We start from the raw sequence: 54,903 nt of genomic DNA on the forward strand, positions 1-54,903 counted from the left end.
GCCTCGCGGTCGCCGCCGATGTCGTCGCCCGCGCGCTCCCGCTGCCCGGCGCGGTCTCCGTGGTCGTGGCGCTGCTGGCTGCCGCGGGCGCCGGGATCGCCGCCGGCGCCCTCACGGACCTGGGCGCCTCCGGGGCCCTGCTCGGCCTCGGGGCCGGGGTGTGCGCGCTGGTCGGCCTGCGGGCCGCGAGCTACGACTACCCGTCGCGGTTCGTCCACATGACCGCGGGCGTCGCCCTCCCGTTGACGCTGGCGGCCCCGGCCGTCTACCTGCTCGGCCGCGCGCTCGCCTGACCCGCTCAGCCACTTGTTCGGGAACCAACCGGCCCCACGACACGTCGATCTTCGTGTCGGGGGCCGGAGTCGTTTTTCAAGGGGGGCGAGCAGACCGTGCGAGCACTGCGCGTATTGCTGATCGTGGCCGTTGTCCTCGGCGGGATCTTCGTGGGCGTCGACCGCCTCGCGGTCTCGTACGCCGAGTCGGAGGCCGCCGGCAAGGTGCGCCTCGGGCCCGCGCGCGCCGCCTCGACCGAGGTCGACATCAAGGGCTTTCCCTTCCTGACCCAGGTCATGGACAAGCGGCTCGACGAGGTCGACGTGGTGGTGACCGGCGTCGAGGCCACGGCCGGCGACAAGAAGATCCGGATCACCGAGATGAAGGCCGACCTGCGCGACGTGATGGTGAACGACGCCTTCACGAGCGCCCGCGCGCGCAGCGCGACCGGCACGGCCCTGATCTCGTACGCGGACCTGACGGCCGCCGCCGACCGCGACGTGAAGATCGCCTACGGGGGCAACGGCAAGCTGAAGGTCACCGGCGGTGTCCAGGTACTGGGCCGCACCCTCACCCGGAGCGTCGTCTCCTCGGTGACGCTGGTGGACGGCGACACGATCCGCGTCCGCGCGGACGCGGTACCGGGCGAGGGCATCCCGGGCCTGGAGTCCCTGATCCGCAAGCGGACCGACTTCGACCGCGAGATCGGCGGCCTCCCGGCGGGCATGAAGCTGGACCGCATCGAGGCCCGCGAGGACGGCGTGGTGATCGGCGTGACGGGCACGGACGTGACCCTGGCGGGCTGAGCCTCGCCCCTGGCGGGCCGACGCGGCTCGGCCCCTGGCGGGCGAGCCTCGCCCCCGGCGGTCTGACGCAGCTCGGCCCTGGCGGGCCGACGCCCGGCCGGCCTCTCCAGGGATCGCCTTTCAGGCCTTCGGCCACATATTGAGACGCCCTGGTCCGCCCCGCAGAAACATCGCCCTGCCGACCCCTTCGAAAGCGGGTCCCGGACCCCGTCCCCTGCGATCACGTCTCGCATCTCGGACGATCGCGTCTCAAAATACGACACACCGGTGACACGGCGGCCTGTCCGTCCCTACGATCGTGGGCATGAAGCGACAGGCGGATCTCACGAAGCGGCGGGCAGTAGACCTGTGCCGCATCGCCGCCATGCTCTGTCGCTCTGTCTGAGCGGGACCCCGAGTCCCGTATTCCTCAGGCCCTTCGACCTCCGGTCGGGGCCGCACCTCGCGAAGCCGTACGCCCGCAATGCCGCGTACCCGCAACCGCACCCGCATGAACACCGCCGAACACTGCCCCGGAGGAGAAACAGCATGAGCCGCAGCGACGTCCTGGTAGACGCCGACTGGGTCGAGGCGAACCTCGACAACCCGCAGGTTGCCGTCGTCGAGGTCGACGAGGACACCTCGGCGTACGAGAAGAACCACATCCGCAACGCGATCCGGATCGACTGGACCCAGGACCTGCAGGACCCGGTCCGCCGTGACTTCATCGACCAGGAGGGCTTCGAGAAGCTCCTCTCGGCCAAGGGCATCGCGAACGACACCACGGTCGTCCTCTACGGCGGCAACAACAACTGGTTCGCCTCCTACGCCTACTGGTACTTCAAGCTCTACGGCCACCAGGACGTGAAGCTCCTCGACGGCGGTCGCAAGAAGTGGGAGCTCGACTCCCGCGACCTGGTCGCCGAGGTCCCGTCCCGTCCGGCCACCGAGTACAAGGCCAAGGCGCAGGACACCTCCATCCGTGCCTTCCGCGACGACGTCGTCGCCGCGATCGGTGCGCAGAACCTGGTCGACGTCCGGTCCCCCGACGAGTTCTCCGGCAAGCTGCTGGCGCCGGCGCACCTCCCGCAGGAGCAGTCGCAGCGCCCCGGCCACGTGCCGAGCGCCCGCAACATCCCGTGGTCGAAGAACGCCAACGACGACGGCACCTTCAAGTCGGACGACGAGCTCAAGGCCCTCTACGAGGACGAGCAGGTCGATCTGGCGAAGGACACCATCGCCTACTGCCGCATCGGTGAGCGCTCCGCGCTGACCTGGTTCGTGCTGCACGAGCTGCTCGGTGTCGAGAACGTCAAGAACTACGACGGCTCGTGGACCGAGTACGGCTCCCTCGTGGGCGTGCCGATCGAGCTCGGCGCCAACAAGTAAGACCTTCCGGACCCCTCCCCGGACCTCCCGACCGTAAGGACAGAAACATGTGTGGAGCGCAGCCCGGCGGCCCCGACGCCTCGACGATCAAGCCCGGTGAGACCACCATCCAGGGCTTCGTGACCAAGGACGGCGAGCCCGTCACCGGTTACGTCCGCCTCCTGGACTCGACCGGCGAGTTCACCGCCGAGGTCCCCACCTCCGCGACCGGCCAGTTCCGCTTCTACGCGGCCGAGGGCACCTGGACCGTCCGTGCCCTGGTCCCCGGCGGCACCGCCGACCGCAAGGTCGTGGCCCAGAAGGGTGGCCTCGCGGAGGTCGCCATCGCGGTCTGACGCCGCACCGCGGCCTGACGCCGCACCGCTGAACCGGCCGAAGGGCCGTGCCTCCTGGGGGGTTGGACGCTTTCCCGGACTTGAGGCACGGCCCTTCGGTCTTACGCTGGAGGTATGTACGCGCGACGGCGGCATGTCTACTTCTGGATGATGGGCATCTGCCTGGTGCTCTTCGTCGGGGCGTGGGGCGTCGTGCGGCTTTTCTCGATGCCCGTGGCGATCGGGATGTGCGTCGTCGCCATGGTCATCCCGCCGGTCGCCGCGATGATGGCGAACCGGCGGGGGCCGGAGGACCGCTGGTGGGACGACCCGTCCGGGGATCCTCAGTCGGACGAGTGGTGGGACGAACTCGACGGGAAGAAGCGCCGGGAGCGCTGACCGGCGGCGTTTGGGCGACGACTCGGCGGACGGAGTCCGGCGCAGCGGCGCGAAGCCTGAGAGGCCCCCCGGGGCCGAACAGTGCGAGGGGCGCGTCGAGAGTGGGGCCGCTGGTGGGACGACCCGTCCGGGGATCCTCAGTCGGACGAGTGGTGGGACGAACTCGACGGGAAGAAGCGCCGGGAGCGCTGACCGGGCGGTGGCCCCTTCGTCGGATCAGTAGACGAGTGCCTGGGTCTCGTCGGCCATGGCCTCCTGGACGAACACCTGGGCGCCCGCGATGCGGACGCCGTCCAGGACGTCCTTCTCCGTGATCTCGCGGCGGGCCGCGCACTGGGTGCAGAGCGTGATGCGGCCGGCCGCCAGGATCGAGTCGATGAGGTCCGGAAGCGGCGCCGCGTGCGGGAGTTCGAACTCGGCCGCGCGGCCCGGGAGCGCGAACCACGACGACTCGCCGGTCAGCCAGAGCGAGACCTCGACCCCGCTGGCGACGGCGACGGCCGCCACCGTGAAGGCCTGGGAGCAGCGTTCGGGGGCGTCGGCCCCGGCGGTCACCTTGATCACGAGCTTCTTCGCCATATACCGAACTGTAATGCGGACCTCTGCAACCTCATGCATCACTCACGTGTCTGCTGTGTGCACGGATATCGGAATCCGTCATTCAGGTCTCGTGGGGGGACCCTTTGGAAGCCATCGAAGTACAGGCCGACGCGACGCCGCCGCGTCGGCGTCGCACCGGGCGGACGGTCGGGCTGATCGCCGTCGCCGCCGTCCTCGGCCTGGTCGGCGGCACCGCCGTCGGCTACGGCATTCAGGCGGATCGTGAACCGACACCGCTGCCCGCCCTGAACCAGCCCGGCCTCGCCTACCCGAAGCCGCTGCCCGCGGGGCAGAAGCCAGCGGCCCTGCCCGCCTCCGAGGACCGCAAGGTCAAGACGGACGGCGACCTGCGCAAGCTGCTGGTGCCGAAGCCGGCGGGGTCGAAGAAGACGGAGTTCGCGGACGACGACGGCTGGGTCACCGTTCCCCAGTACGCCGACGAATTCACCGGCCCCGGTAGCGCGCTGGGCAGCGAGCTGGAACGGGGCATCCGGCGCATCGCCTCGACGTCGTGGCAGACGGGCAAGTACCGCGTCACCTTGATCCGACTCGTGCAGTACCGCTCCAACGACGAGCTCGGCGCCCAGGAACACGCCGAGGGGCAGATGGACTACATGCCCGACGAGGACTACGCCCGCTCCGACGGCGAGGCGATCAAGGGCTCCGCCAACGGCCGGTACTACGTCTTCCCGGTGGACCGGGAGGCGGGATACCTGGACATGTACGAGGCCAGGGCCTACTTCTACCGCGGTGACGTCGTGGCCGAGATCTTCATCCACGACACCAAGAAGATCTCGGCGGCCGACATCCGGTCGCTGGCCGAGAAGCAGCTGGGGCGCCTGTGAGCGAGGACCTGAACACCGTGACCGAGCCCGTGGCCGCCGAGAGCGTGGCCGAGCCCGCGCCCGAGAACGTGGCCGAGAACGTGGTCACTGAGAGCCTTGCCGAGCCCGCGGCCGAGAACGCTGCGCCTCGCCGCAGGAGCAAGGTGCTGACCTTCGTCCTGCCGGCCGTCCTCGTCCTCGGGGCGATCGGCGGCTGCCTCACCTACACGGGTCTCACCGTCAGCTCCGCCGACCGCAGCGCGGAGACCGTCGTCTGGGAGGACGAGGACTCGCCCAAGAAGGCGGAGGACCCCGCCTCCCGCGAGGTGGGGTACGGCAAGGCGTCGACCCCGCTGAGCAAGCTGCTCCTGCCCGTACCCCAGGGGTACGAACTCGGCCCCGACACCGATTCGTACGGCAACGACGACGAGGTGGGCGCGGAGGAGGCCACCGCCCTCATGAAGGAGGAGGGCAAGGGGCTCTCCGGCAAGAAGCGCCGCGAGTACGAGAAGCGCGTCGACAAGCTCGGGATCAAGGGCATCGCGGTCCGCACGTTCGTCTCGGAGGACGCCGAGACGGTCGTGTACGTCCGGGTCATGCAGATGAAGGACAAGAAGCAGATCCGCGCGGCGTTCGAGCTCAAGAAGGACTTCTTCGAGTTCCTCGAACTCCCCAAGGGGCCGAAGATCAGCGGCCACAAGAACTCCGCCTGCTTCAAGTACCCCGAGGACAAGGACCTGGACAAGGAGGAGAAGGCCGAGCAGCTGAACCAGCTGGTCTGCTCGGCCTACGACGCCGAGGTCGAGGTCACGGTCATGGTCGCGGGCAGCAAGGGGTACCTCGACGAGGAGTCCGAGGTCTCCCAGCTGGTGAAGAAGCAGCTCGATCACATCAAGTCCCCGGGGGAGTACGTATGACGACCGAGCAGCAGACGGAGACGGAGGCGGAGAAGGAGAAGGAGTCGGATACGGGCGTGATGCCCGGACAGGCTCCCGCCCCCGTCGCCGAGGACCTGCCCGAGCAGCCCGAGCCCGCGCCTGCCGCCGTCCCCGCGCCCGCTCCCGCGCCGAAGCGGTCCCGTAAGCCGGTGCTCTGGGCCGTCGCCCCGTGGACCGCCGCCGTGCTCGTGTGCGGGGGTGTCGGAGCCGGGGCCACGGCCGGGATCACCGCCCTGGACCGTACCGACGTGCCCGGTCTCGCGACCGAGAGCGACGGGCGCTGGGCGTACCCGAAGCTCAGCCTGCCCGCCCTCCCCGCGGGCGCGCCGCAGCCCTTCACGCACGGGAACACCGGCGAGATCCACCACGCCGACCTGCGGAAACTCCTGCTGCCCGCGCCGGAAGGCGCCACCGTCGACCCGAAGCTGAACGGCGGCTGGGTCACCGTGGACGCGTTCGCGTCCCAGTACCGCGAGGACGACCGGACCGATGTGACCGAGCCGCTCGCCGAGTCCGCGCTGCGCCACATCGCCGCCCGGGGCTGGACGATGCCGGACGGTACGACGGCCCGGATCTACCTGCTCCGGTTCAACTCGGTGGCCTTCGCGCAGGCGTTCAAGGACGACGGCCTGGAGGGCAGCGCGTCCGGCGGCGCGCTCCTCGACGGGGTCGAGGGAGTGGAGATCGACAAGGATCTCCGCAACGAGGTGCAGGTGCCCGACACCGACCTGTACACCTACGTGGAGCTGCCGCAGAACGCCGATCAGACCCGCTGGGCCTACATCCTGGCCGGTGACACGGTCGCCGTGATCACCCAGACCCGCAAGGGCGGGGCGCCGGCGGTCCCGTTCCAGCAGACCGTCGCCCTGCAGAACCAGCTCCTGGGCTGACCGCACGGCACCCGGCGCACCTCACAGAGAGGGCCGGGCCCCCGCAGACTAAGCTGGGGTCCGGCCCGTTCTGCCTTCACGCTCATCCGAGGAGCACCCGTGATCATCTTCTTCGAAGTTCTCCTGGCCCTGGTCTGTGTCGCCGTGCTCGCGTTCACCGGTCTGGCCGTGAAGAAGCTGTACCAGGGCCAGCGCTGACCACCTCGAATACCGACGCTACGGAACGACAGAGCTACTCATGATCGAGATCCCGTCCGACCTCAACCCGGACCTCGTCCCCCTCGCGTTCCTGCTCGGAACGTGGGAAGGCGCGGGCGTGGCCGACTTCCCCGGTGCCGAGAAGTGCAACTTCGGGCAGTCCGTGACCTTCAGCCACGACGGCCGGGACTTCATCGAGTACCACTCGCACTCCTGGGTGCTCGACAGCGAGGGCAAGCAGGTCCGTCCGCTGGAGAGCGAGAGCGGCTTCTGGCGGATCGACAAGGACCGCAAGGTCGAGACCGTCATGGTCCGCGACCAGGGCATCGTCGAGATCTGGTACGGCGAGCTGGCCGACAAGAAGCCGCAGATCGACCTGGTCACGGACGCCGTGGCCCGCACCGCGGCCTCCGGCCCGTACAGCGGTGGCAAGCGGCTCTACGGCTACGTCAAGGGCGACCTGATGTGGGTCGGCGAGAAGGCCACCCCCGAGGTCCCGCTCCGCCCGTACATGTCGGCGCACCTGAAGAAGGTCGTCACGCCCGAGGAGGTCGCCGAGATGGCGCGCAACCTCGGTGACCTGCCGGACGACGGCATCGCCTTCTTCAAGTAGGCCGACGGGACAAGAGGGTCCACGAGACCCGTCCTGATTCCGCCACGCCCTCCTACACTGGGGGGCGTGGTGAGCACCGACTGGAAGAGCGACCTGCGGCAGCGCGGCTACCGGCTGACGCCTCAGCGCCAGCTTGTCCTGGAGGCCGTGGACACGCTGGAGCACGCGACGCCCGACGACATCCTGGGGGAGGTCCGCAAGACGGCCTCCGGGGTGAACATCTCCACCGTGTACCGGACCCTCGAGCTCCTGGAGGAGCTCGGTCTCGTCTCGCACGCCCACCTCGGGCACGGGGCGCCGACGTACCACCTCGCCGACCGGCACCACCACCTCCACCTGGTCTGCCGGGACTGTACGAACGTCATCGAGGCGGACGTCGAGATCGCCGCCGGCTTCACGTCGAAGCTGAAGGAGGCCTTCGGCTTCGAGACGGACATGAAGCACTTCGCGATCTTCGGCCGCTGTCAGGACTGCTCGAAGAAGGACAGCGGTACGCAGTCGTAGGCTTGCCCCTATGAAGAGCCCTGTGGTGAAGAGCCCGCTGCTGTCCCTGCCCGGCGCCGTTCCCGCCGAAGGCCGTGACGAAGGCATCGCCGCGCACTACGGCGATCTGTTCCGCGAGCAGCGCGCCCTCGCCGCCGGTGACGGTTTCGTCGACCTCTCGCACCGCGGTGTCGTCACCGTCTCCGGCGACGACCGGCTGAGCTGGCTGCACCTGCTGCTCACCCAGCACGTCAGCGAGCTGCCGGTGGGCCGGGCCACCGAGGCGCTGATCCTCTCCGCGAACGGACACATCGAGCACGCGCTCTACCTCGTCGACGACGGCGAGACGGTCTGGGCGCACGTCGAGCCCGGTACGCAGGACGAGCTCATCGGCTATCTGGAGTCGATGAAGTTCTTCTACCGGGTCGAGGTCGCCGACCGTACGGACGACTTCGCCGTCGTCCACCTCCCGGCCGGCTCCATCGCCGAGGTCCCGGCGGGTGTGGTCGTACGGGAGACCCCGCACGGCCGTGACCTGTTCCTGCCCCGCGAGGGTCTGGAGGGCTTTGCCGGTACGCACGGGCCCGCCGCCGGGATCCTCGCGTACGAGGCGCTGCGGATCGAGGCGCACCGGCCCCGGCTCGGCTTCGAGACCGACCACCGCACCATCCCGCACGAGCTGGGCTGGATCGGCAGCGCGGTGCATCTGCAGAAGGGCTGCTACCGCGGCCAGGAGACCGTCGCCCGCGTCCACAACCTGGGGAAGCCGCCGCGCCGGCTCGTCTTCCTGCACCTGGACGGCAGCGAGGTGCACCTGCCCGGCCACGGCACCCCGATCCGGCTCGCGGCGGACGGCGCCGAGGGGCGCCAGCTCGGCTTCATCACCACCTCGGGCCGCCACCACGAGCTGGGGCCGATCGCCCTCGCGATGGTGAAGCGGAACGTGCCCGTCGACGCGGAGCTGATGGCCGGGGACACGGCCGCCGCGCAGGAGACCGTCGTCGAGCCGTAGGCCCCGCCGGGAGGCCGGTCAGACCTCCACGAGCACCGTGAACGGGCCGTGATTCGTGAGCGAGACGCGCATGTCCGCTCCGAACCGGCCCGTCTCCACGTGCGCGCCCAGCTCCCGCAGCCGGGCGACGACCTCGTCGACGAGCGGCTCGGCGACGGGTCCGGGCGCCGCCGCGTTCCAGGTGGGCCTGCGGCCCTTGCGGGCGTCCCCGTAGAGGGTGAACTGCGAAATCACCAGCAAGGGCGCATTGATGTCCGAACAGGATTTCTCTCCCTCCAGAATCCGGACGGACCAGAGCTTTCGGGCAAGCTGCGCCGCCTTCTCCGGTGTGTCCTCGTGGGTCACTCCCACCAGCACACACAGCCCCTCACCGACGATCTCGCCGACGGTCTCGCCTGCGACGACGACGCTCGCGCCGTCCACTCTCTGCACCACTGCACGCATACAGACCAACCTACAGACCGGCGCATAGGGGCTGAACGGGTGCAGAGCGCCTGCACGTGCACGTGCGGGAGTGGCACCATGCCTGTCAGGCGGTGCGGTTCCGCGCCGGTCGAGGGGACGATTCACATGAGTGCACCTGGCGCCGGGCAGACGCCGGCCCGATTCGGTTCCGGAGTGGGCGTGCGTCCGCCCGTGCAGCGGACGGCCGAGCCCGCGCTGCCGGCGCGGCCGCAGCCCGACCTGGCCGCGCTGCGGCTGCCGGAGCTGCGCGCGCTGCGCCGTGACGCGCAGGGCGAGGAGGCCGACCTCAGCTATGTACGGCGGATGCTGCAGGGCCGTATCGACATCCTGCGGGCCGAGCTGGCCCGGCGGACCGATCCGGAGTCGCCGGTCCTCGACCGGCTGTCGGAGATCCTGGCGGACGTGCCCTCGCGGCGGGCCGTCTCGGCGCGGCACGTGACGCTGTCGACGCCCCGCAGCGAGGAGTACCGCCAACTGGTGGCGGAGATGCTGTCGGAGGTCGAGCTGTCCGACCTGGGAGCGCGGACCGACGACGAGCTGCACGCGGCGATGGGCCGGCTCGCGGGGTACGAGCAGCAGATCTCGCGGCGGCGGCGCGAACTCCAGGGGACGGCGGACGACTGCAGTGCGGAGATCACCCGCCGCTATCGGGAGGGCGAGGCCCAGGTCGACGACCTGCTGGCCTGAGCCGCCGACGTGCCGACGTGTCGGCCCGAGCCGCCGACCGGCTTCCTGTGGTGGTGTCGACCGGTCCCGCCCACCCGCGCCCCGGTGAAAACTGGGGTGCGGGTGGCCGGGTGGGCGCCATAGCCTCGCCGGTATGACTCTTGAGGTGCGCCCCGTGGGCGAGTCCGAGCTGGGTGATTGGCTGCGTGCGCTCAAGACCGGGTTCATGCGGCCACCCCTCGTCACGGACGAGGAGGTCGAGCAGCGGCGCTCGCACTTCGACCTGTCCCGGACGCTCGGGGTCTTCGACCGCGGCCGGATCGTCGCCACCTACCGCACGTTCACGCAGGAGCTGTCCACGGTGGGCGGCGGCTCGCTCGTCGCCGACGCCGTCAGTCAGGTGACCGTCTCCCCGTCCCACCGCAGGCGCGGTGTGCTCAGCCAGGTGATGGCGGGGGACCTCGCCGCCGCGAAGGAGCGGGGTGACGCCGTCGCCTCGCTGATCGCCGCCGAGTACCCGATCTACGGGCGGTACGGCTTCGGCCCCGCGGCCTGGACCACCGAGTGGTCCGTCGACGTGACCCGCGCCGGCCTCGACCCGCGCCGCACGGGGCAGCCCGATGACGGCGGCACGATCGAGCTGGCCGACGGCGCCGAGATCCGCAAGATCGGCCCCGAGGTGCACCGCCGGCTCGCCCGCGTCCGGGCCGGCGTCCCGAACCGCGACACCCGGGGCTGGGAGCGGGGTACGGGCGTGGGCTTCCAGGCCGAGCCGTGGACGGAGCCCTTCTACGCCGTCCACCGCTCCGCGTCCGGCGAGGTCGAGGGCTTCGCCGCGTACCGCTCCGACGACAAGTGGGACGACGCCAAGCAGCCGGTCAACACCGCCTCCGTCCGGGACCTGATCGCCTGCACCCCGGCCGCCGAGCGGGCCCTCTGGCAGTACCTGTGCTCCCTCGACTGGGTGACCACCGTCCGCTCCGGCTACCGCGCCCCCGACGACGTCCTTCCGCTGCTCCTGCCGGACCCGCGTGCCGCCCGGGTGGTCAGCCACGCCGACATGCTGTGGCTGAGGGTCCTGGACGTCGCCAAGGTCCTGGAGGCGCGTACGTACGCGAGCTCCGGCAGCCTCGTCCTGGACGTGCGGGACGAGGCCGGGCTCGCCGGCGGGCGCTACCGGCTCGACGCCTCCCCGGCGGGCTCGGAGGTCTCCCGTACCACCGAGTCCGCCGATCTCACCCTGGACGTCGCCGAGTTGGGCCGGCTCTCGCTCGGTGACGAGTCGGTCGTACGCCTTGCGGAGCTGGGCCGGGTCGAGGAGCTCACGGCGGGCGCGGCCGTCCGGGCGGACGTGCTGCTGCGGGCCGCGCGCCGGCCGTGGTGCCCCGATATCTTCTGACCGCCGCCGGTTCACCGCGTACGGCGTCGGCGACGGGCGCCCGGTTCACCGCGTACGGCGTCGGAAGAGCGCTCCGGACGCGGCGACCGCCACGAGCAGGATCCCGGCGCACCACGCGAGCGCGATCCAGGGGGTGTTGCCCACCGGCTGGTCGAGCAGCAGTCCGCGCATCGACTCGATGAGCGGTGTGACGGGCTGGTGCTCGGCGAAGCCGTGGAGCCAGCTCGGCATGGTCTCGATGGGGACGAACGCGCTGCTCGGGTAGGGCAGGAACATCATGAAGAAGGTGATCGCGCCCGCCGCCTCCGGGGTGCGGGCGAGCAGCCCGGCCGCCGCCGCGAACCAGGAGATCGCGGTGATGAAGGCGATGAGCAGCCCGAGCGCGGCGAGCCAGCCGAGCGGGGTCGCGGTGGGCCGGAAGCCGATCGCGAAGGCCACGCCGAGGACGAGCGCGGTGGCCACGAGGTTGCGGGCGACGCTGGCGCCGACATGACCGGCGAGGATCGGCGTGCCGCCGATGTCGAGCGAGCGGAACCGGTCGATGATCCCGCCCTTCATGTCCTCGCTGACGGCGACGCCGGTGCCGGCGGAGCCGAAGCCGGAGCAGAGGATGAGGACGCCGGGGACGACGTAGGTCACGTAGCGGGTGCCGGTGTCGATGGCTCCGCCGAAGAAGTAGACGAAGACCAGCATCAGGATGATCGGCAGCATCATCGAGGTGATGACGGCGTCGATGTTCCGGCGGCCGAGGCGGAGCCCGCGGCCGGTCATCGTCAGGGCGTCAGACACGGGCGTCGACATGGGTGGGCTCCTCCTTGGGGCCGGACGGGGCGGTGGGCTGGGCGGCGGTCTTTTCCGTGAGGGCGAGGAAGACGTCGTCGAGGGTCGCGCCGCGCACCGTGAAGCGGACGACGTCGGCGCGGTCGGGGTCGAGGCCGTCGAGGAGTGCGCGGACGTGCGCGGCGCTGCCGTCGGTGGCGAGGCCGAGGGTGAGGGCCTCGGGCTCGTGGTGGACGGCCCGCGCGGCGAGTCGGAGGTAGGCGTCCCGGTCGCGCAGGACGAGGTCGAGGCGGTGGTCTGCGAAGCGGGCCTTCAGGGCCTGCGCGGTGCCCTCGGCGACGACGCGCCCGGAGTCCATGACGGCGATGCGGTCGGCGAGCCGGTCGGCCTCCTCCAGGTACTGGGTGGTGAGGAAGACGGTCGTACCGCTGTCGGAGAGGGCGCGGACGATCTCCCAGAGTTCCTTGCGGCTGCGCGGGTCGAGGCCGGTGGTCGGCTCGTCGAGGAAGATCACCGAGGTCTCGCCGGGGTCGCGGACGAGGCCCGCGGCGAGGTCGAGGCGGCGGCGCATGCCGCCGGAGTAGGTCTTGGCCAGGCGGCGGCCGGCGTCGGTGAGGCGGAAGCGCTCCAGGAGTTCGGTGGCGCGCCGCTCGGCGGCGCGGCGGGAGAGTCCGGAGAGCCGGGCCATCATGCGCAGGTTCTCGGCGCCGGTCTGCATCTCGTCGACGGCGGCGAACTGGCCGGTGAGGCTGATGGCGCGGCGCACCCGGGACCGCTCGGCGGCGATGTCGTACCCGGCCACGCGCGCGTGCCCGGCGTCCGGCTCGGTGAGGGTGGTGAGGATGCGGACGGTGGTGGTCTTGCCGGCTCCGTTGGGGCCGAGCAGGGCGAAGATCGTGCCCTCGTCGACCCGGAGGTCGAGGGATGCGAGGACGGGGACGGTGCCGTAGGCCTTGCGCAGGCCGGTGGCTTCGATGGCCGGAGACATGGCTGTGCTCCTCAGAGGGCTCGCACGGCGCGTACTGCGTATGCCATACGCGTTACTGTGTAAGGGTTACGCATTACTAGGATGGTCGTCAAGCGAGGAAGGGCGGACGGCTGTGGTGGCGGACGAGAAGAGCGAGGGCGGCGGCAGCTTCCTGCCCGCGAGCGTCGAGGCCGCCTGGGGGCTGCGGGAGCGCCCCTCCAAGGGCCCCAAGCCCGGCCTCACCCTCGACCGGATCGTGACGACGGCCGTGGCCGTCGCCTCGGCGGAGGGCCTCGACGCGCTCTCCATGGGGCGGATCGCCAAGGAACTCGGCGTCTCGACCATGTCCCTCTACCGCTACGTCGGCGCCAAGAGCGAGCTGTACGTCCTCATGCAGGACGCCGCCAGCGGCCCGCCGCCGGCCCCGCTGCCCGCGGGGACGGGCTGGCGCGAGGGGGTCGAGCACTGGGCCTGGGGGCTGCGTGAGGTCTACCGCGGCAATGTGTGGATGCTCCGCATGCCGCTCTCCGGGCCGCCCGCGACACCGAACACGGTGGCTTGGTGGGAGCAGGTCATGGTCGCCCTGGAGGGGACGGACCTCGACGAGGGGACCAAACTCTCCGTGGTCATGCTGGTCTCCGGCTTCGTCCGCAACGACGTGCTGATGATGGCCGACCTGGGGTCCATCGTCGGGGCGGACCCGGAGCGCACGGTGGAGGCCCTCACCCGGTACGGCCGCACCCTCCGGCGCCTCGCCGACCCCGAGCGCTTCCCGGCGGTCGCGCGGATGCTGGAATCCGGCGCGATCGAGAACGAGGACGACCCCGACGACATGTTCCGCTTCGGCCTCGCGCGGATCCTCGACGGGGTCGCGCTCCTCGTGGACGGGGCGGGCTCCCGGTGAGCGGGCTGCGCGAACGCAAGAAGGAGCGGACCCGGCAGGCGCTGTCGGACGCCGCCGTCGCCCTGTTCCTGGCGCGGGGCTTCGACGCCGTCTCGGTGGCGGAGATCGCGGAGGCGGCGGACGTCTCCAAGCCGACGCTCTTCCGGTACTTCCCCGCCAAGGAGGACCTGGCCCTCCATCGCTTCGCCGACCACGAGGACGAGGCCGCCCGGGTGGTGGCGGGCCGCCCCGCGGGCGACTCGCCGCTCGACGCGCTGCGGGCGCACGTCCTCGACGGCCTGGCGCGGCGCGACCCGGTCACCGGGCTCTGCGACCACCCGGCGGTCCTCGCCTACCAGCGGCTGCTGTACGGCACCCCCGCGCTGGTCGCCCGGATGTACGCGTACCAGGGGCGCTCGGAGGCGGCGCTGGCCAAGGCGCTCGGCGGCGACGCCGTGGACGCGCGGGTCGCGGCCGGTCAGATCGTCGCCGTGCTGCGGATCCTCGCCGAGGAGAACGTGCGCCGGATCGGCGCCGGGGAGAGCGCGGACGGCCTCTACGAGGAGGCGGTGGCGGCGGTGGAGCGGGCGTTCGCGGGGCTGCGGCGGGGGCTGCCGTACGCGTAGCCGGCGGCGCGTGGCCGGCCGCGGTTCTTCGGGGAGGGCGTCAGTCGAGGACGTGCCGGAGGTAGGACCGGGGGTCGGCGAGGTAGCGGCGCCAGTGGTCGACCAGCGCGAGTTCGCTCCAGGTGGTCCGGCGCAGCCCGTGCTCGCCGACCTCGATGATGTCCGCGCCGGGCAGTGCGGTCAGCAGCGGCGAGTGGGTGGCGCAGATGACCTGGCCGCCGTGCTTCACCAGCTGGTCGATGTGGCCGAGCAGCTCCAGGCAGGACGTGAACGACAGGGCGGCCTCCGGCTCGTCCATGACGTAGAGGCCCGCCTTGAGGAACTTGCCCCGGAACGCGGCGAGGAAGCCCTCGCCGTGGCTGACCGAGTCCGGCGCGAACCCTTCCCTGTCCAGCGCGTCCAGGGCGGTCTCCGCGCGCAGGAAGAACCCCTTCCGGGCGGCCCAGCTGCCCAGCATGGCCCGGCCGCGCGGCGCCGCGTCGAAGCGGATCCGCTCGCCCAGCAGCGACTTGGGGCGGTGGCTGGCGTACCGCCAGTCGTGCGAGCCGCCCCAGGAGTCCAGGCCGAAGCCCTCGGCGAGGGCCTCGACCAGGGTCGACTTGCCCGAGCCGTTCTCCCCGACGAGGAACGTCACCGGAGCGGTGAAGCGCACACCCTGGGCCATGAGATCGCGCACGCACGGGACGGACCACGGCCACTCGTCGTCGTTCCGCACGTCCACATGGGCGTATGCGCGTTCGATAATCATGTCGGGGAGTCTCTCACGGCCATCCTGGCCATATCCGGCCAATCCTGGCGCCGCTCGGCGTCGTGGGCGCGCCTCAGCCCGCCTGGCCGAGAGCGTCGCGGAGGGTGCTCTCGATGTCGTACTGGACGCGCTGGACGCCGCTCCCTCCGCCCTGGGAGTTGGCTTCGTACGCCTGGCCGGCCAGCCCGTGGGCCCGGTCGAGCAGGTGCTGGATGTGGCCGGGGCAGACGCCCGCCGCTCGCGTGATGTCGTGCATGGTCAGTTCGTTGGCCCGGGCGGCCCCGATGGGGTCCGACGCGTCGACCAGGGTGATGGCCTGGCGATTGCGGTCGATGGCCAGGTTGATCGCTGCCTGGCACTGCGGATCGGCCTGGACCGTCGCGGCTCCGGCGGCGACCGAGGGGGAGGGTGACGCGAGGGCCTGGGGCGCGGCGGCGAGGGCCGCCGTGGCGGCGAGTGCCGTGAGGAGCAGGGTGGCAGGGGTGCGGGAGTGGCGGGGTCGCATGAGGCTCCTTGGGGGGTGTCGGAAACGCCGGAACTGGTGTGAATCATCGGTCCGATCGGTGGGTGTGTGGGGTGATTGGGACCCATTTGGCGCCATGACGCCATGGCGCTACCCAGTAAAAAAAGTTACCAAGTAACGCCATTCGTCTACGCTGGACCCATGACGACGTCACTCGCCCCCGACCCCGCTCCCGATCCCGGCCTCGATCCCGCCCCCGATCCCGCCCTCGCCCGCGAGCTCCGCCGCGAGCGCGCCCACCACGACGCCTGCCGCGCCGCCCTCGCGCGGATGGCCGAGGACGTCGCCGAGCAGGTCGTCACCGGCGAGGACGTCGCCGCCTCCGGAGCCGACGCCGAAGTGCTCGGCCGTCACCTGCGCAGCCGGGCCAAGGAGTTCGGCGAGCAGCCGCCCGGGCCGCTGTTCTTCGGGCGCCTGGACCGTGAGGACGGCCAGAGCCACCACATCGGGCGCCGCCGGATCGCCGAGCACCCGGCCGAACCGCCCCTCGTCGTCGACTGGCGCGCTCCCGTCTCCCGCGCCTACTACCAGGCGGGCGCGCACGACCCGCAGGGCGTGGTGCGGCGGCGGCGCTTCGGCTGGGCTCCGTACAGCGCGGGGGACACGGCCGACCTGACCGGTCTGGAGGACGAGCACCTGGTGTCCGGAGAGGACGTCGTCAGCGCGATCGTCGCCGGGGAGATCGAGCGGCCGCGTGTGGGTCCGATGCGGGACATCGCGGCCACCATCCAGCCCGAGCAGGACGACCTGGTACGGTCCGGGCCCGGCACCTCGGTGTGCGTGCAGGGCGCCCCCGGCACCGGCAAGACCGCCGTCGGCCTGCACCGGGCCGCGTACCTCCTCTACACCCACCCGCAGCGCGTCCGCCGCTCCGGGCTCCTCGTCCTCGGCCCCAACCGCACGTTCCTGTCGTACATCTCCGAGGTCCTGCCCGCGCTCGGCGAGACCGGGATTCGCCAGTCGACCCTCGACGAGGAGATCGCCCGGCACGAGGTGCGGGCCGTCGACGGCGAGGCGGCGGCGCGGGTCAAGCACGACGTACGGATGGCGGAGGTGCTGCGGCGGGCGCTGTACGCGCGCGTGGCCCTGCCCGACGGGGAGCTGGCCCTCGCGGACGGTCCGCTGCGGCTACGGCTCCCGGCGGAGGTGCTCGCCGGGATCGTCGCGGCCGTACGCGAGGAGGCGCCGCCCTACGCGACCGGCCGCGAACGCGTCCGGGCCCGGGTCGTCCGCGCACTCCAGCTCCGCGCCGAACGGCGGGCCGGGCCCCTGGGCGGTGCCTGGGCACGCCGGGTCGAACGGGCGCGCCCGGTCTCGGCGTTCGTGGACGCGTGCTGGCCGCGCACGACCCCCGAGGAGGTGCTCGCCGCCGTCCTGGCCGACCCGGACGACCCGCTGCTCACGGCCGGGGAGCGGGCGGCGATCCGGTGGGCGAAGCCGCCCCGCTCTTTCCGCTCGGCGCGCTGGAGCGCGGCCGACCTCGTGCTCCTCGACGAGGTGGCCGGGCTGATCGAACGCCCCGAGTCCTACGGCCATGTCGTCGTGGACGAGGCCCAGGACCTGTCGCCCATGCAGTGCCGGGCCATCTCCCGCCGCGCGGACTTCGGCGCCCTGACCGTGCTCGGCGACCTGGCGCAGGGCACGACTCCCTGGGCTGCGCGGGACTGGCGCGAGCAACTGGCCCACCTGGGAAAGCCGGAGGCGGAGATCGTGCCGCTGACCACCGGCTACCGGGTCCCGGCGGCGATCGTCGACCTCGCCAACCGGCTGCTGCCGGAGCTGGGTCTGGGCGCGGACGTGCCGGCGGGGGTCTCGCTGCGCCGGGACGGGGAGGTGCGGCTCTGCCGGGTCGCGGACGTGGCGACCGGGGTCGTGGAGGCGGTCAAGGGGGCGCTCGCGCGCGAGGGTTCGGTGGGGGTGATCGCGGCGGACGAGCACGTCGGACCGCTGACGTCGGCGCTGGAAGCGGGCGGACTCCTCCGCGCCGGGGGCGATGGGGGAGCCGGAGGAGCCGAGGCCACCGGGGGCACCGCGGATGTCGTTGCCCCCGAGAGTGCCGGGGAGCGGCTGTCCGTGCTGCCCGCGCGGATGGCCAAGGGTCTGGAGTACGACCATGTCGTCGTCGCCGAGCCCGCCGCGATCGTGGCGGCCGAGCCGCGCGGCCTGCACCGGCTGTACGTCGTCCTGACCCGGGCCGTCTCGCGCCTCGACGTCGTCCACGGCGAGCCGCTGCCGGACTATCTTGCCTCCTGACGGCGCTTCAAGCCCAGGTGTGGGCGGAGCTTTTGGGCCGATCGGACCCCGCGCGAACTGCAAGATCATCAAGGTGCAGAATGACCCGTATGTCGATAACGAACACCCCGCAGACGGCAACGATCGACGACGCACCCCTGATCGGTCGCACCCTCACCCGCGCCTTCGACGACGACCCGATGATGCGCTGGTTCTTCCCCGACGACGCCTCCCGCGAGGCCTCGCTCGGCCGCTACTTCACCACCCTCTTCACCCGGCAGTACGTCCGCCACGCGGTGTGCGAGTGCACCGGCGCGGCGGCCTCCTTCTGGGTGCCGCCGGAGGCGGCGGCCAAGGCCGTCCCGGACGCGGAGACCATCCAGGAACTCACCGGCATCCTGGGCGACCGGGCGCCGGTCTTCGGCGCCGCCGTCGAGGAGGCCGGGAAGCACACGCCCCAGGAGCCCCACTGGTACCTCGCCCTGATCGGCGCCGACCCGGCCGCACAGGGCCAGGGGCACGGAGCCGCCCTGCTCCGCTCGGGCCTGGCCAAGGCCGACGCGGCGGGGATGCCCGCCTACCTGGAGTCCTCCAAGCCCGACAACCTGCCCTTCTACCGGCACTTCGGCTTCACCGTGCGCCAGGAGCTGCAGCTTCCCGGGGGCGGTCCTACGCTGTGGGCGATGTGGCGCGAGCCGAGCCGGGACGCTTCGTAGCGTCGGCTCCCCAGGCCTCCTGAAGAGCCGTCAGGAGGCCTCGTACGGCGGGCAGGGCGCGCGAGGACTCCCGTACCGCCGCGTGGATCGAGCGGACCGGCTCCGGCCCCCGGAGCCGGCGGACCACCACGTTCGGATGGCGACTGCCCAGGCCCATCAGCGGCACCAGGCTGATCCCCAGCCCGGCCGCGACGAAGCCCTGGGCGGTCGCGTACTCCTCGCACTCCACCGCGATGTCCGGAGTGAAACCGGCCGCCGCGCACGCCTCCAGAACGGCGTCGAGACAAGGGCCCGGGCGCTCGCTGCCCACCCACGGCTCGTCGGCGAGCTCGGCCAGGTCGACCACCCGGCGGTCGGCGAACCGGTGGCCCTTGGGGAGCACGGCGCGGTAGGGGTCGTCGGCGAGGTGGACCAGGCGGAGCCCGTCCTCGGTGGCCGCGCCCCGGGGCCGTACGACCAGGGTGACGTCCGCCTCCGGATCGGTCCTGGCGCCTTCGGCGATCCTCAGGTCGACCCGTACGCCCGGGTGTTCGCGGCGGAACCGGGCCAGGGCGGGGGCGACGAGTTCGGCGCCCGCCGTGGCGAAGTACCGCACCGCCACCTGGCCGGTGCGCCCGGCCCGCAGGTCGGCGAGGGCGGTCTCGGCCTCGGCGACCCGGCGGCCGATCAGCTCCGCGTGCTCGGTGAGCAGCACCCCCGCGGCGGTGGGCCGGACGCCCCGGCCGTGGCGTTCGAGCAGCGCGATGCCGGCCTCCTTCTCCAGGGCGTTGATCTGCTGGCTCACGGCGGAGGGGGTGTAGCCGAGGTTCGCGGCGGCGGCCGTGACGGATCCGCTGGTGACGACGGCCCGGAGCACCTGCATGCGTCTCACATCGAGCATGTAGCAGAGCTTAACGCTGGATGCATGATTCTTCGCTTGTCCTGTCGGGTGGGTGCGGGGACCGTGGAGCCCATGACATCGGCGACGCGTACGGGCGTACGTATGGGCGTGCTGGCCCTGCTCTGGGGCTCGGCCTTCCTCTGGATCGAGCTGGCTCTCGCGCACGGCCTCACCCCGGGGTGGATCACGTTCGTCCGGTGCCTGCTCGGGGCGGGCGTGCTGCTCGCGCTCGCGTACGCGGCCGGTCAGCGGCTGCCGCGGGACCGGCGCACCTGGGGGCGGTTGGCCGTCGCGGCCTTCTTCTGCAACGCGCTGCCGTTCCTGCTCTTCGGCATCGGGCAGCAGACCGTCGACAGCGGTGTGGCGGGCGTCCTGAACGCCACCACCCCGCTCTGGTCCCTGCTCATCGGCGTGGCCCTCGGCACGGAGCGGCCGATGTCCGCCGCCCGGCTCGCCGGTCTGGTCCTCGGCTTCGCGGGCGTCCTGCTGATCTTCGCCCCGTGGAGCGGGGAATCGGGGCTGCTGAGCGGGGGAGCGCTCGCGCTGCTCGGCGCCTCGGCCAGTTACGCGGTGGCCTTCGCGTACATGGCCCGCAAGCTGGCCGGCGGGGGCACCGCACCGATGGCGCTGTCGGCGGCGCAGCTGCTCGCGGCGACTGCCCTGAGTGTGCCGGCGCCCTTGGCCGGGGGCGCGATGGCGGTCTCGTGGGCGGGGGTCGGGGCGGTCGTCGTGCTCGGGGTCTTCGCGACCGGGCTGACCTTCCACCTCAACTACCGGATGATCGCCGAGGAGGGCCCGACGAGCGCCGCGACGGTCGGCTATCTGCTGCCGGTGGTGTCGGTGGCGCTCGGGGCCCTCGTGCTCGACGAGCCGTTGACGGTACGGGTGGTGGCGGGGATGACGGTCGTGCTCGCGGGGGTGGCCCTTACGCGACGGGGGCCGCGACCCGCCCCTCGGACGCCTTCCGGATGTCCTTCGGCTGCCGCAGGACGGTGAGGGCGACCGCGAAGGCGGCGACGAGGAGACCGGCGCCGACGCCGAAGGCGAGGTGGTAGCCGCCGGTCAGGGCCTCGGCGGCGGGTCGGCCCGCCGCGGTGAGGGACTCGGTGCGGGCGGCGGCCAGGGTGGAGAGGACCGCGATGCCGAGGGCCATGCCGATCTGCTGCGTGGTGTTGAAGAGCCCCGACGCGAGGCCGGCGTCCTCCTCCTTCGCGCCGGACATGCCCAGCGAGGTGAGCGCGGGCAGCGCGAGGCCGAACCCCGCGGCCAGCAGCATCACGGGCAGCAGATCGGTGACGTACGAGGCGTTCACCGGCACCCGGGTGAGCAGGCCGAGCATGACCACGAGCAGCCCGAGCCCGGTCAGCAGCACGGCGCGTTCGCCGAAGCGGGCGTTCAGTCGGGCCGAGACGCCCAGGGACACCGCGCCGATGATCGCGGCGGCCGGCAGCATCGCGAGACCGGTCTCGGCGGCGCCGTACCCGAGGACCTTCTGCAGGTGGAGGGCGACGAGGACCTGGAAGGAGAAGAGGGCGGCGACCATCAGCATCTGGACCAGGTTGGCGCCCGAGACCCGGCGCGAGCGGAGGATCCGCAGCGGCATGAGCGGGTCGGCCGCCCGGGCCTGGCGCAGGACGAAGCCCGCGAGGAGGGCGAGGGAGAGGGCGCCGAGGCCGAGGGTGTGGGCGGAGCCGGCGCCGTACTCCTCGATCGTGACGACCGCGTAGATGCCGGTCATCAGGCCGGCCGTGATGAGCGGCGCGCCGAGCAGGTCGACGCCGCCGCGGCCCCGGCTGTCGCGCGGCAGGGCGCGGAGGGCGACGAGGAGCGTCGCGGCGCCGATGGGGAGGTTGATGAAGAAGATCCAGTTCCAGGCGAGCGCGTCGGTCAGGATCCCGCCGAGGACCTGGCCGATGGAGGCGCCGGCGGCCCCGGTGAAGCTGAACACGGCGATGGCGCGGGCGCGTTCGCGGGGCTCGGTGAAGAGCGTGACGAGGATGCCGAGGCTCACGGCGGAGGCCATCGCGCTGCCGACGCCCTGCAGGAAGCGGGCGGCGATCAGGACCGCGGGGGAGGTGGCGACACCGGCGAGCAGGGAGGCCGCGGTGAACACCCCCGTACCCGCGAGGAACATCCGTCTCCTGCCGATGAGGTCGCCGACGGGTCCGGAGAGCAGGAGCAGCGAGCCGAAGGCGATGAGGTAGGCGTTCACCACCCAGCTGAGGCCTGCCGGGGTGAAGCCGAGGTCGCCCTGGATGGCGGGCATGGCGACGGTGACGATGCTCCCGTCGAGGACGGTCATCAGCATCCCGGTGGCGAGGACGCCGAGGGCGAGGGAGCGGGCGCGGGAGCCGGACTGGGCGGTGCGGGCAGCGGGGGCAGCGGTGTTCATGGGTCTCTCCTGTGCGAGGGAGGCAACAGGAAAGACCGTAGCAGATAGTTCCGTTGCAGACTATCTTTTACGGTTCGAGGGTGCGGATGGTCCGCGGTCAGCCCTTCTGGCGGGCCCGCCGGGCCGGTCGCGCACTCTCCACCGGGGTCTCCAGATGGCCCGTGACCAGGTGGTTCAGTGCGCTCAGCAGTACCTCGCGCTCCTTGTCGGGCAGCGAGGCGAGGGCGCTCTCGTGCACCCCGTCGACGATCTTCTGGCTCTTCGCCGCGACCTTCGCCCCCTCCTCGGTGACCGCGATGATCCGGGCCCGCCGGTCGGTGCTCGACGGCCGGCGCTCGGCCAGCCCGGCCGCCTCCAGCGCGTCGACGGTGACCACCATCGTGGTCTTGTCCATGTCCCCGATCTCGGCCAGCTGCGCCTGGGTGCGCTCCTGCTCCAGGGCGTGGACGAGGACGCAGTGCATGCGCGGGGTGAGCCCGATCTCCCCGAGCGCGGCGCTCATGCGGGTCCGCAGGACGTGGCTGGTGTGGTCGAGGAGGAAGGAGAGGTCCGGTTCGGTGCGGGCGGGTGCCATGGCTGTCATGTCAGCCAGGGTAGGTGAAGTCGGTCCGTCGTGGATTATCAGGAAGCGGACGGGATCGCGTACCGCAGGGCGCCCTCGGGCGGCGAGGCTGCCGTGTGCGAGGGGGCGGCGTGCTCGGTGGAGGCGTGCGAGGAGGCGGCGACGTGCTCGGTAGGGGCGTGCGACGCGGCAGCCGCGTGCTCCGCGGCGGCGTCGATGACCTCGTCCAGGACCTCGCGGGAGCGGACCAGGTCGCCGATGAGCCGGTCGATGCGCTCCCGCTCCTCCGTGAGTTCGGCGACGAGCCGGGACGTGGCGATCCGCGAGGGCCCGCCGTCGGCGTCCCGCATGCACGGCAGCAGCCGGGCGATCTTCTTGCTGTGCAGACCGGCCGCGTACAGCGCCTGGATGCGGATGACGCGGTCGACCGCCCAGTCGCCGTAGCTGCGGTGCCCGCCGGGCGTCCGCTCGGCGGCCAGCAGCCCCTGCATCTCGTAGTAGCGCAACGAACGCTCGCTGACTCCGGTGCGCCGCGCCAGCTCCCCGATCCGCATCCCTGTCTCCGCCCCCCACGCGATGTTGCGCACGCGATGTCCCGCCCGTGGTGCCCGCGGGACTTGAATCTGACACCGATGACAGCTTCTACGGTACCGGCATGACGACGCACATGATCATCGAAACGGCCCGCGACTCCCGTCTCTTCGAGGAGGCCCGCCTGGGCGAACTGACCCTGCCCAACCGCCTGGTGATGGCCCCGATGACCCGGAACCGAGCCGGCGCGGACGGCGTGCCGGGGGAGCTGATGGCGACCTACTACGCCCAGCGCGCCTCCGCCGGACTGATCGTCGCCGAGGCCGCCACGCCCAACGCCGTGGGCCTCACGTACCCGAACATCCCCGCGATCCACGGACCCGAGCACGTGGCGGGCTGGCGGCGGGTGACCGAGGCGGTCGCGGGCGCGGGCGGGCGGATGTTCCTGCAGCTCCAGCACGGCGGCCGGATCGGGCACCCGGACAACAGCGGGCTGACCCCGATCGCTCCCTCGCCGGTACCGCTCCCCGACCCCATCCACACCCCGAGCGGCTTCCAGGACCCCGTCGTACCGCGGGAGATGACCCTCGACGAGATCCGCTCCACGGTCGCCGACTTCGCCGTCGCCGCGCGCAACGCCGTCGCGGCCGGTTTCGCGGGTGTCGAGGTCCACTCGGCCAACGGCTACCTCCTGCACCAGTTCCTGGCGAAGAACACCAACCGCCGGACGGACGCGTACGGCGGCGCGGTGACCGGACGGGTCCGGTTCACCCTGGAGGTGGTCCGGGCGGTCGTCGAGGCGATCGGCCCGGAGCGGGTCGGGGTGCGGATCTCCCCCGGGCTGACCGTCAACGGCATCGAGGAGGGCGACACCGACGCGCTCTACCCGGCGCTCGTCGGCGAGTTGGCGGAACTCGACCTCGCCTACCTGCACATCGTGCACGCCGACCCCGACAGCCCGCTCTTCCGGACGATCCGCGCCGCCTGGCCCGGCAGGCTCGTCGCCAACCCCGTCCTCTCCCGCGAGGCGGTCGCCGAGGGCGGCCGCGCGGAGGCCGAGGCGCTGCTCGCGACCGGCGCCGACCTGATCGCCCTCGGGCGTCCGTTCCTCGCCAACCCCGACCTGGTCGCCAGGCTCCGTACGGGCGCCGCGCTCAATCCCGTACGGGACCGGTACCTGATGTACGCGGGCGGCGAGACCGGCTACACGGACTACCCCGCGCTCACCCTCACCGGACGGTAGCCGTGGACTGCGCGCCGAGCGCGGGGCTCACCGGGCGGTGGCCGTGGACTCGGAACCGGGTCCCGAGCCCTCGCCGCGGCCCAGGAGTTCGGTGATCCGGAGGAACCCGTCGCCGCCGTGGCCCTCCGCGATGGCGCGCCGGGCGAGGCCCTCGGCCGCGCGCATCACGCCGGCGTCGATGCCGTGCGCCTCGGAGGTGTGGACGATGTGGGCCATGGAAGAGGCCGAGGAGGTGAGCGGGTTGTCGGCGCCCGAGTAGATCTCGTCGTCCACGTCCGCCGCGCCGCCTTCGAAGATCGGCGGCAGGATCGCGCCGATGCCCCGCGCGAACGGCGCGAGTTCCCGCGCGGTGATCCCCTCCGCCTTGGCGACCGCGAGAGCGTGGGCGTACCCCGCCATGGAGGTCCAGAAGATGTCGAGCAGCGCGATGTCGTACGCGGCCGCCCGGCCGGGCTCCTCGCCGAGATGGGTGTGGGTGCCACCGAGGACGTCCAGTACGGGACGGTGCTCGTCGTACAGCTCGGCCGGGCCGCTGTGCAGGAACACCGCGTCAGGGGTGCCGATGGTGGTGGTCGGGGTCATGATCGCACCGTCGAGATAGCCGATGCCGTGCTCGGCCGCCCACGCGGCGGTGGCGCGGGCCCGGTCCGGGGTGTCGGCGGTCAGGTTGACGACCGTCCGCCCCTTGAGCGCGCCGGTGACCGCCTCTCGGCGCAGCACGGCGTCCACCGCGTCGTAGTTCACGACGCAGACGACGGTCAGCGTGCTCGCCGCGACCGCCTCCTCCGCCGAACCCGCGCCGATCGCGCCCCGCGCGACCAACTCCCCGTCCCGGCCCGGCGTCCGGTTCCAGACGGTGGTGCGCACTCCGGCGTCGAGGAACGCGCCCGCGAGGGCCCGGCCCATCGGCCCGAGGCCGAGCACGGTGACGGAGAGGGGAGCGGTGCCGGGGGCGGTGGACTGCTCGGTGGATGAGGACATGGTTCAACTCCCGTACGTACAGTGATGATCAGTGAACAAAGGGGGGGCGAGGATGACGCGTGGTCGGGCCCAGGACACGGAGGTCTGCGGGGTGACCGCGGCGATCGCGGTCATCGACGGCAAGTGGAAGACGACACTGCTCTGGCAGCTAGAGTCGGGCCCGCGCCGCCCGGGCGAGCTGCGCCGCCTGCTGCCCGGTCTCAGCGAGAAGGTGCTGACTCAGGCGCTCCGCGAGATGGAGACCGACGGGCTGGTGCACCGGCGGGTGTACGACACGCTGCCGCTGAAGACCGAGTACTCGCTGACGGCATTCGGAGCGGAGCTGGCGACGGCCCTCGCGCCCCTCTCCGACTGGGGGCACCGCAGGCTGGAGATGCTGGAGGAACAGTCTCGGGAGTCCTCCCGCCTCGCCGAGATCCGCCCGGCCGCCTCCTGACGTATGCGCACCGCTCCTCCTCCCTTCGCCGGCTCCACCAGCTTCGCCGCCGCGCGACTCGCCGCCAAGTACCCACAAAAAAGTGGCTGCATGAGGGCGAGGGAGTGGGGTCTGCGCACGCTCGGGACCCCCGGACAGGATCCCCGTACGGGACCCCCGGAAATGACAAAAGGCAAGGGGTACGAACCCCTCGCCACTCTCAAGATATAGCGCACCGGGGGCCTTGCGGCAAGGCCCCCGGTGTGGTGCAGAATCGTCGACCTGAGCCGGAAGCTTCCGAATTGCCTGCTTTGTCGATGTTCTCTGGGGGAGCCATGCCTGACGTGACCGATGTCCATGACGTGATCGTGGTCGGTGGTGGACCGACCGGACTGATGCTCGCCGCCGAGCTGCGGCTTCAGGGCGTGCGCGTGGTCGTCCTCGAGCGGGACGCGGAGCCGACCAAGGTGGTCCGCGCACTCGGTCTGCACGCGCGCAGTGTCGAGGTGATGGACCAGCGCGGGCTGCTGGAACGGTTCCTCCCGCTCGGCAAGCAGTACCCGGTCGGTGGCGGGTTCTTCGCGGGCATCACCAAGCCCGCCCCGCGCCTCGACACCGCCCACCCGTACGTCCTCGGCATTCCGCAGCCCGTCGTCGACCGGCTCCTGGCCGAGCGCGCCGTCGAACTCGGCGCGGACATCCGGCGCGGTGCCCTGCTGGTGGCGCTGAGCCAGGACGAGGACGGGGTGACCGCCGAACTGGCCGACGGCACCCGGCTGCGCGCGCGCTACCTCGTCGGCGCCGACGGGGGCCGGAGCGCCGTGCGCAAGCTGATCGGCGTCGCGTTCCCTGGCGAGCCCAGCCGGGTCGAGACGCTGCTCGGCGAGATGGAGCTGACCGCGGATCCGGACGAGGTGGCAGCCGTGATGGCCGAGGTCCGCCGGACGCAGAAGCGGTTCGGCGTCGGGCCCCTGGGGGAGGGCCTCTACCGCGTCATCGTGCCGGCCGAGGGGGTGCGGGAGGACCGTACGGTCCCGCCGGCCTTCGAGGAGTTCAAGGAGCGGCTGCGGGCGGTGGCCGGCACCGACTTCGGCGTGCACTCGCCGCGCTGGCTCTCCCGCTTCGGCGACGCGACCCGGCAGGCCGAGCGGTACCGGGTCGGCCGCGTCTTCCTCGCGGGCGACGCGGCGCACATCCACCCGCCGACCGGCGGGCAGGGGCTCAACCTCGGGGTCCAGGACGCGTTCAACCTCGGCTGGAAGCTGGCGGCCGCGGTCGACGGCTGGGCGCCGGAGCACCTTCTCGACAGCTACGAGGCCGAACGGCACCCGGTCGCCGCCGACGTGCTGGACAACACCCGCGCGCAGATGGAGCTGATGCGCGTGGAGCCGGGCCCGCAGTCGGTGCGCCGGCTGCTCGCGGAGCTGATGGACATCGAGGAGGTCAACCGGCGCCTGATCGAGAAGATCACCGCCCTCGGCGTCCGCTACGACTTCGGCGAGGGCCACGAACTGCTCGGCAGCCGCCTGCGCGACCTGCAGCTGAAGCACGGCCGCCTCTACGAACTCACCCGCACCGGCCGAGGCCTGCTGCTCGACCAGACCGGCACCCTCACGGCGGCGGGCTGGGCGGACCGCGTCGACCACGTCGTCGACGTCAGCGAGGAACTGACCGCCCCCGCGGTCCTCCTCCGCCCGGACGGCCACGTCGCCTGGGCGGGCACCGACCAGGCGGACCTCCGCACCGCCCTGATCCGCTGGTTCGGCCCCGAAGCGGCCTGAGCGCCCATCCGCTGTCAGCTCGTCGTGTCCGCTCCGTGCGTGGCTGCATCCGCCTGCACCGGGGCGGCGGCGACCAGCAGCGCGGCGAACACGACGGGGGCGGCCGTCTGGTACCACATCCAGACGTCGCCCCCGGAGGTGCTGCCCTGCCAGGCCAACAGCAGGCCGACCAGGGCCGCCAGGGCCCAGCCGCTGTCGTACGCGATCATGAGCCGCGTGTAGGTGCGCATCGGCCGGCTGCGGGTGAACCCGATCTCGACGGCGCCGCCGATCGACAGGGCCACGCCCGCAAGGACCATCAGATACGCCGGTGTGCCGAGCAGTCGGCCCAGAGGGGCCGGTGCGGCGAGGCAGACGGCCGCGAGCACCACCTTGAAGGCGCCGTCGGCGACAGCGCCCACGGTCTCGCGCGTCACCCGCGGCGTCACGACCTGGTCCATGAGGTTCCTCCCCGAAGCGCGCACCGACTGGTTTCATAACGAGATTACGGCAATAATCGAGTTATGAGAATGACGAGAGCGGAGGCCAAGGAACGCAACCGACGCGCCCTGTTGGACGCCGCGTTCCAGGTCGTCGCCCGGGACGGCCACCGGGCGAAGCTGGAGGAGATCGCCGAACGGGCCGGCCTGACCACCGGTGCCGTCTACTCGCTGTTCGGGAGCAAGAACGGCCTCGTGGTGGCCCTGGTCGCCGACCGTCTGGGGCCGCACTACGACGAGATCGAGCAGGTGGTGCCCGCGGGGCTCGACCTGCTCGCGGCGGTGGACGCCTTCGCCCGCCACTACCGGCGCGGCTGTGACGACCCGGACGCCCTGCCCCGCCTTTCGCTCCAGATCACCCTGCTGGACATGGCTCTGCACGACCCGGAGCTGGGTGCACGGCTCGCCGCGTCCGTCCGGTCGCAGGAGAGCGCACTGGTCGCGCGGTTCACGGGAAGGTCCCACGACGGCGGGGTCGTGACCCCGCATCAGGCGGGGCGGCTGGTCACCGCGCTGAGGGCGCTCTTCGTCGGCCTCGGTCAGGGCGTCCCCCTCGGCCTCGCCCCCGGCGCGGACGAGCAGTTCTTCGCGGACGCGGCCCGCGCCCTCGCGTCCGGGATGTCGCTCGTCGATCAGGATCGGGGTGCCGGGCATCCGTCCTGACGGTCGCAGGGGATGCCTATGGAGTACGACACTATTGCAAGCGCCTGCTTGCAATAGTTAGCGCGGGGTGGCATCTTCGCAGCATGGCATCGCTCAACGTCGGCAATCTTGGCGAGTACCTCCGTGAGCAGCGGCGCACCGCGCAGCTGTCGCTGCGGCAGCTCGCGGAGGCCGCCGGGGTGTCCAATCCCTATCTCAGCCAGATCGAACGCGGGCTGCGCAAGCCGAGCGCCGAGGTGCTGCAGCAGGTCGCCAAGGCGCTGCGGATCTCCGCCGAGACGCTGTACGTGCGGGCGGGGATCCTCGACGAGAAGGAGCGGGAGGAGCTGGAGACGCGCGCCGTCATCCTGGCCGATCCCTCGATCAACGAGCGGCAGAAGCAGGTGCTGCTCCAGATCTACGACTCCTTCCGCAAGGAGAACGCCGCCGAGCAGGCGGTCGCCGACCGGGCCGCCCCAGGGGACGACGCCGCTTCCGATGCCGAACCGACCGCGAGCTAGTACGTGACATTCCGGAGGACCACCACCATGGCCATCATCGAAGAACTGCGTACCCCCCTCTACTTCGCCGCCGGCACCGCCGACCTCGCCGTCCAGCAGGCCAAGAAGGTCCCCGGCCTGATCGAGCAGATCGCCGCCGAGGCGCCCGCGCGGATCGACGCCGTGCGCAACACCGACCCCAAGGCCGTGCAGGAGAAGGTGACCGACCGGGCCAAGGAGGCCCAGGCCACCGTCCAGTCGAAGCTCGCCGAGGTCGTCGGCACCCTCGACACCGACCTGAAGAAGCTCGGCGAGACCGCCCAGGACCTGGCCCTGCGGGGTGTCGGCGTGGCCGCCGAGTACGCGGTCAAGGCGCGCGAGAAGTACGAGGAGGTCGCGGCGCACGGCGAGGAGGCCGTGAAGGCGTGGCGCGGTGAGGTGGCCGAGGAGATCACCGAGATCGCCGTCGTGGTCGAGCCCGAGCCCGAGACCAAGGCCGAGGTTCCCGCCCAGGACGCCCCCGCGGCCGAGGAGACCGCCGCGAAGAAGGCCCCCGCCCGGAAGACCTCCGTCCGCAAGCCGGCCGCCAAGAAGACCGCCGGCGCCACGGAGAAGTGACCCGGGGCACCGAACAGGGTGCCCGGAGCGTTGTAACGGGTACCTTGACCGTGCAAGGGCCCCATCCACTGACGAGGCGGTTCAGACATGTTGCGTGAAGGATTCGACCTGGGTATCACGCTGGTGGTCGGGCTGTTCTTCCTCGTCTTCGCCGTCGTCTCCTTCGTCTTCGCCGCCATGGCGCGCGAGGACGCGTACCGCGCGGCCGACAAGCAGACCAAGAAGTTCTGGCTGATCATCCTCGGGATCAACCTGGTCCTGAACCTGGTCCTGGACATGCTCTTCCTGCAGATCGCCGGCGTCATCGCCGCGATCGTCTTCATGGTCGACGTCCGGCCCGCCCTCAAGCAGGTCTCCGGCGGCGGACGCCGCGGCGGATCCAGCAGCGACGGGCCGTACGGCCCGTACAACGGCGGCCGGTAGGACAACGGCGGCCGGTGGGACGGAGGCCGTTAGGTCAACGGCGGCCGGTAGGACAACGGCGGCCGATGACGACCGGCTGAGCCGAGAAAAGGGCCCGGGGCCACAGCCCCGGGCCCTTTCCCGCGCCAGGGCCGCCGGGCCCCTCTACTTCCGTGCCGGGCCGCGCGTCAGCCCCGGGCCCTTTCCAGGGCCAGGACCGCCACGTCGTCCGTCAGCTCACCGCCGTTCAGCGACCGCACCTCCGTGACGGCCGCTTCGAGCAGGTCCTCGCCCCGCAGGCCCTCGGCCAGCTGCCGGTTGATCATCTCGACCATCCCGTCCTGACCGAGCCGCGGCGAGCCCGGGCCCGCCGAGCGGCCCTCGATCAGGCCGTCCGTGTACATCAGCAGGCTCCAGGCCGCGCCCAGCTCCACCTGGCGGCGCGGCCAGCGGGCGCGCGGGAGCAGGCCCAGTGCCGGGCCGCCGTCCTCGTACGGCAGCAGCCGTGCCGGGCGGCCCTTGCGGGCGATCAGCGGCGCGGGGTGGCCGGCCAGGCAGAGGCCCGCCCGGCGGCCGTCCGGCGCGATGTCGACCGTGCAGAGCGTCGCGAAGATCTCCTCGCTCTCCCGCTCGTGCTCCAGGACCCGCTGGAGCGTCGAGAGCAGCTCGTCCCCGCACAGCCCCGCGAAGGTCAGCGCCCGCCAGGCGATGCGCAGCTCCACGCCGAGCGCGGCCTCGTCCGGGCCGTGCCCGCAGACGTCGCCGATCATCGCGTGGACCGTGCCGTCGGGTGTGCGGACGGTGTCGTAGAAGTCCCCGCCGAGCAGGGCGCGCGAGCGCCCGGGCCGGTAGCGGGCGGCGAAGCGCAGGTCGGAGCCCTCCAGGAGCGGGGTGGGCAGCAGACCGCGCTCCAGGCGGGCGTTCTCCTGGGCCCGCAGCCGCGACTCGGTCAGCTTCACCTGCACCGCGTCGGCGCGCTTGCGCTCGACCGCGTACCGGATCGCCCGGCTCAGCAGCCGGCCGTCGAGCTCCTCGCGGAAGAGATGGTCCTGGGCCCCGACCCGTACCGCCTCCGCCGCCAGCTCCGCGTCGGCCGAGGCCGCGAGCGCGAGGACGGCGTGGCGCGGGGCGAGCCGCAGGATGTGGCGCAGGGGCGCGAGCGGGTCGTCACCGGCCGCGCGGGGGCCGGGCAGGGCCAGGTCGACCAGGACGCAGTGCACGTCGTCGGTGAGCAGCCGCTCGGCCTCGGTCAGGTTGCGGGCGGTACGGATCCGGACGCGCGTCCCGTCCCGGTCGTCGAGCATCTCGGGCACGGCGAGGGCACCCGCCGGGTCGTCCTCGACGACCAGCAGGGTGAGGTCGGCGCCGGTGCCGGTGGCAGCGGTGACAACAGCGCCGGGTGCCGCTGCAGAGACGATTCTCTGGCGCGGTACGGGTACGGGCATCGGTCGCGGTTTCCTTCCCTCCCCCCGAGGGCGCGGCGGGGCGACGAACGACGTCCCGCCAGACGGGGACCATAGCGGTAGCGCACGGGGGAGCGGAATGCCGATCAGAGTATGAGCACCGAAGAGCCATTGGCATATGCCGCGCATGGGGAGGTTGTTGCCCTCGGAGCCATGACGAACATCACGCCGGGGTGGCGTGCGGAAGTGAACGGCGTCACGCCGGAGGCACGCGGTCGGGAGCCGGACCGCTCGTTCCGGACCGTTCACCCCGCGCCACTCATTCCGGACCGCTCGTTCCGGACCGTTCATCCCGTGCCGGTCGTTGCGCGCCGCTCACTCCGCGCCGCTCACTCCGGGCGGACCACGCCCAGGATCTCCATCGAGCCCGCGCCCGCGAGCGTGACGTCCCGGCCCGGGCGCGGCGCGTGCACGATCGCGCCGTTCCCGACGTACATGCCGATGTGGCTGGCGTCCTTGTAGTAGACGATCAGGTCGCCGGGCCGCATGTCCTTGATGTCCACCTTGGGCAGCAGCCGCCACTGCTCCTGCGAGGTGCGCGGAATGTTCCGGCCCGCGGAGCCCCAGGCCCGCTGGGTGAGCCCCGAGCAGTCGTACGAGTCCGGGCCCTCGGCTCCCCAGATGTACGGCTTGCCGATCTGCGCCGTCGCGAACTCCACCGCCCGCTTGCCCTGCGGCGTCGCCGTGGCGGTCAGGCCCTTGAGGACGCCGGTGTTCACCCAGGCGGTCTGCTGGCGGTACTGCTCCTGCTCCTCCAGGCGCCGCAGCCGCTCCAGTTCCTCGGCCGCCAGCTGGGACTCCAGCTTCTTCGCCGCGGCTATCTTGTCGTTGATGTCCTTCTTGGCCGTGGCCTGCTTGACGCGGTTGGCCTCCAGCTTGGTCCAGTTGGTGCCCGCGTCCTTGGCGTAGACGGTCAACTGGGCCTGGGTCCTGGTCATTTCCGCGAGCAGGTCCTTCGTGGCCTTCTGGCCCGCCTTGAACCGCCCCGCGTTGTCCAGGAAGAGCTGCGGGTCGTCGGTGAGGACGAACTGCGCGCCGTCCGGGAGCCCGCCGTTGCGGTACTGGGCACGGGCCGCGGCGCCCGCCTGGGCCTTGAGCGCGTCGATCTTCTCGTTGCCGGCCACGATCATCTGGGCCAGTCGCACGATCTCGGCGGACTGCTCCTTGGTCTGCTCCTCCGCGAGGTTGTACGCGTCGGTCGCGGCGGCGGCCTGCCGGTAGAGGCCGTCGATCTCCTTGCGTACCTCTTCGAGGGTCTTCTTGGGCGCGGCGGGCGCCCCCGGCGGCAGCGGGTCGGCCGAGGCCTGGAGCGTCAGCGCGGGTGAGGCGAGCATCGTCAGGGCGCAGACCACGGTGATCGCGGCGCTGACGCGGCGGCGTCGGTTCACAAGCTCCCCCTCAGTGCGGCCCGCACCCGTGTCCGGCAGCCGGTATCTGATTTACCGTCAGTAACTTGGTGGCGACCTTGGCGATAGTGCCATGCGTGACGTCAAAGCAACAGGGGATACCGGCCCCTGTCGGGTCACTCTCCCTCAGACGGGACGGGTGGGAAGGGTGTTGCGTTCCCGATGGAGCCGGAATTCACCGGCAATTGGCGCATCGGCAAGCGCGCGCGCCCGCCCGCCGCCCGGGGAATCCCCACTACCCGCGCGAGGCCCGCTCCCCGCTGCCCGGCCGCTCGCCGCCTGCGGGATCTCCCCACTACCCGCGCGGCGCCAGCGCCTCCCAGCGGAGCGTCACCTCGCCCTGCCGCCACCGCCGGTACCCGTCCGTCAGGGGCCAGTCCGCCGCAAGCGTCCGTACGGCGCGGATCCAGCGCTGCCGCGCGCCCAGCGAGGCGTACGGGGCGGCCGCCGCCCATGCCCGGTCGAAGTCGCGCAGGAACGCGTGGACCGGCTCGCCCGGCACGTTGCGGTGGATCAGCGCCTTGGGCAGCCGCTCCGCGAGGTCGGAGGGCCGGTCGAGCGAGCCGAGCCGGGTCGCGAAGGTGACCGTCCGCGGCCCTGACCTGTCGAGGGCCACCCACACATGACGGCGCCCGATCTCGTCGCAGGTCCCCTCGACGAGCAGCCCGCCGGGGCCGAGCCGCGCGCACAGCCGCGCCCACACGGCGGCGACCTCGTCCTCGTCGTACTGGCGCAGCACGTTCGCGGCCCGGATCAGCGCGACCTCGCCCGGCACCGGGACCTCGAAGCCGCCGTGCAGGAACGTGAGGCCCGCGCGTTCGTACGGCTTGGCGGCGGCGACCCGGGCCGGCTCGATCTCGATGCCGACGACCTCGGTGCGCGGGTCGGCCGTCCGCAGCCGGGTCAGGAGCTCCACGGCGGTCCAGGGGGCGGCGCCGTACCCCAGGTCGACGGCGACGGGCGGCTCGGCGGAGCGGCGCAGGGCGGGGCCGTGCGTGGAGGCGATCCAGCGGTCCATGCGACGCAGCCGGTTCGGGTTGGTGGTCCCGCGGGTGGCCGTGCCGACGGGTCGGGACACGGCGGGGAGCTTGGTGCGCGGGGCCATGGAACGAGGGTACGGGCCGGTTCCGGACGGTGGTGCCACGCCGTCCGGCACGGCAATGAATTGGCAAAGAGGAAATGGATGGGGCGATTCCGGCGTTGTCGCCCGTGGAAGGTGCCGCGCGCGCCGCCTTCGCTGTGCCCGCAGTGCCCGACCGCTCCACGCCCGACCAGCTCTTTGCCCGACCCGCTCCAAGCCCGACCGCTCCACACGCCCGACCCGCTCCAAGCCCGACCCGCACTTTGCCCGACCCGCGCTATGCCCGCTCCCCGACCCAGCGGAAGGACCGTCGACGTGAGCCAGTACGTGTCCCGGCTCGCCGGCTCCCTGGCGACGCCGCCCCGGCTCCGGCTCCCCGGACGCCACCGGAACCCCCGCCGGGTGGCCATGCTCAGCGTCCACACCTCGCCCCTCCACCAGCCGGGCACCGGCGACGCCGGCGGGATGAACGTGTACATCGTGGAGCTGGCCAAGCGGCTCGCCGCGATCAACATCGAGGTCGAGATCTTCACCCGGGCCACTACCGGCGGCCTCGCCCCGGTCGTCGAACTCGCGCCGGGTGTTCTCGTACGGCACGTGGACGCGGGCCCGTACGAGGGCCTTGCCAAGGAGGAGCTGCCGGCCCAGCTGTGCGCCTTCACGCACGGTGTGATGCAGGCCTGGGCGGGGCACCGGCCCGGCCACTACGACCTGGTCCACTCCCACTACTGGCTCTCCGGCCACGTCGGCTGGCTCGCCGCCGAGCGCTGGGGCGTCCCGCTCGTGCACGCCATGCACACCATGGCGAAGGTCAAGAACGCGGCGCTCGCCGAGGGCGACACGCCCGAGCCCGCGGCCCGGGTGATCGGTGAGACGCAGATCGTCGAGGCCGCCGACCGGCTGATCGCCAACACCTCCGAGGAGGCCGACGAACTGGTCCGGTTCTACGAGGCGGACCCGGCGAAGGTCGCCGTCGTCCACCCCGGCGTGAACCTGGACCACTTCCGCCCGGCGGACGGCCGGGCCGCCGCCCGGGCCCGCCTCGGGCTGCCCGCCGACGCCTTCATCCCGGTCTTCGCGGGCCGGATCCAGCCACTGAAGGCCCCCGACATCCTGCTGCGGGCCGCGGCCCGGCTCCTGGAGCGCGATCCGTCGCTGCGCTCGCGCATGGTCGTGCCGATCGTCGGCGGGCCGAGCGGCAGCGGCCTCGCCAAGCCCGAGGGGCTGCAGAAGCTCGCCGCCCGGCTCGGCATCTCCGACGTCGTCCGCTTCCACCCGCCCGTCGGCCAGGACCGCCTCGCGGACTGGTTCCGGGCCGCTTCGGTGCTGGTCATGCCCTCGTACAGCGAGTCCTTCGGCCTGGTCGCCATCGAGGCGCAGGCGGCCGGCACCCCGGTCGTCGCGGCGGCCGTGGGCGGCCTTCCGGTGGCCGTGCGGGACGACGTCACCGGCTTCCTGGTCCAGGGCCACGACCCGGCCGACTACGCCCGCGCGCTCGGCCGCTTCGTCGACGACCCGGCGCTGACCGCGCGGATGGGCGCCGCGGCGGCCCGGCACGCGGAGTCCTTCGGCTGGGACACCGCCGCCTCGGGCACGGCGGACGTGTACACGGCGGCGATGCACGATCACCGCCGTCGCGTACGCTCGCTGCATGGCTGAGCGAGCTGAGCGGGCTGAGGGCGTACGGCGAGTCGTCGAGGACACCTTCAAGGACGCCGAACTGGAGTGGGAGTCGCCCGAGCCGGGCTCGTACGTCGTCAAACTCCCCGGCACGCGCAAGCTCTTCACGACGCTCTCCCTCCGCGTGGGCCGGCACTCCCTCTCGCTGAACGCCTTCGTCATCCGCCACCCCGACGAGAACGAGCCGGCCGTCCACCGCTGGCTCCTGGAGCGCAACCTCAAGCTGTACGGCGTGAGCTACGCGGTCGACGGCCTCGGCGACATCTATCTCACCGGCAAGCTGCCGCTGGCCGCCGTCACCGCGGAGGAGCTGGACCGGCTGCTCGGCTCGGTCCTCGAAGCGGCGGACGGCTCCTTCAACACGCTCCTGGAGCTGGGTTTCGCGAGCGCGATCCGGCGTGAGTACGAGTGGCGGGTCTCGCGCGGCGAGTCGACCCGGAATCTCGACGCGTTCACCCACCTGACCAAGAAGCCGTAGACGCGCCCGTCCCCGCCAGGCCCCACCCGGCCCCCGTACGACCCCTTCCCCGCCCACCCTGGGCCGTGCCATGCTCACCGCCAACGCAATTATGAATGCTGTTCATATCCATGAATGCGAGGCGGGGCTCATGGGAATCACCAGGAGACAGTTCGTGGGCGGGGCGGTGGCCGTGGGGGTCGCGGCGACGACGGGCTTCGCCCCGCCGAGTGCCGCGACCGTCGGACGCGCCGCGACGCTCGGGCGCACCACGACCCTCTGGCGCGAGTACGCCGACGCCCCCTACACCCACCCCCAGATCCCCTACGTGGGCCGCGCGGGCGCCCGCCGCGGCGCCACCCGGCTCGACCGGCCGCCGGTCGTCGCGAACGTCCTCACCTACGGGGCCGTCCCCGACGGCTCCGCCGACTCGGCCGCGGCCGTCAACCGGGCGCTCGCCGAGGCGGGGGAGCGCGGCGGTGGCACGGTGCTCGTACCACCGGGGACGTACCGCATCGACGACTTCCTGCGCATAGGCCACAGCGGCGTGGTCCTGCGCGGCGCGGGCTCGGGCCGTACGAAGCTCGTCGCGACGAAGCACCTGACCGAGCTGATCGGCCCGTACGGTTCGCGCTACGGCGGCGACAAGTCCTCCTGGTCCTGGGCCGGCGGCCTCATCTGGCTCGCCCCGCGCGCCCGTCACGCCTCCCTCGTGGCGGCGATCCGCGCCAGGGCCTGGCCCTTCGAGGGCTGGACGGGCAACAGGCGCGACGAGTGGGAGACCCTGACCACCGTCGGCCCGGCGCGCCGCGGCGACTGGACGGTCACGGTCGACGACCCGTCAGCCGTGCGGCGGGGAGAACTGGTCCTGCTCCGCCTCGCCGACGACGCCGGTCACACGCTCCTGGAGCACATGGCGGGCGGCGGCGCCGGTCCCGAGTCGTACCACTGGGACGACAAGACCAAGCTGACCTCGTACGTGCCGTACGAGTGGCCGGTCCGGGTGGTCTCCGTGCGGGGCCGGAAGGTGACGCTGGAGCGTCCCCTTCCCCTCGACGTCCGCCCGGAGTGGGACCCGCGCCTGACCACGCTCGTGGAACCGCTCACCGGCTCGGGCGTGGAGGGACTGACGCTGGAGGCGGTCGAGACGCCCCAGTCCCCACACCTCCTCGACAAGGGCTACAACGGCGTCACCTTCCAGTGCGCGTACGACTGCTGGGCCGAGGACGTCGTCGTACGGCACGTGGACAACGGCTTCGGTCTCGTCGCCGCCTCCGCCTGCACCCTGCGCCGCACCCGCGTGGAGGGGCGCGGCTCCCACCACCCGTACTTCTGCCGCGAGGGCGCGCACGACAACCTGATCGAGGACTTCCGCATCGCGGCCCGTACGGTCCCGGCGCCGGCGGGGACGCAGCTCCACGGCATCAACGTGGAGGGGCTCTCCAGCTACAACGTCTGGTCGCGCGGGGTGATGGAGATGGGCACCTTCGACACGCACCGGGGCATGCCGTTCGCCAATGTCCGGACGGAGATCACGGTCGAGAACAACGGCCGGCACGGCGGCGACGCCTCGGCGGGCCCGCTGTACGGTGCGCGGTTCGCGCACTGGAACGTGACGGTGACGAACGGCCGGGCGGGCCTGGTCAAGATCGACACGATCGCGCCGTACAGCGCGACGGTGGGGATCAGCGAGGTCACGGAGTTCGACCAGATCGACGTGCCGGACTTCGCGGGGGAGCTCCACGCGCGCGTGGAGGCGTACGGGACTCCGGGGGCGGTCCGCCCCCGGAACCTGTACGAGGCGCAGCGCGGACTCAGGCGCTGACGGAGGAGGTGCCGGTCTTGGCGTCGGCGGGGGCGGCGACCGGACGTCCGGCCGACGCATCGGCCGACGCGTCGGTCGGAACCTCGGCGGGGGCCTCGGCCGGACCGGCCACCGGGCTGTCGGCCGAGACGGTGGCCGAGACGGCGGCCGTCCCCGCGGCCGTGTCCATGGGGCTCTCGTCGAGGGCCTTGCGGAGCCGGGTCGTGTACCCGATCGCGGCGACGGTTCCGATCACGGCCGTACCGGCCCAGAGCCAGTCGGGACCCGGCCCGTCGACGACCCATCCGGCGAGGATCGGGGCGAGGAAGCCGGACAGCGCCCAGGACATGCCCATGACGCCCTGGTAGCGGCCGCGGGCGTGCTCGGGGGCGAGCTTGGCGGTGGCGGCGGCGTTCGTCGGGACGTGGACCATCTCGCCGATGGTCCACACGACGACGGTCACGGCGAAGACGAGCGGGGTGCCGGCCAGGGCGGTGGCGCCCGTACCGACGGCGAAGAGCAGCGAGGAGACGGTGAGCAGCATCGCCGGGGAGCGCTTGTCGGTCACCTTGTTGACGAGCAGCTGGAAGCCGACGATCACGACACCGTTGACGGCGATGACGGCGCCGTACGCGGAGGGTTCGAGCCCGGTGGCCGCCATGGAGAGCGGCAGGCCGACCCAAGGGGCGGTGAAGACGAGGCAGATGAGGAGGTTGAGGAGGACGAGGGTGCGGAACGGGGCGTCGCGCAGGACGTCGAGGACGCTGACGCGGTCCTTCTCGACGATCTCGCCGGCCGGGTTCCGGCGGGCCTCGGGGCGGGTCTCCGGGAGGCGCAGGAAGACGATCAGGGCGCACAGGGTGACCGCGACGGCCTCGACGACGAACAGGGTGCGGTAGCCGAGGAACATCGCGGCGCCACCGCCGAAGGCGGCGACGGCGAAACCGAGGTTGAGGGCCCAGTAGTTGAGGGCGAAGGCCCGGCGGCGGTCGGGCTCGGGGACCATGTCGGTGATGGTCGCCTGGATGGACGGCCGGACGGCCTGCATGGAGACGCCCATCAGCAGGACGACGGCCGCGACGCCCCAGGCGGTGGTGACCAGGGCGAGGCCCGCGGCGCAGGTGGCCGTCACCAGGTGCATGGTGACCATCGTGGGCCGGCGGCCCCACTTGTCGGTGAGGGTGCCGCCGAGCGGGGAACCGGCGACGCCGCCGAGGCCGTGCAGGGCGACGACGAGCCCGGCGAACCAGGCGGAGTGGCCGAGTTCCTGCGTCAGGTACAGCGACAGGAAGGTCAGGACGAAGGCGCCGGTCCGGTTGACGAGGGTGGAGAGCCAGAGCCACCAGAAGCCCTGGGGGAGACCGGAGACGGTGGCACGGGCTGATCGTCTGATCGAGTCGAAGGACATGTGTGGCGGGCTCCCCGTGCCTGTAAGTGTCGCTGTACGGATACGTAACTTACGAGTTGGAGCTCGACGGGCGCCACTGAATTGACGGCGATCGTCAACCGTCGACGGGACCCCTGGGTACCAGGACAGCCACCTGTCCACGGACCGTGCACGGTGCGCGGGGCGCCCCCGCCGTCGTCTAGGCTCGGACGCATGGCCGACGCACCGTACAAGCTGATCCTCCTCCGCCACGGCGAGAGCGAGTGGAACGCGAAGAACCTGTTCACCGGCTGGGTGGACGTCAACCTCACCGAGAAGGGCGAGAAGGAGGCGGTCCGCGGCGGTGAGCTGCTCAAGGACGCCGGCCTGCTGCCCGACGTACTGCACACCTCCCTCCAGAAGCGCGCCATCCGCACGGCGCAGCTGGCGCTGGAGTCCGCCGACCGCCACTGGATCCCGGTCCACCGCTCCTGGCGTCTGAACGAGCGCCACTACGGTGCGCTCCAGGGCAAGGACAAGGCGCAGACGCTCGCGGAGTTCGGCGAGGAGCAGTTCATGCTCTGGCGCCGCTCCTACGACACCCCGCCGCCGGCGCTCGAGGACGGCACCGAGTTCTCCCAGTCGGACGACGCGCGCTACGCGACGATCCCGCCGGAGCTCCGCCCCCGCACGGAGTGCCTGAAGGACGTCGTCGAGCGCATGCTCCCGTACTGGTACGACGGCATCGTCCCGGACCTCCTGGACGGCCACACGGTCCTGGTCGCGGCCCACGGCAACAGCCTCCGCGCCCTGGTCAAGCACCTGGACGGCATCTCGGACGAGGCCATCGCGGGCCTGAACATCCCGACGGGCATCCCGCTGGTCTACGAGCTGGACGCGAACTTCAAGCCCCTGAACCCGGGCGGCACGTACCTCGACCCGGAGGCTGCGGCCGCGGCGATCGAGGCGGTCAAGAACCAGGGCAAGAAGTAGCCCACACGCACGGACGAAGCCCCTTCCCCGCCGTTTGCTCCGGCGAGGAAGGGGCTTCTTCGTGGTTCCCTCGAAGCTGCCCGAAGATCCCGTACAACCGTGCGATCCGGTCGCGAGTCTCATCAGGAACGGAGTATTCCGTGTCCGAGTCTTCTCGTGGGGGTTCACCTTGCAGTTCCGCTCCACCGGCATCCGCCTCGCCACGGCCGTCACGGCCGTCCTCGCGGTCACGGCCCTCGGCGCAGGCACACTGGCCACCGCGCCGGCCGCGTTCGCGGCGACCCCGGGCGTTACCTCCGGCCCGGCGGCCACGAACGACCAGCCCGGCGCCCTTCCCTTCTATCCCGAGGACTCCAGTCTCGGCGGTACGGGCACGACCGGCTTCCTCATGTACTCGTTCACGAACGACGGGACCCGGGAGCTGCACTGGACCTCGTACGCGAACGGCGCGGTGACGAAGCTTCAGGTTCCCGAGGATGGCGGATGGGCCCAGTCGGGCACGGACGTGGTCGGCATCGGGGACGAGGGCTGGACCTCCCAGATGCGTGCCCTCACCCTGCGCAACATGGCCGACCCGTCCGCCCCGGGCGTGGACATCGACCTGCGCGCGCTCGACGCCAACTACGTGGCCGTGCTGAGCCCGACCAGCGTGCTCGCCCAGGTGACGAAGGGCGACGGCACCGCGGAGCTGCACGTCGTGAGCAAGGACGGCACCGACACGACCACCCGCGAGGTCACGGGACTGCCCGCCGACGCCACCGACTTCTACACGAGCGCACCGGTCAAGGGCGGCATCGCCTTCGTGGGCTACGAGACGGGCCCCGCGGGCGCCCGGACCGGCGGCCGGGCCGTGATCGACGTGACGGCCGGGACGGTGTCCGAGACGTACGCCGCTGCCGAGTCCGGGTTCGGATTCAGCGGCCTGATGCTCTCCGATTCGCACGTGGCGTGGCTCGACTACAAGGCCGGCATCGGATTGTTCGTCACCTCTGTCGACCGGGCGACCCGCGAGGAGAAGCAGACCACCCTGGGCGCCCGCGACGACGAGTGGCACTACGAGCTCGTCGGCGGCTGGCTGGTGTACGGCAACGCCTGGCGGCCCGTCCGGGCCGTCTCCCTGACCACCGGCGAGACGCGCGACCTCCTCGACAAGGGATCCGGCTCGTCGTCCGACGCCGACGGCAGCGCGGTCGTCCAGGGCAGCAGGGCCGCCGACGGTACGGGGCTGTTCCGCGTCGCGGCCGCGGCGGACGGCACCCCGACGGTCACCAAGGTCGCGCAGGCGGGCGCGCCCGCGCCGGTCGGCGTGGAGATCGAGCAGGTCCACGTCGCGGACGTCGCGGACCTCGACAAGACCGGCGGCACGGTGACGATGGGCTGGACGCTCTCCCGGCCCGACGCCCGCCTGGACCTCACGCTCACGCACGTCGCCACCGGCAAGGAGTTCCGGGCGACCGTCGCGGCCCCGGCCACCGGCAACCGCTTCGACTACACGTGGGACGGCACCATCGGCGGCGTCGACGCGCCGAACGGCCGGTACGCGATCGAGGCCGAGGCGACGTCGCTCGACGGCGCCGGCGAGCCCGCCTACCAGGGCTGGGAGATGTGGGTCGTCCGGGCGAACAACCCGCACGACTACACGAACAACGGCTCCACCGACGTCCTCGCCCGCGACGCCGCCGGTGTGCTGTGGCGGGACGATCTGCGGGACCGGCCGGTGGGCGGGCAGGTCAAGCCCGCCGAGCGCACGAGGATCGGTGCGGGCTGGAACACGTACAAGCAGATCGAGGCCGTCGGCGACCTCAACGGCGACAAGGCCGGCGACCTGCTCGGCCTCGACGGCTCCGGCGTGCTCTGGCACTACCTCGCCAAGGGCGACGGCACCTTCACGCCCCGCGCCCGCGTCGGCGCCGGCTGGGGCGTGTACAACCAGCTGACCGGCGGCTCGGACCTCAACGGTGACGGCCGCGCCGACCTCGTCGCCACGGACACCACCGGCGTGCTGTGGTTCTACAAGGGCACGGGCAACGCCGCCGCGCCCTATGCCGCCCGCGTGAAGGTCGGCGCCGGCTGGGGCGTCTACAACCAGATCACCGCCGTCGGGAACATCGTGGGTTCGGCCCACGGCGACCTGGTCGCCCGCGACAAGGACGGCATCCTCTGGCTCTACCAGGGCACCGGTTCCCCGACCGCCCCCTTCGCGCCGCGCGTGAAGATCGGCGCCGGCTGGGGCGCCTTCAGCCAGCTCGTCGGCGCGGGCGACCTCGACAACGACGGTCGCCCGGATCTGATCGCGTACGGGGCGGGCGGCACGTCCGTGTACCGCTCCACGGGCTCCGTCACCGCGCCCTTCAGCCGTCAGACGACGCCGCTGTACGCGGGCGAGGGCACCAAGTTCAACACCGTCGTGTAGTCCGCGTAGTGCGTGCCGGAAAGGCCCCCTCCCGCCTGGAGGGGGCCTTTCCGGCCTTGTCGTCGAAAGTCCGTCCGAAAAGCCGTTGTTGTCGCCCGAGGACTCGCATAAGGTCCCCTACGTGATCACCGGATCGGCGACTCTTCGCCACACACGGACGGGCAAGCCGGTAGAAGGCTGATCCCGCGGCGGGGGTGCGTACGTCACCCCCTGCGTTCGGCACGTGGACCTCCCTGGACCTCTCTGGGCATCGCGCCCCTCCAGTCCAGTCGTTCCCACTCAGCCGAACCCACAGCGAGGTCTTCCACCCATGGCAGTCAGCTTCAACCACACCATCATCGCGTCCAAGGACAACGAAGAGTCCGCCCGCTTCTTCCGCGAGCTGCTCGAACTCCCCGAGGCCCCGTCCTGGGGGCCGTTCGTCAACGTCCAGCTCGCCGACGGCGTCCTGCTCCAGTTCGCCACCCCGCCCGGCGAGATCGAGATCCAGATGCAGCACTACGCGTTCCTCATCGACGACGAGCTCTTCGACCGCGCGTACCAGCGGCTCTGCGACGCTTCCGTCGAGCACTGGGCCGATCCGCAGATGCGGCTCCCGGGCGAGATCAACCACGGGCACGGCGGCCGAGGGGTGTACTTCAAGGACCCCGCCGGTCACGCCATCGAGCTGATCACCCGCCCGTATATCTAAAGCGGTGACGGCGGTGGCGCCGATAGCCTCCGGCCATGGCTGACGACACCGCACTCCGGCTGGAGAAGATCACCCCCGACAACATCGACGCCGCGCTCGCCCTGCGCGTCCATCCCCACCAGGAGAAGAACGTCGCCTCCGTCGCGCATTCGCTCGCGGAGGCGTACGCCTTCGGCGCGACCGCCTGGCCCCGGCTCATCCTCGACGGCGACGAGGTCGTCGGCTTCCTGATGGCCTTCCTGGACATCCAGTGGGCCCCGGAGAAGGACCCCGACGACCGCCGCAGCGGACTCTGGCGGCTCAACATCGCCGCCGACCGGCAGGGCAAGGGGTACGGGCGGTTCGCCGTCGAATCCGTACGCCAGGAGATACGGCGACGCGGCGGCGACGAGCCCGGGCCCGAGACCGGCCCCGGGTCGACGGCACCCCGGTCGATGTACGTGACCTGGGAGCCGGGTGAGGAGGGGCCCGAGGGGTTCTACCTCGGACTCGGCTTCCGTCCGACGGGGGAGACCAGCGGCCGGCAGACCGTCGGCGTCCTCGATCTCTGACACCACGCGCGCACCACGCGAGCGGCCCCGCCCGGAAGGATCCGGGCGGGGCCGCTCGCGTCGTGCGTCACGACGCCAGGAACGCGCGACCTCAGCCGCAGCCCCCGCACTGGCACGGCCCGCCGGACTGGCAGCCGCAGCCGCAGCCCGCTCCGCACGAGCAGCCGCTGAGGCTGAGAACGGGCAGGAACACCGCGTCGCGCGGAATCGCCTGCTGGGTGTCGGTGGTGGCGGTGGTGGCGGTATCAGCCATGGGTCCCCTCCTCGGAGGCGTACGTCGCCTCTCCCCATTGCATGCCCACCCCGCCGGGCGCATCAACGGCGCACAGGAGTGCGAAGCCCACCCCGCCCGGTCGCCCCTCCGGAGCTACGCGCCCTCGACCGGGGCGTCCGCCTGCTGCAGCTCGTCCGCGTGCTCGCCGGTCACCAGGTACACGACGCGCTTCGCCACCGACACCGCGTGGTCGGCGAACCGCTCGTAGTAGCGGCCGAGCAGCGTCACGTCGACGGCCGTCTCGATGCCGTGCTTCCAGCGGTCGTCCATCAGGTGCTGGAAGAGCGTGCGGTGCAGCAGGTCCATCTCGTCGTCGTCCTGCTCCAGCTGGAGCGCCAGGTCGACGTCCTTCGTGATGATGACCTCGGCCGCCTTCGCCATCAGGCGCTGCGCCAGCTGCCCCATCTCCAGGATCGTCGCGTGCAGGTCGCGCGGGACCGCCGTCTCCGGGAAGCGCAGCCGCGCCAGCTTCGCCACGTGCTGCGCCAGGTCGCCGGAGCGCTCCAGGTCGGCGCTCATGCGCAGCGAGGTCACCACGATCCGCAGGTCCGTGGCCACCGGCTGCTGGCGGGCCAGCAGGGCTATGGCGCGGGCCTCCAGGTCGTGCTGCAGGTCGTCGACCTTCTGGTCCGCGGCGATCACGGTCTCCGCGAGCTTCAGATCGGCGTCGAGCATCGCCGTCGTGGCGCGCCCGATCGCCGACCCGACAAGGCGGGCCATCTCGACCAGGCCTTCGCCGATCGAGTCAAGTTCCTCGTGGTACGCGTCCCGCATCGATGTCCCTCTCTCAACTGATGTCCGGGGTCCCGGTCGGGCTTCGGACCCCCACGCTCCCACGTTCGGGCCTCTACGCGTCCGCAGTCTCCACCCGAAGTGAATGAACGTTTTCGCCCCGGTGAACTCTGGGCGACCCGGGCGGCTGCTCCGCTCGGTGCAAATGAACCGGCACAGTCCCCACGGTGAACTCTGGGCGACGACTGTTCGAGCAGCCACTCGGACGGCTGGGAGAGAGTCTCTCGTGCCGCATAACCTTGAGGACATGGACGTGAACGCGGCGGTGGCCGCATTGGCCGCGATCGCCGGGGTGTGCACCGGCGTGATCGCCATGCTGGCGTTCCGCTGGAGCGAGCGCGACCAGGCGCGGCCCACCCGGACCTCCCTGCACACGGACGCCGTGCTTCCGCCCGGCGTCGACACCGTGCTCTCCGTGCTCCGATCCTCCGCGGTCGTGCTCGACGAGAGCGACTCCGTGGTCAAGGCCAGCTCGGCGGCGTACGCCCTCGGCCTGGTCCGCGGCGGGAAGCTGGCCGTCGAGCCGATGCTCAACATGGCCCGCGACACCCGCCGCGACGGAGAGATACGGCAGGTCGAGCTCGACCTGCCCCGGCGCGGCACCGGACGCGGCGAGGCCCTCGCGGTCTCCGCCCGGGTGGCCCCGCTCGGCTCGCGCCTGGTGCTGCTCCTGGTCGAGGACCTCACCGAGGCGCGACGCATCGAAGCGGTACGGCGTGATTTCGTCGCCAACGTGAGCCATGAGCTCAAGACCCCGACCGGTGCGCTCTCGCTGCTCTCCGAGGCCGTTATGGACGCCTCGGACGACCCCGAGGCGGTCACCCGCTTCGCCGGCCGGATGCAGATCGAGGCGACCCGCCTGACCAACCTCGTACAGGAACTCATCGACCTCTCGCGCGTGCAGAACGACGACCCGCTGGAGGACTCCGAGCCGGTACGGGTGGACGAACTGGTCGCCGAGGCGATCGACCGCTCCCGGCACACGGCCTCCACCAAGCAGATCACCATGGCCTCCGGAGGCACCGCCGACCTGCACGTATGGGGCAGCCGCGGCCAGCTGGCCGCCGCCCTCGGCAACCTCGTCGAGAACGCCGTCAACTACTCCCCGGCCCGTACGCGGGTGGGCATCGCCGCCCGCCGCGTGGCGGCCCCCGGCGGCGACCTGATCGAGATAGCGGTGACCGACCAGGGCATCGGTATCTCCGAGAAGGACCGTGAGCGGGTCTTCGAGCGGTTCTACCGTGTCGACCCGGCGCGCTCCCGTGCCACGGGAGGCACGGGACTCGGCCTCGCCATCGTCAAGCACGTGGCCGCCTCGCACGGCGGAGAGGTCACGGTCTGGAGCACCGAAGGCCAGGGCTCCACCTTCACCCTGCGGCTGCCCGAGGCGGGCGCCGTACGGGACCGCCGCTCCTCCGCCTCCACCTCCCCCACCCCCGATCTCATGACCGAACCGCTCCCTGCCCCGGAGGTCCTTCCGTGACCCGAGTGCTTGTCGTCGAGGATGAGGAATCCTTCAGCGACGCCCTGTCGTACATGCTCCGCAAGGAAGGCTTCGAGGTCGCGGTCGCCGCGACCGGGCCCGACGGCCTCGACGAGTTCGAGCGCAACGGGGCGGACCTCGTCCTCCTCGACCTGATGCTGCCGGGTCTGCCCGGCACCGAGGTGTGCCGCCAGCTGCGCGGCCGCTCGAACGTCCCGGTCATCATGGTGACCGCCAAGGACAGCGAGATCGACAAGGTCGTCGGGCTGGAAATAGGAGCAGACGACTACGTGACCAAGCCCTTCTCCTCGCGGGAGCTCGTGGCCCGCATCCGCGCGGTCCTGCGCCGCCGCGGCGAGCCGGAGGAGGTCACCCCCGCCGCCCTGGAGGCCGGCCCGGTCCGTATGGACGTGGACCGCCACGTCGTCACGGTCGCCGGAGGCAAGGTCGACCTCCCGCTGAAGGAGTTCGACCTCCTGGAGATGCTGCTGCGCAACGCGGGCCGTGTGCTGACCCGTATGCAGCTGATCGACCGCGTCTGGGGCGCGGACTACGTGGGCGACACCAAGACCCTCGACGTCCACGTCAAGCGCCTGCGCGCCAAGATCGAGCCCGACCCGGGCGCCCCGCGCTACCTGGTGACGGTCCGCGGCCTGGGCTACAAGTTCGAGCCGTAGACCGCGAGCGGCATCCGTACGCACGGAGAAGGGGCGCCCCGCCGGAGTGATCCGGTGGGGCGCCCCTTCCCTTACGGGTGCGTCAGTGGCCGGCCGCGTGGCTGGCCTCGCCCGACGGGGTCGCCGTGCCCGAGGGGGTGGCGGTGCCCGACGGGGTCGCGGTGCCGGTCGGGGTCGCGGTCGCGCCGGACTCCGCGCCGTGGCCCGCCTCGCCGGTCGGCGTCGCGGTGGCCGAACCGGTCGGCTTGGCGGCCGGCGGCTGCGGGATCACGGTCGGGCCGTACTCCTTGAAGTAGCTGGTCGCCGGGACGACGAAGGCTTCCAGGGAGACGTCGCCGGTCTTGCTCAGCTTGAAGACGAGCTCCTGCGCGTTGCCGTCCTTCACGGCCTCGTGGCCGTTCTCGATCGTGGCGGAGGCGTTGTCCTTGCCGCCGATGACGACCGAGCCGCCCGCGGGGATCGTGATCGGCCCGGAGCCCTCGGCGGCCTTGAGCTTCACCGGCGCGGCGGAGTCGCCCAGGGTGATCGAGTCGAGCGTCTGCGGCGCGGTGCCGTTGTTGAACACCGTCGCGGAGACGACGGCGGGGCCCGCCGCGCCGACGGTCGGCTGGGTGATCACGAGCGCGTTCTGGATCTGGACGTCATCCACCGTGACGGCCGCGTTGTCCGGCCGGACGCCGAGGGTCTGCGCGTTGTTGCCGGCGCCACAGGCGGACAGCGAGGCGATCGAGATCACGATGGCGGTGGCGGCGAGGGCGCCGCGTCGAAGGCTGCGGCTCACGGCGGCGGCAACTCCTAGGACGTACGGACAGGCTAAGGACAAGCCGGCTGGAGTGGAGCTCAGGACCAACCGGCTAAGGACGAGCTAAAGGTGCGTCAGCGGGCTTAGGTTACCGAGCCACCCTCTCCGTCCCGCACCCGACCCGCCCCTTCGCGCCCCACCCCGCCCGGTGGGCCCCCGCCGCGGATCCCGATCCCGGCCCCGAAGCCGCCCCCGAGGCCGGCACAGAGCCCGGCCCGAGCTTGCCCCTGAGCCCAGCCCTGAGCCCGCCCCCGAGCCCAGCCCGAGCCGGGCCGAGGCCGTCCCCGGCGCGCCCCGCCCCGCCCCCGCCGGCCACGCCATGGCCTGATCACGTCGCATTGACGCTCCGTTCACATAACCGACTTGATCAATTCGGTGATCGTCCGCGTATTCCACCGCCCGCCCCACGGAAAAACTCGCTTCACACCTGTGGGTGATCAATTCAGGATTCGGTCCGAGATGCATCCGCACGGGTGACCGATCCTCGAACGGAGTAGGTGAGGTTGTGTACTCTGAACCAGACAAAATGGGGCATCGCGCCCCCTCTGGGACCCCTTGGGCCGGCGTGACGCCCGCGTTTCTCTCCGTCCGTGCAGCCGCTCCGACCTGCGAATACCGCCTTCCGGAAGCCCTCCGCAGCACGTTCGCGTCGCTGTTGTCAAGCCCCGAGATATGCCCTGACCTGCGAAAACGCCATTCAGAAGAAGCCGTATCCGTGTTACCCTGGATAGCCACGGAAGGGGTACCTGTCACATGACGTTCAAGGTTGGCGACACCGTGGTCTATCCCCATCACGGGGCCGCGCTGATCGAGGCCATCGAAACTCGCCAGATCAAAGGCGTGGACAAGACCTACTTGGTGCTCAAGGTCGCCCAGGGCGACCTGACGGTTCGTGTGCCGGCGGACAATGCGGAGTTCGTCGGTGTTCGCGATGTAGTCGGTCAGGATGGACTGGACCGGGTCTTCGAGGTGCTGCGCGCGCCGTACGCCGAGGAGCCCACGAACTGGTCCCGACGCTACAAGGCAAACCTCGAGAAGCTCGCCTCCGGCGATGTCATCAAGGTCGCCGAAGTGGTCCGCGACCTCTGGCGCCGGGAGCGCGAGCGCGGACTCTCCGCAGGTGAGAAGCGCATGCTCGCCAAGGCTCGGCAGATCCTGGTGAGCGAGCTGGCGCTCGCGGAGAACACGAACGAGGACAAGGCCGAGGCTCTCCTCGACGAGGTCCTCGCGTCCTGAATGAAGCGATGCCGCGGTGCCCGCTGGCGTGCTGTGTTCCACACAGCTCTGCCGCCGGGCGCTGCGGCATGTTTCGTCTCATGAGTCTTGTGCGTCTCATGAGCCTCGTGCGTACGTCTGGTGCGCTGCGACGGCGAAGCCGACGGCGAGGCCCGGGTGACCCTCGACGTGATGGCCGTCTCGTGCGCCTCGTGACGAGTCCGTCCACGAAACACCCGCACCCGCCCGCACGCGGCCGCTCTCAGCCCGCTCGTCCCCAGCCCCCTCGCGTCCCACGGATCCTGTGCCACGCGCCACGCCCCGACCGTCGTCACGGAAAGGGCCCGGTCAAGGCGGAGCGCCGGCACTCCCCCCAGCCTTCGGCCGGGGGCACCCCCAGGGCCATACCCATGTCCCCCGAGGCAACAAACCTGCCGGAGTGCAACCGATGACTGACGAAACGCGTCCCACACGGACCGCCGTGGTGATCCCCGCGGCGGGCCGGGGCGTACGCCTCGGCCCGGGCGCCCCCAAGGCGCTCCGCGCGCTGAACGGCACCCCCATGCTCATCCACGCCGTCCGGGCGATGGCCGCCTCCCGCGCCGTCTCCCTCGTCGTCGTGGTCGCCCCCTCCGACGGCGCCGCCGAGGTCAAGAACCTCCTCGACGACCACGCGCTGCCCGAGCGCACCGACTACCTCGTGGTCCCCGGCGGCGACACCCGCCAGGAGTCCGTACGCCTCGGCCTCGCCGCACTTCCCGAGGGCGTCACCACCGTCCTCGTCCACGACGCGGCCCGCCCGCTCGTCCCCGTCGACACCGTCGACTCGGTCATCGAGGCCGTCCGCGACGGGGCCGTCGCCGTCGTCCCCGCCCTGCCGGTGTCCGACACCGTCAAGGAGGTCGAGCCCGCGGCGGCCAAGGGCGACCCCGAGAGCGTCGTCGCCACCCCCGAGCGCTCCCGGCTGCGCGCCGTCCAGACCCCGCAGGGCTTCGACTACGAGACCCTCGTCAACGCGCACGCGACCGTCGCCCTCACCGGTGACGGTGCCACCGACGACGCCGGCATGGTCGAGCGGCTCGGCGCCCCCGTCGTGGTCGTCCCCGGCCACGAGGAGGCGTTCAAGGTGACCCGTCCCCTGGATCTCGTACTGGCCGAGGCCGTACTCGCCCGCCGGAGGGCCAACGATGGCTTCTAGCAACCTGCCGTCGATCGGCATCGGCACCGACGTCCACGCCTTCGAGCAGGGCCGCGAGCTGTGGTGCGCCGGACTCCTGTGGGAAGAGGAGGAGTACGGGCTCGCCGGGCACTCCGACGGTGACGTCGCCGCCCACGCCGCCTGCGACGCGCTCTTCTCCGCCGCCGGAATCGGCGACCTCGGCGCCCACTTCGGCACCTCGCGCCCCGAGTGGTCCGGCGCCTCCGGCGTCACCCTCCTCGCGGAGGCCGCCCGAATCGTGCGCGCCGAGGGGTACGAGATCGGCAACGTCGCCGTCCAGGTCATCGGCGTCCGCCCCAAGGTCGGCAAGCGCCGCGACGAGGCGCAGAAGGCGCTGAGCGCGGCGGTCGGCGCGCCCGTCTCCGTCTCCGGCACCACGACCGACGGCCTCGGCCTCACCGGCCGAGCGGAGGGCCTCGCCGCCATCGCGACCGCACTGGTGATCCGTACGGCCTGAGCGCCCGGGTCGCCCGCCCCGCCGTCGCCGGAGTTCGCGCGGCGCCGTGCCGAAAAACTCGCCCCGCGACCGGCAATCGGTCGCGGGGCACTACCACACGCCCACTACCCTGGAGTGGTGACTATTCGCCTGTACGACACCAGCGCCCGGCAGATCCGTGACTTCACCCCGCTCACACCGGGCTGCGTCTCGATCTACCTCTGTGGTGCCACCGTGCAGGCCGCCCCGCACATCGGGCACATCCGGTCGGGGCTGAACTTCGACATCATGCGCCGCTGGTTCGAGTACCGCGGCTACGACGTCACGTTCATCCGCAACGTCACCGACATCGACGACAAGATCATCGCCAAGGGCACCGACCAGGGCCGCCCCTGGTGGTCCATCGGCTACGAGAACGAGCGCGCCTTCAACTCCGGCTACGACGCCCTCGGTTGCCTGCCGCCCACCTACGAGCCGCGCGCCACCGGCCATGTCACCGAGATGGTCGAGATGATGCGCGGGCTCATCGAGCGCGGCCACGCCTACGAGGCCGACGGCAGCGTCTACTTCGACGTCCGCTCGTTCCCCGGCTACCTCGAGCTCTCCAACCAGGACATCGACGACCTCCGCCAGCCCGACGAGGGCGTCGCCGGCAAGCGGGACCCGCGCGACTTCGCCATGTGGAAGGCGACCAAGCCGGGCGAGCCCGACTGGGAGACCCCGTGGGGCCGCGGCCGGCCCGGCTGGCACCTGGAGTGCTCGGCGATGGCCCACAAGTACCTGGGCTCCGCCTTCGACATCCACGGCGGCGGCCTCGACCTGATCTTCCCGCACCACGAGAACGAGATCGCCCAGGCGAAGGCCTTCGGCGACGACTTCGCCTCGTACTGGGTGCACAACGCCTGGGTCACCATGAGCGGCGAGAAGATGTCGAAGTCGCTCGGCAACTCGGTGCTCGTCTCCGAGATGGTGAAGAACTGGCGCCCCATCGTCCTGCGCTACTACCTGGGCACCCCGCACTACCGCTCGATGATCGAGTACAGCGAGGAGTCGCTGCGCGAGGCCGAGGCCGCGTTCGCGCGCATCGAGGGCTTCGTCCAGCGCGTCACCGAGAAGGCCGGCAAGACCGTGCCGCCCGCCCCCGAGGTGCCGCCGGCCTTCGCCGAGGCCATGGACGACGACCTGGGCGTCCCGCAGGCGCTCGCGATCATCCACACCACCGTCCGCCAGGGCAACAGCGCGCTCGCCGCCGACGACAAGGACGAGGCCATCGCCCGCCTCGCCGAGGTCCGGGCCATGCTCGGCGTCCTCGGTCTCGACCCGCTCGACCCGCACTGGGCCGAGGAGTCCGACCGGGGCGAGGAGCTGCACGGCGTCGTCGACACCCTCGTGCGCATGGTGCTCCAGCAGCGCGAGTCCGCCCGCGAACGCAAGGACTGGGCCACCGCGGACGCGATCCGCGACCAGCTCGGCCAGTCCGGCCTCGCCATCGAGGACAGCCCCGAAGGCCCCCGCTGGACGCTGGGAAGCCGCTGATGATGTGCCGCTCCGGCAGCCGGGCGGCACACTTCACTTACAGACCTATGCACGCAACACCGAGGATTAGGTAGTCATGGCCGGGAACAGCCAGCGCAGGAACCGCCGCACGTCCAACAAGAAGGGCGCGACGGTCGGCAGCGGTGGCCAGCGGCGCAAGGGCCTGGAGGGCAAGGGCCCCACGCCGAAGGCCGAGGACCGCAAGGGCCACAAGGCGTTCCGCGTCTCCAACGCCATCGCCCGACAGGCCGCCAAGCGCCGCCCGGCACCGCGCCGCGGCGGCCCCAAGGGCACCTCCGAGATGGTCGTAGGCCGTAACCCGGTCTTCGAGGCGCTGCGCGACGGCGTGCCCGCGACCACGCTCTACGTCCAGCAGTTCATCGACAACGACGAGCGCGTCCGCGACGTCCTGAAGCTCGCCGGCGACCGGGGCAACATCAACCTGATGGAGGCCCCGCGCCAGGAGCTGGACCGGATGACGAACGGCCTGAACCACCAGGGCCTCGTCCTCCAGGTCCCGCCGTACGAGTACGCGCACCCCGAGGACCTCACGGCGGCCGCCTACGACAACCACGAGGACCCGCTGATCGTCGCCCTCGACGGTGTCACCGACCCCCGCAACCTCGGCGCGATCGTCCGCTCCGTCTCCGCCTTCGGCGGTCACGGCGTGGTCGTCCCCGAGCGCCGCGCGGCCGGGATGACCGCGGGCGCCTGGAAGTCCTCGGCCGGCACCGCCGCCCGTACGCCGGTCTCCCGCGTCACCAACCTCACCCGCGCGCTGGAGGGCTTCCAGAAGGAGGGCCTCACGGTCGTCGGCCTCGCCGCCGACGGCGAGCACACGGTCGAGGACCTGGAGGCGCTCGACGGCCCGGTCGTCATCGTCATCGGCAGCGAGGGCAAGGGCCTCGGCCGCCTCGTCGGCGAGACCTGTGACTACCGCGTGCGCATCTCGATGCCCGGTGGCGCCGAGTCGCTGAACGCCGGTGTCGCCGCGGGCATCGTCCTCTACGAGGTCGCCCGCCGCCGCGCGCACTGATCTCCGCGCGCCTCCGCCACGGCGCGCACCGACCTCCGCGCGCTCCCCGCAGAAGGGCCCACCTCGCCGCTGAGCTGGGCCCTTTCGCGTACCCCCGGACAGATGGCGTGATCTTGACGGGTCTCGGACATTCCGAGCACGTCAAGGCAGTGTCCAAACCCCGCGTCACTCGGTTAGATGAGTGTGGACACCAGAACGCCCCGGCCGGGGTTCGACGATCAGCCCGCGCTGAGCATGCTCAAGGTGGATTCCGATCCCGCGCAGGTCATCGTGAACCACGCCAGCTTCCGTGTGCGGCTCGCGCCGGCCCAGCAGCCGAAGTTCGCCGCCGCTTCTCGCGGTCCGGCCCTCGCCGGAGCGGTGGCAGGAGCGGCGGGAGCGGCCGCCGGCCGCCGCCGCCCCGTCGTGTGGACCGGAAAGTCGACCCCCGGAGCCACCGGACTGCTCCAGGCCGTGCGGGAGTCCTCGGTCTCCACCCTGGAACCGCCCGGACACCTCGACGCGGGCATCACCCAGGCCATCCCGCGCATCGACGACACCATGGAAACCCCCGTCGTCCCCGGCGACGCGCCGCCGCTGCTGCCCCCGATGCGGCGCGCCGAAGGCGCCTTCGACCAGCCGTACGAAGCTCCCTACGAGCTGTCCCGCGACGACGCGGGCTATGGCGACGACGAGGACGACGCGTACCGCGGCGGCCGCTCCTCGCAGCGCCACGGCGCCGACGCGGTCCGGCACGCCTACTACCCCGGGCGCCGGATGAACCTCGGCGTCGTCCTCCTCCCGCTCCGCGTCTTCCTCGGCTTCATCTCCATCTACGCGGGCATGGGCAAGCTCTGCGACCCCGTCTACTTCGACGGCGGCGAGCGCGGCTCCATGGTCAAGTGGCTCAACTCGCTGAACCCCTGGGCCCTCGCGGAACCGCTGCGGGACTTCGCGCTGCAGCACCCGGTCGGCGCCGGACTGACCGTCGCCTTCCTCCAGGTCGTCGTCGGCGTCCTCACGGTCCTCGGCCTCTGGCAGCGGGTCGCCGCCGTCATCGGCGCCCTGCTCTCCGCGGCCCTGCTTCTGACGGTCAGCTGGAAGACCGTCCCGGTCTACGACTCCGCCGACATCATCTTCCTGGCCGCCTGGTCCCCGCTGATCATCGCGGGCGCCCCCGTCTACTCCATCGACGGCCGGCTCGCCGGCGAGGCCTGGCGCACGCTCGGCCCGCGCTCGGAGCTGTGGGAGCTGCGCCGCCGGGTCCTGCGCCGCGGCGCGCTCGTCGCCTCGATCGTCGTCGGCCTCACCCTGCTCATCGGCTCGGTGCTCGGCGGCGCCGTGCGGTCGGCCGAGATGGTCACCGTGCCCGGCCCGAACGACGACCCGATCAACCACCT

Annotated in this window: 57 protein-coding genes and 3 pseudogenes (1 of these 60 only partly in view); 41 read left to right on the top strand and 19 right to left on the bottom strand. The window is 71.9% G+C overall.

Features of this window, described 5'->3' with window-relative positions; all coding sequences use genetic code 11:
• From AB0E14_RS27580 to AB0E14_RS27605, 6 genes and pseudogenes are all read left to right on the top strand, one after another.
• Window positions 1–293: pseudogene (locus AB0E14_RS27580) on the top strand (hypothetical protein); the annotation flags it as partial.
• Window positions 294–389: 96 nt separating this feature from the next.
• On the top strand, window positions 390–1,079 hold the full coding sequence (locus AB0E14_RS27585) for a DUF2993 domain-containing protein (RefSeq protein WP_362423664.1): 690 nt from the start codon (window positions 390–392) through the stop codon (window positions 1,077–1,079).
• 528 nt (window positions 1,080–1,607) lie between these two features.
• Window positions 1,608–2,447: a sulfurtransferase gene (locus AB0E14_RS27590; protein WP_362366671.1), complete on the top strand. Its 840-nt coding sequence runs from the start codon at window positions 1,608–1,610 to the stop codon at window positions 2,445–2,447.
• A gap of 47 nt (window positions 2,448–2,494) precedes the next feature.
• Window positions 2,495–2,782 carry a DUF1416 domain-containing protein gene (locus tag AB0E14_RS27595; protein ID WP_030220952.1) on the top strand — a complete coding sequence of 96 codons (288 nt, stop codon included), beginning with the start codon at window positions 2,495–2,497 and terminating at the stop codon, window positions 2,780–2,782.
• Between the two features lie 114 nt (window positions 2,783–2,896).
• On the top strand, window positions 2,897–3,160 hold the full coding sequence (locus tag AB0E14_RS27600) for a DUF3099 domain-containing protein (protein WP_362423667.1): 264 nt from the start codon (window positions 2,897–2,899) through the stop codon (window positions 3,158–3,160).
• Between the two features lie 108 nt (window positions 3,161–3,268).
• Window positions 3,269–3,352 (top strand): annotated as a pseudogene (locus AB0E14_RS27605) (DUF3099 domain-containing protein); the annotation flags it as partial.
• Between the two features lie 24 nt (window positions 3,353–3,376).
• On the opposite strand, the gene AB0E14_RS27610 reads toward AB0E14_RS27605, so the two are convergent.
• Window positions 3,377–3,739: a DsrE family protein gene (locus AB0E14_RS27610; RefSeq protein WP_362423670.1), complete on the bottom strand. Its 363-nt coding sequence runs from the start codon at window positions 3,737–3,739 to the stop codon at window positions 3,377–3,379.
• 104 nt (window positions 3,740–3,843) lie between these two features.
• Between AB0E14_RS27610 and AB0E14_RS27615 the strand changes: the two genes are divergently transcribed.
• From AB0E14_RS27615 to AB0E14_RS27640, 6 genes are all read left to right on the top strand, one after another.
• A complete protein-coding gene (locus tag AB0E14_RS27615) occupies window positions 3,844–4,605 on the top strand; it encodes a hypothetical protein (protein WP_362423673.1) in 762 nt (253 codons plus the stop codon).
• A gap of 17 nt (window positions 4,606–4,622) precedes the next feature.
• Window positions 4,623–5,501, top strand: a complete 879-nt coding sequence (locus tag AB0E14_RS27620; protein ID WP_362423676.1) for a hypothetical protein — start codon at window positions 4,623–4,625, stop codon at window positions 5,499–5,501.
• Window positions 5,498–6,412, top strand: a complete 915-nt coding sequence (locus AB0E14_RS27625; protein ID WP_362423679.1) for a hypothetical protein — start codon at window positions 5,498–5,500, stop codon at window positions 6,410–6,412. The genes AB0E14_RS27620 and AB0E14_RS27625 overlap by 4 nt, the downstream gene beginning before the upstream one ends.
• Before the next feature lie 238 nt (window positions 6,413–6,650).
• Window positions 6,651–7,223, top strand: coding sequence for an FABP family protein (locus tag AB0E14_RS27630; protein WP_362423682.1), 573 nt, complete (start codon window positions 6,651–6,653; stop codon window positions 7,221–7,223).
• 66 nt (window positions 7,224–7,289) lie between these two features.
• Window positions 7,290–7,727: a Fur family transcriptional regulator gene (locus tag AB0E14_RS27635; protein ID WP_362423685.1), complete on the top strand. Its 438-nt coding sequence runs from the start codon at window positions 7,290–7,292 to the stop codon at window positions 7,725–7,727.
• Between the two features lie 25 nt (window positions 7,728–7,752).
• Window positions 7,753–8,718 carry a folate-binding protein gene (locus tag AB0E14_RS27640; RefSeq protein WP_362423821.1) on the top strand — a complete coding sequence of 322 codons (966 nt, stop codon included), beginning with the start codon at window positions 7,753–7,755 and terminating at the stop codon, window positions 8,716–8,718.
• Window positions 8,719–8,736: 18 nt separating this feature from the next.
• Here the strand turns inward: AB0E14_RS27640 and dtd are convergent, their stop codons facing one another.
• A complete protein-coding gene (gene dtd, locus AB0E14_RS27645; RefSeq protein WP_362423688.1) occupies window positions 8,737–9,162 on the bottom strand; it encodes a D-aminoacyl-tRNA deacylase in 426 nt (141 codons plus the stop codon).
• A 126-nt stretch (window positions 9,163–9,288) separates the two neighbouring features.
• On the opposite strand from dtd, the gene AB0E14_RS27650 reads away from it, so the two are divergent.
• Window positions 9,289–9,870: an ABC transporter substrate-binding protein gene (locus tag AB0E14_RS27650; protein WP_362423691.1), complete on the top strand. Its 582-nt coding sequence runs from the start codon at window positions 9,289–9,291 to the stop codon at window positions 9,868–9,870.
• A gap of 133 nt (window positions 9,871–10,003) precedes the next feature.
• Window positions 10,004–11,248, top strand: a complete 1,245-nt coding sequence (locus tag AB0E14_RS27655) for a GNAT family N-acetyltransferase (protein ID WP_362423695.1) — start codon at window positions 10,004–10,006, stop codon at window positions 11,246–11,248.
• Between the two features lie 45 nt (window positions 11,249–11,293).
• On the opposite strand, the gene AB0E14_RS27660 is transcribed toward AB0E14_RS27655, so the two are convergent.
• Together AB0E14_RS27660 and AB0E14_RS27665 are read right to left on the bottom strand one after the other, a co-directional pair.
• Window positions 11,294–12,049 carry an ABC transporter permease gene (locus AB0E14_RS27660; protein WP_362423698.1) on the bottom strand — a complete coding sequence of 252 codons (756 nt, stop codon included), beginning with the start codon at window positions 12,047–12,049 and terminating at the stop codon, window positions 11,294–11,296.
• Window positions 12,030–13,016, bottom strand: a complete 987-nt coding sequence (locus tag AB0E14_RS27665; protein ID WP_362423703.1) for an ATP-binding cassette domain-containing protein — start codon at window positions 13,014–13,016, stop codon at window positions 12,030–12,032. Before AB0E14_RS27665 ends, AB0E14_RS27660 begins: the two co-directional genes overlap by 20 nt.
• Window positions 13,017–13,131: 115 nt before the next feature.
• Between AB0E14_RS27665 and AB0E14_RS27670 the strand changes: the two genes are divergently transcribed.
• Complete coding sequence (locus tag AB0E14_RS27670) at window positions 13,132–13,899, top strand: TetR/AcrR family transcriptional regulator (RefSeq protein ID WP_362423706.1); 768 nt, start codon at window positions 13,132–13,134, stop codon at window positions 13,897–13,899.
• Window positions 13,896–14,504, top strand: a complete 609-nt coding sequence (locus AB0E14_RS27675; protein WP_362423709.1) for a TetR family transcriptional regulator — start codon at window positions 13,896–13,898, stop codon at window positions 14,502–14,504. The genes AB0E14_RS27670 and AB0E14_RS27675 overlap by 4 nt, the downstream gene beginning before the upstream one ends.
• 40 nt (window positions 14,505–14,544) lie before the next feature.
• Here the strand turns inward: AB0E14_RS27675 and AB0E14_RS27680 are convergent, their stop codons facing one another.
• A complete protein-coding gene (locus AB0E14_RS27680) occupies window positions 14,545–15,252 on the bottom strand; it encodes an AAA family ATPase (RefSeq protein WP_362423712.1) in 708 nt (235 codons plus the stop codon).
• Between the two features lie 73 nt (window positions 15,253–15,325).
• The gene (locus tag AB0E14_RS27685) at window positions 15,326–15,757 is read right to left on the bottom strand and encodes a hypothetical protein (RefSeq protein ID WP_362423715.1); all 432 of its coding nucleotides are present in this window, start codon (window positions 15,755–15,757) and stop codon (window positions 15,326–15,328) included.
• Between the two features lie 159 nt (window positions 15,758–15,916).
• On the opposite strand from AB0E14_RS27685, the gene AB0E14_RS27690 reads away from it, so the two are divergent.
• Both AB0E14_RS27690 and AB0E14_RS27695 read left to right on the top strand, forming a co-directional pair.
• The gene (locus AB0E14_RS27690) at window positions 15,917–18,028 is read left to right on the top strand and encodes an AAA family ATPase (RefSeq protein WP_362423718.1); all 2,112 of its coding nucleotides are present in this window, start codon (window positions 15,917–15,919) and stop codon (window positions 18,026–18,028) included.
• Between the two features lie 80 nt (window positions 18,029–18,108).
• Window positions 18,109–18,723 carry a GNAT family N-acetyltransferase gene (locus tag AB0E14_RS27695; protein WP_362423721.1) on the top strand — a complete coding sequence of 205 codons (615 nt, stop codon included), beginning with the start codon at window positions 18,109–18,111 and terminating at the stop codon, window positions 18,721–18,723.
• Here the strand turns inward: AB0E14_RS27695 and AB0E14_RS27700 are convergent.
• Window positions 18,677–19,603, bottom strand: coding sequence for a LysR family transcriptional regulator (locus AB0E14_RS27700; protein WP_362423725.1), 927 nt, complete (start codon window positions 19,601–19,603; stop codon window positions 18,677–18,679). The two genes, AB0E14_RS27695 and AB0E14_RS27700, sit on opposite strands and share 47 nt — an antisense overlap.
• A gap of 72 nt (window positions 19,604–19,675) precedes the next feature.
• On the opposite strand from AB0E14_RS27700, the gene AB0E14_RS27705 reads away from it, so the two are divergent.
• Window positions 19,676–20,599, top strand: a complete 924-nt coding sequence (locus AB0E14_RS27705; RefSeq protein ID WP_362423728.1) for a DMT family transporter — start codon at window positions 19,676–19,678, stop codon at window positions 20,597–20,599.
• Here the strand turns inward: AB0E14_RS27705 and AB0E14_RS27710 are convergent.
• The 3 genes and pseudogenes from AB0E14_RS27710 to AB0E14_RS27720 form a co-directional block, all read right to left on the bottom strand.
• The gene (locus AB0E14_RS27710) at window positions 20,529–21,995 is read right to left on the bottom strand and encodes an MFS transporter (protein ID WP_362423731.1); all 1,467 of its coding nucleotides are present in this window, start codon (window positions 21,993–21,995) and stop codon (window positions 20,529–20,531) included. The genes AB0E14_RS27705 and AB0E14_RS27710 overlap by 71 nt on opposite strands.
• Before the next feature lie 97 nt (window positions 21,996–22,092).
• Window positions 22,093–22,578, bottom strand: a complete 486-nt coding sequence (locus tag AB0E14_RS27715; RefSeq protein ID WP_362423734.1) for a MarR family winged helix-turn-helix transcriptional regulator — start codon at window positions 22,576–22,578, stop codon at window positions 22,093–22,095.
• Between the two features lie 182 nt (window positions 22,579–22,760).
• A pseudogene (locus AB0E14_RS27720) lies at window positions 22,761–23,111 on the bottom strand (MerR family transcriptional regulator); the annotation flags it as partial.
• Between the two features lie 101 nt (window positions 23,112–23,212).
• Between AB0E14_RS27720 and AB0E14_RS27725 the strand changes: the two are divergent.
• Window positions 23,213–24,331: an alkene reductase gene (locus AB0E14_RS27725; RefSeq protein ID WP_362423737.1), complete on the top strand. Its 1,119-nt coding sequence runs from the start codon at window positions 23,213–23,215 to the stop codon at window positions 24,329–24,331.
• A gap of 27 nt (window positions 24,332–24,358) precedes the next feature.
• On the opposite strand, the gene AB0E14_RS27730 is transcribed toward AB0E14_RS27725, so the two are convergent.
• Window positions 24,359–25,312, bottom strand: coding sequence for an NAD(P)-binding domain-containing protein (locus tag AB0E14_RS27730; RefSeq protein ID WP_362423740.1), 954 nt, complete (start codon window positions 25,310–25,312; stop codon window positions 24,359–24,361).
• Window positions 25,313–25,364: 52 nt separating this feature from the next.
• Here AB0E14_RS27730 and AB0E14_RS27735 point away from each other — a divergent pair, with 52 nt between their 5' ends.
• Window positions 25,365–25,748, top strand: a complete 384-nt coding sequence (locus tag AB0E14_RS27735) for a helix-turn-helix domain-containing protein (RefSeq protein ID WP_362423743.1) — start codon at window positions 25,365–25,367, stop codon at window positions 25,746–25,748.
• A gap of 323 nt (window positions 25,749–26,071) precedes the next feature.
• Window positions 26,072–27,508: a rifampin monooxygenase gene (gene rox / locus AB0E14_RS27740; RefSeq protein WP_362423746.1), complete on the top strand. Its 1,437-nt coding sequence runs from the start codon at window positions 26,072–26,074 to the stop codon at window positions 27,506–27,508.
• 14 nt (window positions 27,509–27,522) lie between these two features.
• Here rox and AB0E14_RS27745 read toward each other — a convergent pair whose 3' ends face one another.
• Window positions 27,523–27,948: a hypothetical protein gene (locus AB0E14_RS27745; protein WP_362423749.1), complete on the bottom strand. Its 426-nt coding sequence runs from the start codon at window positions 27,946–27,948 to the stop codon at window positions 27,523–27,525.
• A gap of 69 nt (window positions 27,949–28,017) precedes the next feature.
• Here AB0E14_RS27745 and AB0E14_RS27750 point away from each other — a divergent pair, with 69 nt between their 5' ends.
• From AB0E14_RS27750 to AB0E14_RS27765, 4 genes are all read left to right on the top strand, one after another.
• The gene (locus AB0E14_RS27750) at window positions 28,018–28,650 is read left to right on the top strand and encodes a TetR/AcrR family transcriptional regulator (protein ID WP_362423824.1); all 633 of its coding nucleotides are present in this window, start codon (window positions 28,018–28,020) and stop codon (window positions 28,648–28,650) included.
• A gap of 83 nt (window positions 28,651–28,733) precedes the next feature.
• Entirely contained in the window at window positions 28,734–29,150 is a 417-nt protein-coding gene (locus AB0E14_RS27755) for a helix-turn-helix transcriptional regulator (RefSeq protein WP_362423752.1), read from the top strand.
• Window positions 29,151–29,177: 27 nt separating this feature from the next.
• Window positions 29,178–29,747: a hypothetical protein gene (locus AB0E14_RS27760; RefSeq protein WP_362423755.1), complete on the top strand. Its 570-nt coding sequence runs from the start codon at window positions 29,178–29,180 to the stop codon at window positions 29,745–29,747.
• Between the two features lie 87 nt (window positions 29,748–29,834).
• Window positions 29,835–30,170 (top strand): DUF2516 family protein, encoded by a 336-nt coding sequence (locus tag AB0E14_RS27765; protein ID WP_362423758.1) that lies wholly within the window; start codon window positions 29,835–29,837, stop codon window positions 30,168–30,170.
• Between the two features lie 167 nt (window positions 30,171–30,337).
• Here the strand turns inward: AB0E14_RS27765 and AB0E14_RS27770 are convergent, their stop codons facing one another.
• The 3 genes from AB0E14_RS27770 to AB0E14_RS27780 form a co-directional block, all read right to left on the bottom strand.
• Window positions 30,338–31,594, bottom strand: a complete 1,257-nt coding sequence (locus AB0E14_RS27770; protein WP_362423761.1) for a fused response regulator/phosphatase — start codon at window positions 31,592–31,594, stop codon at window positions 30,338–30,340.
• A 347-nt stretch (window positions 31,595–31,941) separates the two neighbouring features.
• Window positions 31,942–33,000: an NlpC/P60 family protein gene (locus tag AB0E14_RS27775; RefSeq protein ID WP_362423764.1), complete on the bottom strand. Its 1,059-nt coding sequence runs from the start codon at window positions 32,998–33,000 to the stop codon at window positions 31,942–31,944.
• A gap of 313 nt (window positions 33,001–33,313) precedes the next feature.
• On the bottom strand, window positions 33,314–34,123 hold the full coding sequence (locus tag AB0E14_RS27780) for a class I SAM-dependent methyltransferase (protein WP_362423767.1): 810 nt from the start codon (window positions 34,121–34,123) through the stop codon (window positions 33,314–33,316).
• Window positions 34,124–34,414: 291 nt separating this feature from the next.
• Here AB0E14_RS27780 and mshA point away from each other — a divergent pair, with 291 nt between their 5' ends.
• The 3 genes from mshA to AB0E14_RS27795 all read left to right on the top strand — a co-directional run bounded on the left by mshA (window position 34,415) and on the right by AB0E14_RS27795 (window position 38,061).
• Complete coding sequence (gene mshA, locus AB0E14_RS27785) at window positions 34,415–35,758, top strand: D-inositol-3-phosphate glycosyltransferase (protein ID WP_362423770.1); 1,344 nt, start codon at window positions 34,415–34,417, stop codon at window positions 35,756–35,758.
• The gene (locus tag AB0E14_RS27790; protein WP_362423773.1) at window positions 35,751–36,257 is read left to right on the top strand and encodes a YbjN domain-containing protein; all 507 of its coding nucleotides are present in this window, start codon (window positions 35,751–35,753) and stop codon (window positions 36,255–36,257) included. Before mshA ends, AB0E14_RS27790 begins: the two co-directional genes overlap by 8 nt.
• A gap of 130 nt (window positions 36,258–36,387) precedes the next feature.
• Window positions 36,388–38,061: a glycosyl hydrolase family 28-related protein gene (locus tag AB0E14_RS27795; protein WP_362423776.1), complete on the top strand. Its 1,674-nt coding sequence runs from the start codon at window positions 36,388–36,390 to the stop codon at window positions 38,059–38,061.
• Here AB0E14_RS27795 and AB0E14_RS27800 read toward each other — a convergent pair.
• Entirely contained in the window at window positions 38,051–39,448 is a 1,398-nt protein-coding gene (locus AB0E14_RS27800) for an MFS transporter (protein WP_362423779.1), read from the bottom strand. The genes AB0E14_RS27795 and AB0E14_RS27800 overlap by 11 nt on opposite strands.
• A 192-nt stretch (window positions 39,449–39,640) precedes the next feature.
• Between AB0E14_RS27800 and AB0E14_RS27805 the strand changes: the two genes are divergently transcribed.
• The 4 genes from AB0E14_RS27805 to AB0E14_RS27820 all read left to right on the top strand — a co-directional run bounded on the left by AB0E14_RS27805 (window position 39,641) and on the right by AB0E14_RS27820 (window position 44,054).
• Entirely contained in the window at window positions 39,641–40,399 is a 759-nt protein-coding gene (locus tag AB0E14_RS27805) for a phosphoglyceromutase (RefSeq protein ID WP_362423783.1), read from the top strand.
• Between the two features lie 169 nt (window positions 40,400–40,568).
• Complete coding sequence (locus tag AB0E14_RS27810; RefSeq protein ID WP_362423786.1) at window positions 40,569–42,812, top strand: VCBS repeat-containing protein; 2,244 nt, start codon at window positions 40,569–40,571, stop codon at window positions 42,810–42,812.
• Window positions 42,813–43,122: 310 nt separating this feature from the next.
• The gene (locus AB0E14_RS27815) at window positions 43,123–43,503 is read left to right on the top strand and encodes a VOC family protein (protein WP_362423789.1); all 381 of its coding nucleotides are present in this window, start codon (window positions 43,123–43,125) and stop codon (window positions 43,501–43,503) included.
• A 35-nt stretch (window positions 43,504–43,538) separates the two neighbouring features.
• Window positions 43,539–44,054 (top strand): GNAT family N-acetyltransferase, encoded by a 516-nt coding sequence (locus AB0E14_RS27820; RefSeq protein WP_362423791.1) that lies wholly within the window; start codon window positions 43,539–43,541, stop codon window positions 44,052–44,054.
• Window positions 44,055–44,145: 91 nt separating this feature from the next.
• On the opposite strand, the gene AB0E14_RS27825 is transcribed toward AB0E14_RS27820, so the two are convergent.
• Window positions 44,146–44,307, bottom strand: a complete 162-nt coding sequence (locus tag AB0E14_RS27825) for a hypothetical protein (RefSeq protein ID WP_362423794.1) — start codon at window positions 44,305–44,307, stop codon at window positions 44,146–44,148.
• 114 nt (window positions 44,308–44,421) lie between these two features.
• Window positions 44,422–45,102, bottom strand: a complete 681-nt coding sequence (gene phoU / locus AB0E14_RS27830; RefSeq protein WP_362423797.1) for a phosphate signaling complex protein PhoU — start codon at window positions 45,100–45,102, stop codon at window positions 44,422–44,424.
• A 265-nt stretch (window positions 45,103–45,367) separates the two neighbouring features.
• Here phoU and AB0E14_RS27835 point away from each other — a divergent pair, with 265 nt between their 5' ends.
• Both AB0E14_RS27835 and AB0E14_RS27840 read left to right on the top strand, forming a co-directional pair.
• Entirely contained in the window at window positions 45,368–46,603 is a 1,236-nt protein-coding gene (locus tag AB0E14_RS27835) for an ATP-binding protein (RefSeq protein WP_362423800.1), read from the top strand.
• Window positions 46,600–47,280 (top strand): response regulator transcription factor, encoded by a 681-nt coding sequence (locus tag AB0E14_RS27840; protein WP_015035162.1) that lies wholly within the window; start codon window positions 46,600–46,602, stop codon window positions 47,278–47,280. The genes AB0E14_RS27835 and AB0E14_RS27840 overlap by 4 nt, the downstream gene beginning before the upstream one ends.
• Before the next feature lie 82 nt (window positions 47,281–47,362).
• Here the strand turns inward: AB0E14_RS27840 and AB0E14_RS27845 are convergent, their stop codons facing one another.
• On the bottom strand, window positions 47,363–48,061 hold the full coding sequence (locus AB0E14_RS27845; protein ID WP_362423803.1) for a DUF461 domain-containing protein: 699 nt from the start codon (window positions 48,059–48,061) through the stop codon (window positions 47,363–47,365).
• Between the two features lie 774 nt (window positions 48,062–48,835).
• On the opposite strand from AB0E14_RS27845, the gene AB0E14_RS27850 reads away from it, so the two are divergent.
• The 6 genes from AB0E14_RS27850 to AB0E14_RS27875 all read left to right on the top strand — a co-directional run.
• On the top strand, window positions 48,836–49,318 hold the full coding sequence (locus AB0E14_RS27850; protein ID WP_003953493.1) for a CarD family transcriptional regulator: 483 nt from the start codon (window positions 48,836–48,838) through the stop codon (window positions 49,316–49,318).
• A gap of 427 nt (window positions 49,319–49,745) precedes the next feature.
• On the top strand, window positions 49,746–50,495 hold the full coding sequence (gene ispD / locus AB0E14_RS27855) for a 2-C-methyl-D-erythritol 4-phosphate cytidylyltransferase (RefSeq protein ID WP_362423806.1): 750 nt from the start codon (window positions 49,746–49,748) through the stop codon (window positions 50,493–50,495).
• A complete protein-coding gene (gene ispF / locus AB0E14_RS27860) occupies window positions 50,485–50,973 on the top strand; it encodes a 2-C-methyl-D-erythritol 2,4-cyclodiphosphate synthase (protein ID WP_362423809.1) in 489 nt (162 codons plus the stop codon). Before ispD ends, ispF begins: the two co-directional genes overlap by 11 nt.
• 117 nt (window positions 50,974–51,090) lie before the next feature.
• Window positions 51,091–52,488: a cysteine--tRNA ligase gene (gene cysS / locus AB0E14_RS27865; RefSeq protein WP_362423812.1), complete on the top strand. Its 1,398-nt coding sequence runs from the start codon at window positions 51,091–51,093 to the stop codon at window positions 52,486–52,488.
• A 76-nt stretch (window positions 52,489–52,564) separates the two neighbouring features.
• A complete protein-coding gene (gene rlmB / locus AB0E14_RS27870) occupies window positions 52,565–53,524 on the top strand; it encodes a 23S rRNA (guanosine(2251)-2'-O)-methyltransferase RlmB (protein WP_362423815.1) in 960 nt (319 codons plus the stop codon).
• Between the two features lie 177 nt (window positions 53,525–53,701).
• Window positions 53,702–54,903: the 5' portion of a DoxX family membrane protein gene (locus tag AB0E14_RS27875; RefSeq protein ID WP_362423818.1), read on the top strand. The gene runs 367 nt beyond the window's last position; 1,202 of the gene's 1,569 nt are visible here — the first part of the coding sequence; the start codon lies at window positions 53,702–53,704; its stop codon lies off the right edge, out of view.

It is taken from the genome of Streptomyces sp. NPDC047981 (assembly GCF_040653315.1).
In the GTDB taxonomy this organism is placed as follows: Bacteria; Actinomycetota; Actinomycetes; order Streptomycetales; family Streptomycetaceae; genus Streptomyces.

Coding starts and splice junctions, on each gene's coding strand:
- AB0E14_RS27725 (WP_362423737.1), top strand. CDS start 23,213: ATGACGACGCACATGATCATCGAAACGGCCCGCGACTCCCGTCTCTTC.
- AB0E14_RS27705 (WP_362423728.1), top strand. CDS start 19,676: ATGACATCGGCGACGCGTACGGGCGTACGTATGGGCGTGCTGGCCCTG.
- AB0E14_RS27665 (WP_362423703.1), bottom strand. CDS start 13,016: ATGTCTCCGGCCATCGAAGCCACCGGCCTGCGCAAGGCCTACGGCACC.
- AB0E14_RS27815 (WP_362423789.1), top strand. CDS start 43,123: ATGGCAGTCAGCTTCAACCACACCATCATCGCGTCCAAGGACAACGAA.
- dtd (WP_362423688.1), bottom strand. CDS start 9,162: ATGCGTGCAGTGGTGCAGAGAGTGGACGGCGCGAGCGTCGTCGTCGCA.
- AB0E14_RS27820 (WP_362423791.1), top strand. CDS start 43,539: ATGGCTGACGACACCGCACTCCGGCTGGAGAAGATCACCCCCGACAAC.
- AB0E14_RS27835 (WP_362423800.1), top strand. CDS start 45,368: ATGGACGTGAACGCGGCGGTGGCCGCATTGGCCGCGATCGCCGGGGTG.
- AB0E14_RS27745 (WP_362423749.1), bottom strand. CDS start 27,948: ATGGACCAGGTCGTGACGCCGCGGGTGACGCGCGAGACCGTGGGCGCT.
- AB0E14_RS27595 (WP_030220952.1), top strand. CDS start 2,495: ATGTGTGGAGCGCAGCCCGGCGGCCCCGACGCCTCGACGATCAAGCCC.
- AB0E14_RS27780 (WP_362423767.1), bottom strand. CDS start 34,123: ATGGCCCCGCGCACCAAGCTCCCCGCCGTGTCCCGACCCGTCGGCACG.
- AB0E14_RS27590 (WP_362366671.1), top strand. CDS start 1,608: ATGAGCCGCAGCGACGTCCTGGTAGACGCCGACTGGGTCGAGGCGAAC.
- AB0E14_RS27700 (WP_362423725.1), bottom strand. CDS start 19,603: ATGCTCGATGTGAGACGCATGCAGGTGCTCCGGGCCGTCGTCACCAGC.
- AB0E14_RS27850 (WP_003953493.1), top strand. CDS start 48,836: ATGACGTTCAAGGTTGGCGACACCGTGGTCTATCCCCATCACGGGGCC.
- AB0E14_RS27625 (WP_362423679.1), top strand. CDS start 5,498: ATGACGACCGAGCAGCAGACGGAGACGGAGGCGGAGAAGGAGAAGGAG.
- AB0E14_RS27760 (WP_362423755.1), top strand. CDS start 29,178: ATGGCCATCATCGAAGAACTGCGTACCCCCCTCTACTTCGCCGCCGGC.
- AB0E14_RS27680 (WP_362423712.1), bottom strand. CDS start 15,252: ATGATTATCGAACGCGCATACGCCCATGTGGACGTGCGGAACGACGAC.
- AB0E14_RS27825 (WP_362423794.1), bottom strand. CDS start 44,307: ATGGCTGATACCGCCACCACCGCCACCACCGACACCCAGCAGGCGATT.
- AB0E14_RS27750 (WP_362423824.1), top strand. CDS start 28,018: ATGACGAGAGCGGAGGCCAAGGAACGCAACCGACGCGCCCTGTTGGAC.
- AB0E14_RS27695 (WP_362423721.1), top strand. CDS start 18,109: ATGACCCGTATGTCGATAACGAACACCCCGCAGACGGCAACGATCGAC.
- AB0E14_RS27755 (WP_362423752.1), top strand. CDS start 28,734: ATGGCATCGCTCAACGTCGGCAATCTTGGCGAGTACCTCCGTGAGCAG.
- AB0E14_RS27655 (WP_362423695.1), top strand. CDS start 10,004: ATGACTCTTGAGGTGCGCCCCGTGGGCGAGTCCGAGCTGGGTGATTGG.
- AB0E14_RS27765 (WP_362423758.1), top strand. CDS start 29,835: ATGTTGCGTGAAGGATTCGACCTGGGTATCACGCTGGTGGTCGGGCTG.
- rlmB (WP_362423815.1), top strand. CDS start 52,565: ATGGCCGGGAACAGCCAGCGCAGGAACCGCCGCACGTCCAACAAGAAG.
- phoU (WP_362423797.1), bottom strand. CDS start 45,102: ATGCGGGACGCGTACCACGAGGAACTTGACTCGATCGGCGAAGGCCTG.
- AB0E14_RS27795 (WP_362423776.1), top strand. CDS start 36,388: ATGGGAATCACCAGGAGACAGTTCGTGGGCGGGGCGGTGGCCGTGGGG.
- AB0E14_RS27600 (WP_362423667.1), top strand. CDS start 2,897: ATGTACGCGCGACGGCGGCATGTCTACTTCTGGATGATGGGCATCTGC.
- AB0E14_RS27790 (WP_362423773.1), top strand. CDS start 35,751: ATGGCTGAGCGAGCTGAGCGGGCTGAGGGCGTACGGCGAGTCGTCGAG.
- ispF (WP_362423809.1), top strand. CDS start 50,485: ATGGCTTCTAGCAACCTGCCGTCGATCGGCATCGGCACCGACGTCCAC.
- AB0E14_RS27630 (WP_362423682.1), top strand. CDS start 6,651: ATGATCGAGATCCCGTCCGACCTCAACCCGGACCTCGTCCCCCTCGCG.
- AB0E14_RS27660 (WP_362423698.1), bottom strand. CDS start 12,049: ATGTCGACGCCCGTGTCTGACGCCCTGACGATGACCGGCCGCGGGCTC.
- AB0E14_RS27800 (WP_362423779.1), bottom strand. CDS start 39,448: ATGTCCTTCGACTCGATCAGACGATCAGCCCGTGCCACCGTCTCCGGT.
- AB0E14_RS27685 (WP_362423715.1), bottom strand. CDS start 15,757: ATGCGACCCCGCCACTCCCGCACCCCTGCCACCCTGCTCCTCACGGCA.
- AB0E14_RS27690 (WP_362423718.1), top strand. CDS start 15,917: ATGACGACGTCACTCGCCCCCGACCCCGCTCCCGATCCCGGCCTCGAT.
- AB0E14_RS27730 (WP_362423740.1), bottom strand. CDS start 25,312: ATGTCCTCATCCACCGAGCAGTCCACCGCCCCCGGCACCGCTCCCCTC.
- ispD (WP_362423806.1), top strand. CDS start 49,746: ATGACTGACGAAACGCGTCCCACACGGACCGCCGTGGTGATCCCCGCG.
- AB0E14_RS27610 (WP_362423670.1), bottom strand. CDS start 3,739: ATGGCGAAGAAGCTCGTGATCAAGGTGACCGCCGGGGCCGACGCCCCC.
- AB0E14_RS27770 (WP_362423761.1), bottom strand. CDS start 31,594: ATGCCCGTACCCGTACCGCGCCAGAGAATCGTCTCTGCAGCGGCACCC.
- AB0E14_RS27710 (WP_362423731.1), bottom strand. CDS start 21,995: ATGAACACCGCTGCCCCCGCTGCCCGCACCGCCCAGTCCGGCTCCCGC.
- AB0E14_RS27715 (WP_362423734.1), bottom strand. CDS start 22,578: ATGACAGCCATGGCACCCGCCCGCACCGAACCGGACCTCTCCTTCCTC.
- AB0E14_RS27650 (WP_362423691.1), top strand. CDS start 9,289: ATGAGTGCACCTGGCGCCGGGCAGACGCCGGCCCGATTCGGTTCCGGA.
- AB0E14_RS27805 (WP_362423783.1), top strand. CDS start 39,641: ATGGCCGACGCACCGTACAAGCTGATCCTCCTCCGCCACGGCGAGAGC.
- AB0E14_RS27735 (WP_362423743.1), top strand. CDS start 25,365: ATGACGCGTGGTCGGGCCCAGGACACGGAGGTCTGCGGGGTGACCGCG.